The sequence below is a fragment of the Chryseobacterium sp. HNCC26DJ241 genome (genome assembly GCF_057180505.1).
Genome location: NZ_JBXUGL010000015.1, coordinates 1 through 57,671, shown reverse-complemented (window position 1 = coordinate 57,671; position 57,671 = coordinate 1). Strand labels below are relative to the sequence as shown.

Here is a 57,671-nt window from a genome sequence, read left to right as displayed (position 1 = left end):
CAAGAGCAGGAACAGCATTAACAACAGGTGCAAGAAATACCGCAGTAGGATCTCGTGCATTATTTAGTACAACTACAGGAAACGATAACGTTGCTATTGGTACTTTTACTTTATCATCTAATACTATAGGATCAAGAAATATGGCACTTGGTTCTAATGCTTTAGTGAGTAACACAACTGGTAGTGACAATGTAGCTTTTGGAGATACTGCATTAAATACTAACACAACAGGCAGTCTAAATACAGCTATAGGACAAAATGCCTTATCTCAGATGACTTCTGGAACAGGCAATACAGGTCTTGGTGCAGCAACTGTAATATCTGATGGCTTAACAAATGCTACGGCAATAGGTTATCAAGCGTCCGCAACACAAAGCAATACTCTAATTTTAGGAAATGCAGCGAATGTAGGGATAGGAACTTCTTCCCCTTCCAACAAACTTCACGTAGTAGCCACCTCTGATCCCGTAAAATTTGAGGGGTTACAAACAGGTAGCACTACAGATAACATAGTAACTACAGACACCAATGGTGTATTGCGTACATTATCTGCTTCTGCACTTTCTTTGGCTGGAGATGTTACTGGAACTATAGGGAATAATAAGGTGGAAAAAATTCAAAATATCGCCGTAAGTGCTACTGCACCAACATCTGGACAAGTGCTTACCTACAATGGTACAAGTTGGACGCCTACAACGGTTGCATCCGTAGCAACGACTAATTCATTAACCAACAACGGAACCAACACCATCACTAGCAATGTAAACGGTGTAACTTCATCAACACCTGTTGTTAACAATGTAAGCAACACCGTTTCTGGTGGAAATGTATCTACAACCGTAAATGGGGTTGCAGGAACTCCAGTTGCAATTACCAATACTTTATCTTCTAATACAAATACTTTAACTTCCACCGTAGCAGGAGGTACTGCTCAAACGGCAAGTATTATTAATTCGAATTTGTTAACTGCCACCAACGGTAACTTAGTTTCTACTGTAAACGGTGTAGCTACAACTCCTGCGGTTGCGGTTTTAATTGATGCAGATAACGGACTTTCAAAAACCAATGGAAAAGTACAACTAGGTGGCTCTTTAACCCAAGCTACTACTATTACCACAGATGCTACTAATACACTTGCTTTGGCTGGAGTACAAACCACCTCTTCTTCTTCTGGTCAGTCTCTTTTACTTGTAGATAATACGACAGGTGTGGTGCAAAAAGTAAGTATTGGAGCTGGTCTTGGTATCTCCGGTGGGATATTAACAGCCAACCCTAAAGCATCAGCAGTAGCTAAATATAATAGTAATCAAGCAACTGAATTTAGTAATACAAGTAATGCATCAACAAGTGCTTCAAATCCAAGTATTACCTATCATGATTTGAATTTTGAGACAGAACAAACAGATAATCTCAACATCTATACACCAAACGCTACCCTTTCTACTTTTAAACCTAATGTTACATCATATCATAGTATAACTATAGGGTATTTATATGGTACATATGGAGCTACTCAAAGGACTAATGGTAATTCTACAAACATTAGAAGTTTTGAAGTTATAGATGACACCAATACTGTTGTTGCATCGTTTGGAGATTCTAATCTTACAACGAATCCTTATAGTGCTATTGCTGTTACATCGGTATTATTAAATTCTGCTAGAACTTATAGAATAAGACTGAAATTTTCGGTTGTTGAAGCCTCAGTAACCAGATATACTACTATTGGAGCTAATGCTTTCATATCTATTACTCAGCTGTAAATAAAATTCTAAAACCTAAATATAAATTCAATGAACAAAAACCATGTCATGATACTTTTGTTATTTTCTCCCTTGGCTTTTGCACAACAAGAGCTAAGAACAGAGAATTACGAAAAGTATCCTACCACGAAAACCGTGAGTGGCAAAAATACCCAACGTATTAACGAGGGATTGTTTGCAGAAAACCTAATGGCATATTCTGGCTACGGAACTACTACCAAACATTTTGTAGTAGGGCAATTGGGTGTAGCACAAGATGTCTATACTACTATTTCGGAAGAGGAAAACACCTTATTGGTTTCCTTTATCCTAAATTTTTCAAAAGTAGATGCTACCAAAGAACTGAACCTTTTGGATCTAAAAGTGCCTACCTCTGCAGATAAAGCCAACAAATTTGTACAATTAGCTGTAAAAAATATGGGCAGCCAGTTTGCACTAAGTTTGGTGGATAGCAACAATCCGGAAAACAGAGCCAACCCAGTAAATGGTTTCAACTATTATGAAGATCATTTGGTGGTATTACGAGTAAGGAATTTCAATAGTACGAAAGCTACTTGTGAGTTGTTTGTAGATGAAGCTATTTCCGACCTAAATGGAAGTATTGCCAAATTACAAGGGCTACAATTACCAGCGAAAAAACAGCACGAAACAATGGGGAAAATCCTGTTTACTGCCACTTTGCACCAAGACAAAAAAGGAGCTGCTACCGATGGAAAAGTAGGGCTTTTGAAAATAAACAAAGGAGCAGAAAAAGGGATCGAAGATTTGGTAAAAGAAGAGACTGTAAAATTAGTTGCTACCCATGCCAAACAGGGAAGTTTGCAATTGTTTACCCGCAAAGACTTTAAAAATGCAGAAGTAGTTATATACGGAGCTGTAGGAAATATTGTGCAAACCTTATCAAATGTAAATCTTAGTGACAATGTACATGAACTAAGAATCAATCCTTTATCTCAAGGAGTATACATCTTTACAATAAAAGATTCCAAAAACCAATATCAAACAAAATTTATTGCTAAATAAAAATTTCAATTAAACAAATAAAATCAAAATAAAAAATGAAAAAATCATTATTCATTACAGGGGTAGTTTCTCTTTTATCATTAGCAAACGTAAATGCGCAATCTGTTTTTGTCGTTGAAAAAGTTGCTGTAGGTACTGAAGCAATAAACAATGGAGTCTCAGATCCTACCAAAATTGCTACTTTCCAAAATGAACCTTCAACTAGTAACGGTACTTTTATCCAAAACAGTGGTTCAGTTACCATAGGAAATAAAAATACAGAAAACACTAAAGCTCTTTTAGAATTATCAGCAAACAACAAAGGGTTTTTACCAACAAGACTTACTACAGCACAAATTGATGCAATTGGTGCAACTGCAACAGATGCAGGTATGGTAGTGTATGATACTGACAAAAAATGTCTTTCATTTTTCGATGGTACAAAATGGTCTTGTGCAGGAAGTACAGGAGGTGGTGCAGTTGTTGTTCATCATGAAATTGTAGGAACTGGAGGTACTTTCAATGCAAACAATAATCAATGTGGTTCTGCTCCGTATATCGTTCAAGATGATGACTACATAATAGAATGGCAGGCTAAATCTACCAATGCGCTTGCTTATAATCATTCTATTGGTAACCTTACGCCTTATACTTATCCTTTAGGTGTAAATGCAGCTGCCAATTTTATATTACCTGATCCTACTACTTGCAAAGGAAGAGAGTTGAAAATTTATAATGCTTCATATGAGGCAAATTTTCCATCTTTAACATATGCACACATTTTTACCAATTATCCTATTTATAATACGGTAAACAGCGGACAGCTTCCTTATGGAAAACCAGCTCTTGGAAATTACTTTATATCATGGGTTGTTGGGGTAAATAAAGTTACCATCACAAGTAATGGAACGTATTGGATATCAGATAATTATGCTAATTAATAATACTTCTAATTATTGAGTAGAAATACTAAAACATTGAATGGATACTTTTCTATACATATAAATGTAGCCGCATAATATGCATACAGCTACAGTCTTTGTTAAGACATGATTCCAACTTTAATGTTATGAACAACATCATAGTAATAATTTTAGTAAAATAATTTTTCGAAATGATTATGGATTACACCTCAAGCAATTTGGGGTGTTTTCTATTCTTACAAAGCTATTTATTTCTATCTTTTCTTGTTCCGAAATAACTGATATGTAAGACTGAAATATTAATTTTGTGAAACAAAAGCTAAGAAATGATAAACTGCTTTTTCAAAAACAAGCTGTACATATTGTTTTTATTATGTAACCTTTTTTTGAGTGCAAAAGGGGCAAAATATTCTGTAAACAATAATGTAGATTCTTTAAAAAAATATTCTATAGATGCCCTTATACAAAAATGTTATTCTGATATTAACCCAAAAATCTACTGTGATGAGATGTTTAGAAGGAAATTATCAGATACAGAAAAAACCAAGTGCTTTAATATTTTTGCATTAAAATATTGTTTTGAAAAAATTAATGATTACGAAAAGGCAATAGAATATCTCAATCTGTCCAACGTATATGCAAAAAAAACAGGCAATGTTACCTTTGAAAGAGCTAATCTGAATATAATCGCAGTTATATATGCATTACAGAATAAACTTGAATATGCGTTTAAGTTTTTGGAGAAAAGAAACAAACTAAAATCTCTTGAAAAAACAGATGAATTACAGGAACTATTTTCTGGTGGAGATGATGATGCTATTTATGCCTTGTTAGGAAATTTTGGAAAATCTACCAAAGGTTACCTGAATGCTATTAAGAATATAGACGACTATCTATCCACCCATAAGGAAATTTCCGCTGAAAAAAAGTATCAATTAATTTTTTATCAGTGCCTTAAATACAAAAACATTTTCCTGAATTATAATTACGAAAAAAAGCTAGATTCAGCAGGAATTTATTTGAATAAAATAAAAACTTCATCACTTTTACAAAAAGATAAAGCCGATATAATCTCTTGTAATGAAGCTGATTACTTTATTCTGTTAGGCAGATTAGATGAGGCAATACAAAAAGCAACAAAAGACAAAAATGATTATAAAAATGATAAAGCTCGGGTGTTTTATGATCTGTATTATCTTGCGAGAGCTTATCAGTTAAAGGGAAATTATCAAGAATCTTTAAAATATTGTGAACAAGGTCTAAATAATATCGTTGTAAATATTGACTTTGTGAATATTGAGCTAGAACTATATCGAATAGCAATGGAAAATGCTGATAAATTAGGCGATAATAGGAACTACCTAAAATATTCGAAGTTATACCAAGAAAAAAATAAAAAATTTGATTACAATTCAAAGGCAGAGTTTATAACCAAACTCTATAATCTGGATCAGATCAAACCTCTCAAATATGAATTAGACAAATCAAAAAACTCTACGGCCTATCTTTGGATAATACTGCTATCTTTGGTATTGATTACTTCATATTTTGTATATCGCCTTTTAAAATTGAAAAGGCAAAAGAAAAAATTCTTAGAAATCATTGCTCGTTTAGAAAAGAAAGAAGAAGAAGAAGAGCAGGCTATTAAAAAAGAAGAACCAGCTCCCAAAAAAGATGAAGAGAGTAATAAAGAAGAAACAACTAAAACAGATAAAAGTATTTTATCCGAGGAAAAAGAAAAAGAAATACTGGATAAATTAAAAAAGTTTGAAAAAAAGCAACAATTTTTGTCGTCCAGCGTTTCATTAAGTTCACTGGCTTCAAGCATGAATATCAATTATAATTACCTCAGCTATACGATAAAAAAATATAGAGGTAACAATTTTAATGGCTATATCAACCAGCTAAGAATAGATTACATTATTCTAAAATTGAAACAAAATCCGGAATATCTTAATTATAAAATAAGCTACCTCGCTGAAGAGTGTGGATTTTCTTCTCATACTGTGTTTAGCAAAATTTTTATAGAAAAAACAGGTATTTCACCCTCAAAATTTATTGAATATCTTAAAAACGATTTGAAGAATAAAAAAAATACTACAACTTGAACCCGGCTACAAAAGCCACAAAATAATGATTATCAATTCATTTACAAATAATTAATTGCAAAGCTATTTCTCCATCATTTTCTTTAAACGGGCTAAAGCAAGTCCATTAATATTTACAGATAATTTAACAAATGATTCATATTTATAAATTTTTGTAAATATTCCTATATATTTTATCCATCCTTATTTTTAAAATTCAGGCTGCTATCCATAGAAAATCTTCTTTCTATATATGTATTTAATCGGTTAATTCAAACCCCTAAACAAAGGATTACTATATTTTTTGGATTTCTTTTCGTTGTTACACTTTGAATTATTGCGATTTTTCCATTTAAAGGCAAATATATAATTCATAGTTGTTTTTTGTAACATTTATAAAAAATCAATTAAATAAATTCTAAGTACTTGATATTTTAAAAAATTATAATACTGAAAAACAATATATCAATTCGCAATTTATGGAAGTATTGTCTTGCATTCAGATAGCGATTACGTATAGTTTTGCTTTCACAAATGATAAACAGATATAGATTTTATTTTCATAATTGTATATGATTTTATTTAAAATAAAATTCAAAAAAAAGGATTTTAAATAACAAACTTAGAAATTACTTATACACAATTGAAAGAATAGAAATGCACATGATGATAAAAAATTATCACTATATAGCTATTAAGAAATCGAAAAAAACTCCAATTTTTTCGATTTCTTTAGTTGCATTTTTTGTTTTTACTTTTTTTCCGACTTTTTTCTTCTCTCAACAGACTTCCACAAATGATATAAACAATCAATTTTCGACTGAAAATGAAGCAATTCACATTGTAGATGGTGCAACTATTTTCATAGAAAAAGATAAAAAAACTAAACCAAGGAATTTCTCTTCAAGAAAGATTTCCAAAAACATAGTCAAGAAAAAATACAAAAAGAAAATTCTGCAGGAGGATAAGCAAATCACTATCCAGATACCTAAATCTGCAAAGTTTTTTCTTCCAACTCCCGAAACAGAAAAGTTTTACCTGATAGTCAACAATGATCAAACAACGATAATTGTAAACTCTACCCAAGAACTTAAAAATATTTGTACCACTGTAAGAGATCAAAAAATGCAATGCTTTATTGAAGCCTTGTATAAAGATAACTTCTCGCATTATACCAGTGTTACTTTCTGGAAATTTTCCATACAGTACATCTCTAGACCTCCACCTTCCGTATAAAGGTCATTTTACGCATTATTTGTTAGCTTTTTTGAATAAATCACAAAAGCAACCCGAACTAATTATAACCTTCGAAAGAAATGGTTTTCTTCCATGATTTGCAATATTCAATGCCTTTTTGAATATATGCGAATACGTGAAGCTAAGATTATGAATTGACTTGATTAAAAATAAAATTTATTGATTAAAAATGAAAAATAAATACCTCATTGTTTTTTTACTGCTGCTCCAGCAGTTTATGATGGGCCAACAAAAGAAAACGGGGATTTCCAAACAAATTCTATGGCATCAATGGTCTGAAATTGAGACTTTGCAAGCCAAAGATCCCCGCCCAGTAATGGTATGGATTTATGCCGATTGGTGTTCCCACTGCAAAGATTTGCGAGAACAAACTTTAACTGATAAAAGCATTATTGAAGCTCTTTCCAATGACAAAGTGTATGCTGTAAAATTAAATATTGAAGAGAATAAAGACATTACCTATAAAGGAAAAACGTACAAATACATCCCTCCCACAAAAGAAACCAAAGGACATCACGAATTAGCAATGGCCATGATGAACCAACAGTTTGGCTTACCAGCTTTAATATTTTTTGATAAAGAATTGCATCTATTGCAAGATGTAAAAGGTTTCAAAACTCCATCGGATATGAAAATCATCATGGATTATTTCTTTGGAGAATACTATAACAAAACCACTTGGGATCAGTACGCCCAAAGTGTACTAACCGGAAAAACAAAAGATGATGAAAACAAAATTGCATCTACTCCTTCTAATGAAGTATGCAATAACTAATAAAATAAATAACATTTGAAAAAAATATGAATAAACAATCTACAATGACAACTCGTTTTTGGCGGAAATCCCTCTCTGTCATGGCATTGTTGAGCGTTTGGTTTGCTATGGCGCAAACTTCAACGCTTACTAAAGTTGCAGAAAACACTTCGGGAACAGTAATAACCAGTGTAAATTCCGGGCAACAGATAAAATATGTGGTAAGGGTGAAAAATACAACTACCGATGCAAAAGGAAATATCACTGAACCTACTGGCAACGTAACACTAAACGATACTTCTGACGCATTCCAAGCATATGTGGGAAGTTCATTAACAAAAGTTCCTCTTGGATGGACTGCAGGTTCTCCTACAGCAGGTGCACAGCTAAGCAACTCCACTATTGGTACTTATACAGTTCCAATTACCTACCCTTCTGCAGATGGAAGCACAATGTTGCCTACCTACGGAGCAAACAGCTTTGCTGCAGAAGATGATGTATTAAAGAATACCTCAATTAATGTTAAAGGTAGTGGTGATGGATTTGGACCTAAAGTATTCACTTTCCCTAACGGAGACATTGGAGTGCTTGCCGTAAACCACCATACCCAGAATGCTTCTATTATTTGTGGGAATGCTACTTTAGGTGGTACTAATTGTATACAGGGAGGTGGAACCCTTACTGTTGGCTCTACAGTTAGCACGCCAAACGTTTTCAGCTACGCTCAAGTTGGCAATAAAATATTTTATGAATTGTATGATGCAAGTACTAATTTTGGTAAACCAGCAATAGGATGTGTTGATATCTCAAATAATGATGTAAGGCTTTGTAGTACGCCTTCTACTGTTTTTACATCTGCCGCTGCTGGAACTGTAACTAATACTACAGGCGCTTTGGGAGTAGTTGCGATTGCAGGGAAAGTCTGCCAAGTTTGGAAAGGAGCTACAGCTGGTACTTTAGAAATCGGATGTGTAAACCCATCGGACATGAGTGCTTATCCTGTCGAAGTAATTACAACATATCCTACAGGCGCAACTTCACCTTCGGTTACTGTAGCTTCTACTTTTGGAGGCAATAATACATCTATTGTACCCATAGATAACAACAGATGGGCGATTTCTTTCACTAGAGCATACACAATTACTTCTCCATTTTCATCTGTGAATACTGCAAGTACAATCTGTCTTTATGCCAATGCTGGCAGTGCAGCATCTACTAATTGTGATGGAACTGCTACCGCACCAACCATAAACAATGTGAATGGATTAACTGCATCTCTAATTTTACCGCGGCTAAATTCAACAGGTACTGTAATTGGATATTGCCCTCAAAATCCTTCTTCCGGTGCCGCAAGTCCTTGTTATAATACTTCTGGTGTTGCTACTCCATCGATAACCACTCCCACAAATCTTGTTTTTCCTGGCGCATCATCTTATTATAACACTGCTACCGGTATTAGCAAGCCTTATCTTTTTACTTACAATTATAGTGGAGATACTGTTTATTGCTATGATTGGAGTGTATCAGCGCCATGTGCTACACCGTCATCAACTTCTGCAGGCGGTGGTGGTTCATCAGGTTCATTACCATATAACGGAGATGTTTTACAATCTCCTTATGGTGAAAAATGTTTAATTGTATATGGTGATAGCCAGCAATGGAATGTTTTATCTTTAGATAAAGCAGCAGGAGGAGGGACATTAGCTAAAAATTGTGTACTAAATTTTACACCTGCATCTGCTATATATGTAGCACCCGATCCTTTGGCAAATGCTTCAACAAAAAGCAATGTCTGTAACCCGGGTACTACAATAAAATCTTGGAACTCAGTAACTTTATCACACCTTCCAATACAAAACAATTCTACCATAAAGATTTATGATACTTCTAATAATTTGCTAACCACAGCTAATGTAACTGCAACTACCACAGAAGATACACAGCAAACAGTAACTTTTGCAACTCCTATACTGTATAGCAGCTATCCTAGTATAAAAGTACAACTCACTTATGGTTATGTAAGTTCTACCACAGGTACTAATACAGTTATTAGAGCCAACTATGTTAATAGCGAAGCTACCAATAATGATCTGCCACAATTTTGTTATGATACCAAAATAACCGCCTGTACAGCAAGCAATACTAGTACAAACCAAGTAGTTGTATCCGGAGGATCCGCAGGAACTGGAAACCTAAATAACAGTGCATCTGGTATTGCCTGTATAACAGCATCCGATCTGGCTGTAACCAAAACGGTAGATAACGCAACGCCTATTGTAGGAAGCAATGTAATATTTACAATAAAGGTAACCAATAACGGAACTGCAAATAATACAGGAGTACAAGTAACCGATTTGCTACCGAGTGGATATACTTATGTAAGCAGTTCTACTGCAACAGGAACCTACAATTCAGGAACAGGTGTTTGGGCGATAGGAGCTTTAGCAAATACCGCTTCAGCTACACTTACAGTTACTGCAACAGTGAAATCAACAGGCACATATACCAATACTGCTTCTATAACTGCTGCCGGTATTACAGACTCTGATACATCTAACAATACTGCATCTGTAACACCTGTTCCAAAATCATCTGATCTACAAATAACCAAAACCGTAGATAATACAACTCCTAATGTAGGAAACAATGTTGTATTTACGCTTACCGCAAAAAACAATGGTCCTGATGATAATACAAGTGTAGAAATTAATGATCTGCTACCGAGTGGTTACAATTATGCAAGCAGTTCTACAACAACGGGAACTTACACGTCAGGGACTGGAGTTTGGAACATAGGATCTATGATTAATGGAGCAAGTGCCACTTTAACCATTACGGCAACCGTAAAAGATTCTGGAGTTTATACCAATACTGCCACAGTAAATGATGCGGGAACAATAAACAATGATACCGTTTCGAGTAACAATACAAGTTCAGTAACACCTGTTCCGGTAAAAGTTTCGGATTTACAAATCACCAAAACAGTAGATAATTCTACTCCAAATGTTGGTAGCAATGTTGTATTTACATTGACTGCAAAAAATAACGGACCTAGTAACAACACAGGAATTACGGTAACGGATGTACTTCCAAGTGGATATACCTTTGTAAGTAGTTCTACCGTTACAGGAAGCTACAACTCCGGAACCGGAGTATGGACTATAGGTAATATGATTAATGGGGCAACTGCAACTTTAACAATTACTGCGACTGTAAAAGCATCAGGAGTATTTACCAATACAGCTACCATAAATAATGGAGGAGTAAATAATGATCCTAATTCAAGTAACAATACCTCTTCAGTAACTCCGGTACCTAATATTTCCGATTTATCTATTACCAAAACAGCAGATAATATGTCCCCTACCAAAGGAACAAACATCATATTTACAATTACGGCAAAAAATAATGGTATAAATGACAATACCAACATTATTGTAACCGATGTACTTCCGAGTGGTTATACATATATCAGTAATACAGCATCTATAGGAACTTACAATTCCTCTACAGGAAAATGGACTATTCCAGCTTTAACTAATGGTTCATCTGCAATACTAACCATTACTGCTTTAGTAAATTTTTCAGGAACTTATACCAATGCTGCAACCGTAGATCAAGGAAATGTAAACAATGATCCGGATATGAGTAATAATAGCACTTCTGTAACACCTGTACCTATAGATACTCCTTACTGCTATAAGTTACCGGTTATCGTTACTGATGGTTCAGAACTTTCAACTCCGTTTGGAATTACATCCTTAGGAAGAGCAGGAGCAGATAATGGAAACTGGCCAATGGTAAGAAAAGGAGCATGGATGACTTTAGAAGCTAAAACCAAAGGGTTTGTGGTAAACAGAGTCAGCTTTACAGGAGGGAATCCGGATGGTATTCCTACCACAAATTTTGTAAAAGGAATGATGGTGTATGATACGACCAACAACTGTCTGAAAATCTACACCGGTACTGTGTGGAGCTGCTTTACAACACAGGCTTGTCCGGACTAATCTATTAATTAAATACAAGAAACAATGAAAAAATATATTGCATTGGGTATTTTGCTTACAGTTTTCTACAGCAAAGCTCAGATCGTTATTGGAAGTAATCCGACAGCCGTAACCAACTCTTCCGTTTCATTAGAGTTTTCATCAAGTAACAGGGGGGTGATCGTTCCTTGGGTAACCAGCGCAGCATCCGTAACAGGTGCTGTCGTGGGAACCATAATATTCGATACCAATGATAAAATTTTTAAATACAGGAATAACTCCACTTGGGTAGCGTTATCAAAAAATGAAAATACCACCATCGGAACAACCACTGTAGATACTACAGGTGTGGTCGATACCACTCTTCAGGATTCTGCAACCGAGAAAACGTCGGCCAAAACATTAATCGGAGGAACTCCCTCAACCGATACTACTCCCGGTATTTTGGTGTTAGGCGATACCGACAAAGCGATGATATTACCAAAAGTGGCGTCTCCGCACCTTAATATCAAAAATCCGGCAGCCGGAATGATGGTCTATGATACCGTAAAAGATCAACTCTGCATTTTCAATGGAAAAGTATGGGCTTTCTGGAAACCGTAAAAAGGTATTAATTTAAAGCTAAGACAATGTTTGTTTAGCAAATTCAATAAAGTGATATAAACTGCTAAATGAGCATAATTGCAATAAAAAAATTGCAACTTGAAGCAGTTTGATATTGAAAAATATGTGATTAGAAATTGAATATTACTGTTAGATCCCGCAAAATAAATTGCGGGATCTTTTTTTAACAAATTATTTTATTGATTTACAGTGAATTAAAAAAACAGATTATAAAAAATATTATTATGTTAATTACGAGTTGTATCTTAAAGTAATTTGAGTACATTTTTTTTGTAATTTTATCAACTTATTTAGGAATGATGGGCTGCTTTTTCAAAAACAAATTATACACATTGTTTTCACTGTGTTGTCTTTTTTTGTATGCAAAAGGAGCGAAATCTTCTGTAGATAATAATACCGATTCTTTAAGAAAATATCAAGTCCGTGATCTCATCAGAAAATGCTATTCTGAAACAAACCCTAAAATCTATTGTGATGAAATGGCGAGGAGAAATTTGGTGGACAGTGATAAAATGAGATATTATAGAGTTTGTGGAGAGAAATATTATCTGGAAATTCTAAATGATTTTGACAAATCTATACAATTCATAAAAATATCCAATCTATACGCACAAAAACAGAAAGATTACACACTATATGCCAATAATCTCAATATGATAGCACTAATATATGCTATTCAAAATAAAAATGATCTGGCAATATCCTATATAGAAAAAAAATTAAAATATGAACATAGAGATAAATCCAATATTCAGGAACTCCTTTTTGGAGGAGATGAAGGTTTGGTTTATGGTGTAATCGGAGATTTCGATAAAGAAATTAGGGGGTATATAAAAGCCATAAAAAATTTAGATGAATATTTAGCTAAACAAAATAAAATCGACTCTAAAACTTTTTTTGAAATAAATTGTTCCAAACGGGATAAATATAGTAATATCGTTAATGCATATCTACTCCAAAAAAAACTAGATTCGGCGAACTTTTATTTAAAAAAAATTAAAAATCTGCCTCTCTCCCCTAAAGAACTGGATACTGAAAATATACGGGACAACGAAATTAATTATGCTATTTTATCTGGAAATCTTGACGATGCTATTAAGCGGGCAAATAGGGATTTGGATGAATTTAAAAATGATAAAGCTGCCATATTTTATGACTCATATCACTTAGCAAATATATACTTTCTAAAAAAGGAATATAAAAAGTCATTGGCATATTGCGAACAGGCTCTGAAATCAAAAATGATAAGTTTTGGATTTATCAATCATGAGCTAGAGCTTTATAAAATCGCTATGGAAGCAGCCGATAAATTGGGAAATGAAAAATCTTATCTGAAATATTCCAAACTTTACCAAGAGTTAAATCAAAAATTTGATTATAGCACAAAGGCAGGATTCATAACAAAACTCTATAATCTGGATCAAATAAAACCCCTTGAATATGAATTGAATAATTCAAAAAATTTCATGACGTATCTTTGGGTGGCTATATCATCTTTATTATTGCTCATAGCATATTTGGTAAAACGTTTCTTCACCTTGAGGATGTACAAAAAAAGGTTTATGGAAATCAATGCCCGCTTAGAAAGGAAAGAAGAAGAATGTGTTCCTAAAAAAGAGGAAGAAAACATTAAAGAAGAAGTCGTTAAAACTGATAAAAGTATTTTGTCGGATGAAAAAGAAAAAGAAATATTAGAGAAATTAAAAAGGTTTGAAAAAAGGCAACAATTTTTGTCTCCCAACGTTTCTTTAAGCTCATTGGCTACAAGCATGAATGTCAATTATAATTACCTGACTTTTACTATAAAAAAACATAGAGGCAGCAATTTTAATGGCTATATCAATCAGCTAAGAATAGATTATATTATTCTAAAATTGAAACAAAATCCGGAGTATCTCAATTACAAGATAAGTTATCTTGCCGAAGAATGTGGTTTTTCTTCTCACACTGTTTTTAGTCGAATTTTTATTGAAAAAACGGGCATCCCTCCTTCAAAATTCATTGAATTTTTAAAAAAGAAAAAACTCGAAATGGCCAGTTAGAATAATTAGTTTTCTTATAATATATTTTGAAAAAAATAGTATTAGTTTTTATGGTAGATAATGTGAACATTTATAAATCTTTAATGCAAAAACTCTTTGTATTGGTTTTCTGTGTCTTCTTTACTTTAAAAAAGGCAAACCATACTAATTGGGTTACAAATCCTGCTGTAGAAAAAGATTCTTTAGCCAAATATCCTGTAGAAGATCTCCTTCATAAATCGTGGTATCTGAAAAGCGATGTAAGGAAAATTTATTTGGATGAACTCGCAAAACGAAAACTCACAAACATACAAAAAGCAAGGTATTATAAAATATATGGAGAAAGCTATAGTCTATCTGTTTTGGGGGATTTAACGGGAGCTATAGATAACTTAAAAAAATCAAACCAGTATGCAGAAATAAGCAAAGACATACCATTACAAATAAGCAATCTTAACGTAATAGCAATTTTTTACGCCTTACTTAATAAAAATGATGATGCTTTGCATTTTTTAAAACTAAAAAATGCCTTAGAATCAACTCAAAAAATAGACAATTATCAAAAGATCCTATTAGGCGGAGACAATGGAGTAATTTATTTTTTAACAGGTGATTTCGTTAAATGTATTAAAGGCTACAAAAAAGCGTGTGAAGATATGGATAATTACTTGTTATCCGAAAAAACAAAACTTCCTTCCAAAAAAGTATATGAGCTTAATTATAATAAAGCCGTTAATTATAACAACATTATTATATGCTACAGTTTCCAAAAAAAATTAGATTCTGCCGCATACTACTTATCTGCTGTAAGAAAAATACCAATTCCTAAAAATGAAGTAGAAGAAATTGTTGCCAATAGCGAAATTAGTTATCATATATTATCCGGCAAACTCGATTTAGCGATAGCGAAAGTTTTAAAAAACATGGTTAATCATAAAAATGATCAAATGGCATTATATTATGATTACTATTTTTTAGCAAGAGCCTATCAGCTAAAAAAAGACTATAGAAAATCTCAAGAGTATTGTGAGAAAGCTCTAAAAATAAAGATGCTTACCATTAGTTTCATTAATGTAGAGATAGAATTATATAAGATTGCTACTATCAACGCAGAAAATTTAAAAGATGAGCAGAGCTATATAAAATACTCTAAACTTTACCAAAAAATTAATCAGAAATACGATTATACATCCAGAGCGGATCTTACAGCCAAACTTTATAATCTGGATCAAATTACCCCTCTAAAGTATGAGTTAAATAATTCGAAAAATTTTATGAATTATCTTTGGGTGGCCATAGTATTTTTATTATTACTAACAGCATATTTAGTAAATCGCTTTATCACCTTGAGGAGGTACAAAAAAAGGTTTATGGAAATTAATGCCCGCTTAGAAAGGAAAGAAGAAGAATCTGTTCCTAAAAAAGAGGAAGAAAACATTAAAGAAGAAGTCGCGAAAACAGATAAAAATATTTTATCTGATGAAAAAGAAAAAGAAATACTGGATAAGCTGGAAAAATTTGAAAAAAAGCAGCAATTTTTGTCTCCCAACGTTTCCTTAAGCTCATTGGCTTCAAGCATGAATATCAATTATAATTACCTTTCTTTTGCAATTAAAAAGTATAAAGGAAATAATTTTAATGGCTATATCAATCAGCTCAGGATAGATTATATTATTCTGAAACTAAAACATAATCCGGAGTATTTGAATTATAAAATAAGTTACCTTGCTGAAGAATGTGGATTTTCTTCTCATACTGTCTTTGGTAGAATTTTTATTGAAAAAACAGGTATTCCTCCTTCAAAATTCATTGAATATCTAAAAGAAGAAAAATACAATAAAGTATATTAAATTGATTCTAATAAAATTTCAGAATTTAATTTCTAGTTCATACCATTTCATTTGAAACGCAATCTTCCTGCCTAATCTCATTGGATAAGTAATTTTTGCGAGTATGTTTCAGGGTATTTTTACCATAAAACAATCTTAGAATTTTGAATAAAAAACTAACCTTTCCGCGAATTTCAATTTCCGGAAGATAAGTTTTACTTCAACATATCTTTGTATCAATTGTTCTCAAAATTTCTATTCAACAATATCACAAAATATTGATTACAAATACTTTAACAATTTAAAAATCGTGAACTAATTCATAATTAGTCGAGGTATTATCTTGTATTAAAGTGGCTATTCCATATAGTTTTGCACCACAAAAAATAAAAATCTAGAGATAGGTTTTTCTTTTCATAATTGCATTTGTTCAATCATAGAAAAATTCAAAAAGTATTTTAAAGTGATAAACACATAAAGCATTAAATGAACTATTTATGTAATAATTGATGGGAAAAAATTGTCACAATAAAGATATGAAGAAATTGAAAAAATTGAAAAAAACTCCAATTTTTTTAGCATTTTTTGTTTTTGCCTTTTTCCCCACTTTTTTCTTCTCTCAACAATCTTACGCACACGAAACAAATGCTTCTGCCGAAGCACCCCTTGAAAAAAGTTACATTTCCTCAAGAAATCAAGTCATATATGTTTCAGAAGATGCAACAATTTATTCAGAAGATACAACTATTCATACAGAGATAAATAAGAAAAAAAAATCTATAGATCTTTCTTCAAAAAAAATTGCTAATAAAACCCTAAAAAGCCAAAAAAGGAAAAAACTTATATGCAATACTAAAAAGATTGTTTATTATCCTCCGGTTAAGACAACCAAAACATATCTTCCACATGTACCTTCCAAAGATTTTTGGTTTGCATATACAGGTAACTGTTCTGTCGGATTAGGGAGTTCTACTTTCCAATACTATGCAATTGCACTAAAATTGCAAATTTTTTTTTCTTTAACACCTCTCCGTAAAGACAACTTCTCACTTTATACCCATACCCCTTTCTGGAAATTTTCTTCGGAATATATTTCCCGACCTCCACCAATGGGATAAAACGATATTTTTTATTCAAAAAAATGTAAATTTTAAAACATCATTACGTTTGATAAACTTTTTTTGATAGTAATATCTTCATCCAACAAACAACAGATCCATTTTGTAACAATATAAAATGGTTTACAAAATCACAAGAATACAAAATTTCAGGTTTTCGGAATCTTTAATACTCGATAATGGTTTTTCACTTTGCTGTTGTTCAAAAAAAATAATTTTAAAAATATAAAATGGAATCAATATTTATTAACTATAAAAAACTAAAAGCAACTTTATTGCTTTTGCTAACAGCATCAATTAAAAATACAGTGAGACCACTCCTACCCCTAATGATTTTGCTTGTAAATAGTTTTGCTTTTGCGGCAAACTATTACGTAAAACAAAATGCCACAGGTAGCGGAAACGGATCCAGTTGGGATAATGCGGCTGGAGGTTCTGCTGCCATTATAACTGCCTTTAATAACGGGGACAATGTATATGTAGCAGCGGGTACTTACAATTCTTGGGGAACTGCTGCGGGAACTCCTATGAATCTTACCTTAGCTTCGCATTTTATACAAGGAGGGTTTCCTGCAAATGCTACTGGAACGGATCTTTCCGGTTATAATCCTACTGCTAATGTTACTATTTTTTCGGAATCTAGCCGAGGCTTTTTTAATAAGACAACCGCTCCTAATACCTCGTTTACTTTAAAAGGAATTTATTTTTCCAATAATAGTAAAACAGGAAATGGTACCATTGTTTATATTGATGGTACTTCTACCGCAACTTATACCTTGAATATCGAAGATTGTACATTTTTCAGAAATTCTTCAACAGCAAACGGGATGATCTATCTTACTACGTTTGATAACGATGCAAATGATACTTTTAACTTTAAAAATTGTACCTTCAAAGACAATACCGTAGCTACTTCAGGAGGAGGAATTTATATAACTTCTGTAGGAGGAAACGTAACCAACAACGGAAAAAGACTAATACAAAGCTGTTCTTTCTCCCGTTCTTCCCCTACTATTACAGCCGCTGCAACTAACGGAGGAGCGGTGTATATTACTTCATCGGATGCATGGACACTTGATGGGGTAACAATGTGTAATTTCGGAACAACTGCAGAAGGAGGAGCAGCTTATATTACCTCTTCTGATAATAATATTGTGAAGAACTCTACCTTCAACCAAAATTTTGCATACACCAATGGAGGTGCATTATATTTTTCTACTTCACAAAATAATCTCGTAGATAATTGTACCTTCTATGAAAATCTTACTAATAGAGCATCTTCTTATGGTTCTGCTTTATACCTTACCTCGGTTACTAATTTTACAATAACCAACTGTATATTTAAAGCCAATACTAACATCCCCCCTGCATTAACGGGTCAATCTGCAGGAGGCGGAGCTATTTTTGTATCAACAGGTAACAATGTAAGCATTAGCGGAAGTAAATTTCACGATAATCAAACCGGAGGTCTAGATGGTGGTGGCGCTATTTACACCGCAAGCACTTCTTTAAGCATTTCTAATTGTGAATTTTATAAAAACTCAAATATTTGTACATCTACAAGTAGCCATGGTGGTGCTATTAGACAAGTAGCCGCAGCCGGATCTCTTAGTATTTCCAATTCTACTTTCTATGAAAATTCTGTTACCGGAGGTGACGGTAGTGCATTATATTTAGAAGCAACTACTAATAGTATTTCCAACACTGCTTTTGCTAAAAATACTTGCGCTTCTACAAGAAATGGAGGGGCAATATTTGGTACAGCAGGTACTGTAAATATGACGGGAGGTGTTCGTTTTTGTGATAATACCAAAGGGACAAGCAACAATGTATTGGGAAGTGATTTTGTTAGGTCTGGTGGCACTTTTGCATTCTCCGGAACCGGTAATTCCGTACAACTTCCACAAGCAAGTTATATTCCTGCTGTGAATTATACTTTTGGTGCGGGTTCAACCACTTTTAATGTTCCGGCGTGTGCGTCGTATACTGCCCCAACTGCAATTACAGCTCTACCTTCGTCTTGTCGAGAAACATCGCAACCATTCACTTGTCAATCCGGTATTGCATATCAGTCTGCGGGAGATTCTAGTTCTCCTTCAAGTCTTTATTCTTACAATATTAATACTGGTATTAGAACCATTTTATTTACATTGACTCAACAAATTAACAGTTTAGTTTATAATGATGTTGATAATTATCTTTGGGGAACGGTTAACAATACTAATAAATTGATTAAAATAGGCTCTAATGGACTTGCCGAAGAATATACCATTACAAACTTACCTAATGGCGTTAATTATACTTGGGGAGGTTTAATACCAGGAGGATATATGGTTTTTGGAACTATAAGTGGTAGTAGTTATTACGTTGTGGACATCAATCCGAGTAGAAGTACTTATCTACAACTGGTTGATCCAACCAATGGTTTCGTTCTGGATAGTACTGCTCCTTATGGCACTACTATTTTGATAGGAGGAAGTGGAGGTCTTTTTTCGAATGACCTTGTATACGTACCAAGTGCAGGAAGATTTTACGGAATAGGAAATCCATCGAACGCAGCTAATAATAGAAGATTGATAACTTTAAATCCGCTTACTGGTGCTGCATCTGCAAGTGGTTCTCAAATTACTGGTTTTTCAGCATCAGAAGCAAGTTCTTTTGGTTCTGCATTTGCAGACTCCAATTCAAATTTATATGTCTTTGGAAACGATACTGGTAATTTTTATAAGGTAAATATTTCAACTTTAAGTGCTACCACTATCTCTACTTCTACACCTGCTTCTAATAACGATGGAGCTAGCTGTCCTAACGCAGTATTAAGCATTGATATAAGTGGAAATGTGTACAATGATACGAATGGGTTGTCTGACTCTACGGTAAATGGTACAGGAACCAATGCTGGTACTACACTTTATGCTATATTGTATGATAATACTAACGGACAAGTTGCCAAAACTATTACAGTCCCATCATCTGGTCAATTTACATTTTCTGCCACTCCGGGAAATTCCTATACCGCATATGTAACTACCGTAGCAGCAACCATAGGACAAACCTCTGTTCCTGCCGTAACTTTACCAACGAGCTGGATGAGTACTGGCGAGTATTTTGGTTCGGGAGCGGGGAATGATGGTACTGCAAATAGCATTCTACCTTTGGGTACTATTAATACTAGTGTAACCAATGCAAATTTTGGTATTTCTCTTGCTGGGTATATTTATGTACACAAAAAAACATTAGATGAGTCTTCCAGTATAAATTTCACTTTTAACGTAACAGGTGGCAGTACATCTGTACCTAGTTTTATACTGAATGATAACCCTACTCAATTATCTATGAGAGACATTGGATCATCTGCCAATGGAAGACTTTATGCAGTAGGTGGTACAGGTGCTACTAACACTATTTATTACAGAGATCTTGGCTCAAACGCTTGGACTGCTGTACCTGTTACAAATGCCTCCAGAATAGATGGAGGTGCTGGAAATACAGCTTATATTGTCACTTCAACAGGTAATGTATTGTATTACGATGGTTCCACTATTACTACCATCGCTACCAGTGCAAACCTTGGAGGTTCTTCAGCCACAGACATAGGGAGTACTTGGGGTAACCAGCCTTATTGTATCGCCGGTGGAAGAATCTATCGTTATAGCGGATCTGGTACGACTTGGTCTCAGATTGGCACTTCAACTACCAATGTATATATTGATGGAAATCCATCTACAGGAAATATTCTGGTTTCCAGAAGTGATAATTTAGTTTATAATGTAACAAGCGCTGGAGTATCAACTTCATTGGGCAGCCCAGCTAGTACTTCAGGTTCTGCTTTAGATATTGCAGTGGATAATTTAGGTAATATTTATTCGTCTTATTCTACACCGTCAGCTGCTGTCTTTGTATACAAATGGACAAGTGGCACCACTTGGGGTTCTGCAGAAGTTACCGGAAGAGGAGGTCTTAACATTACTGGAGGTATCGGTGGACAAATGTGGATGATTGCCTCTGGAAACCTTTCTATTGCCCCTCCTTATGGTAATATTTTCTCTCGTTCATTGGACGGAAGTACCGTTTGGTGGATAGATGACGAAAGAGTACGTACCAGCCCTACTAATGGTAATTCTATAATGCTTGCTGTTACACCAGGAACCTACACAATAAGTGAAGCAGTTCCTTCTGGATGGAGTCTTCAAGATATTTTACTTTATGATCCTACTAGTAATTCTACGTCTAATTTAATTAGTCAATCTGCTTCTATTGTAGTGACTGCCAGTGAGACTGTGCATGCTATTTTTTCTAATGGCAATATCGCCAATCCTTTTGCAATGACAACCAATTGTTCAGTATCCTATACCGAAAATTTTGGAACAGGCTCTACGGGAGCCTATGGTGCTGCTCTTACAGGGCAAACCAGCTACCATTATATTGGAAATTCTACACCGGCAGCAGACGGATATTATAAGGTAATTACCCGAACTAACCCTGAATTTGCTTCTTGGGCTACCACAATGTTCGATCATACATCTAACAATGGTACGGGTCAGATGATGGTAGTTAATGCCTCTTATGACCAAAACGAATTTTTCCGTCGTCGCTTTACCGGCTTAATTGTTGGGGCTACTTATAGCTTCTCTGTGTGGGTAGCAAGTATAAGCTCCTCTACTGTAAGTCCTAATGTAAATTTTAAAGTTGTAAACCCTTCTACATTTGCGAATATAGCTACTTCTGCTACAGGAAATATTACCTCAGTCGGAGTATGGAATCAATACACACTTTCATTTGTAGCAATTACTACAGATATTGATCTCGTTATTCAAAACAATGCTATTGGTGGAAATGGTAACGATTTAGCATTGGATGATATTAGTTTTCAACTATCTCCACCAAACGCACCAACTACAACGGTTACTAATGTAAATGGCTCAACTTTAGGTACTATTACGGTTAATTCTCCAGTAGGCAGTGTTTACGAGTATAGTATAAATGGAACCAGTTGGCAATCTTCCACAAATTTTACCAATCTTGCTGCTGGAACTTATACTGTTTATGTACGCTACACAGGAACTACAAATTGTATCGCTTCTAAATTAGATGTAGTGAGCGTTACTACGCCTACCTATTGCTACAAAAACCCAATAATAGTTACCGATGGTTCAGAACTTTCAACTCCGTTTGGAATTACATCCTTAGGAAGAGCAGGAGCAGATAATGGAAACTGGCCAATGGTAAGAAAAGGAGCATGGATGACTTTAGAAGCTAAAACCAAAGGGTTTGTGGTAAACAGAGTCAGCTTTACAGGAGGGAATCCGGATGGTATTCCTACCACAAATTTTGTAAAAGGAATGATGGTGTATGATACGACCAACAACTGTCTGAAAATCTACACCGGTACTGTGTGGAGCTGCTTTACAACACAGGCTTGTCCGGACTAATCTATTAATTAATACAAGAAACAATGAAAAAATATATTGCATTGGGTATTTTGCTTACAGTTTTCTACAGCAAAGCTCAGATCGTTATTGGAAGTAATCCGACAGCCGTAACCAACTCTTCGGTTTCATTAGAGTTTTCATCAAGTAACAGGGGGGTGATCGTTCCTTGGGTAACCAGCGCAGCATCCGTAACAGATGTTGTTGCAGGAACCATAATATTCGATACCAATGATAAAATCTTTAAATACAGGAATAACTCCACTTGGGTAGCGTTATCAAAAAATGAAAATACCACCATCGGAACAACCTCTGTAGATACTACAGGTGTGGTCGATACCACTCTTCAGGATTCTGCAACCGAGAAAACGTCGGCCAAAACGTTAATCGGAGGAAATCCCTCAACCGATACTACTCCCGGTATTTTGGTGTTAGGTGATACCGACAAAGCGATGATATTACCAAAAGTGGCGTCTCCGCACCTTAATATCAAAAATCCGGCAGCCGGAATGATGGTCTATGATACCGTAAAAGACCAACTCTGCATTTTCAATGGAAAAGTATGGGCTTTCTGGAAACCGTAAAAAGTATTGATAGAACTATTTGATAAAATCCTGCATTTTTTGCAGGATTTTTCTTTGTAAGAAAAAATGATTTTCAACAAACATCATTATTATCACTTATGACATATATCACCGATCAAAATCACCTAAACTCATTATCTTTGTTGTGTAAAGTAGATATTTGAAATTTATTTTTTCCATATTCATTATTCTTACCATTGCATTGCGTCCGGTTTTGCCTTTGATAGATTATGCTTCAAATTATAACTTTATTGTAAAAAATCTTTGCGAAAACAGAAAAAAGCCGCAACTGATGTGCAACGGAAAATGCTATCTCGCCAAAGAAATGGCAAAAACTTCCGAAAATTTTCCAAAACAAGAAAACCAAAAAATGAACAAATCCGGATTTTCCGATTCTTTTATCATAAAAGATATTTTTATTTTTTCTGATTTTTCTTGTGATGCAGTCAATAATTCAAAGCTAAATTCCTACTTAGCATTATTCTATAACTTCTCTTTAGATTTATCTGTTTTTCATCCACCTCTGATTTAATTTTTTGACTCCGTATTTATAGCTTTCTTTCTACAGAAGACATCATTTATTATTTAATTAAATCAAATTTTTGAAATGAAAACCTATCTTTTAATGATACTTTTATCAGTATCCACATTATCTTGTAAACAAGAAACACCAAAAGTAAAGCAGATAAAAAAAATGAAACCTGAAACCAATTTAAAAAATATAAAAGTAGTAAATACGGAAGATCCTATCTGCCAAATGAAAACTGCCGAATTTCTAGAAGATACCGTACTATACAAAAATAAAACATACGGATTTTGCAGTGATCATTGCAAAACAGAATTCCAGAAAAATCCAGAAAAATATGCTCAAAAATAAGAAGAAACAAAGCTCTTCTAAAAATAAAATCATTATACCTTTAGTTATTTTTAGCATCCTTTTTTTAGGGATAGGATTAGGAATGTCCTATTTCCAAAAAAATCTTTATACAGTGATGAAGATTCCGGATTTTGAATTAATAGACCAAAACGGGGAAAAAATCACCGATAAAGATATGCTGGGAAAAGTCTATCTGGTGGAGTTTTTTTACAGCCGTTGTCCTACGATTTGTCCGGTGATGAATAAAAATATGAAATACATTCAGGATGAAATCAAAAGTCCCGATTTTGGAATCATTTCCATTTCCATCGATCCTTCACACGATACTTCCGAAATTTTGAAAACCCATGCAAAAAAGGTAGGAGCTACTTCTCCTAACTGGCATTTTCTTACCGGAAATAGAGATTATATTGGTAAATTAGCCAATGAATTTAATATCTATGTAGGCGATAAAGAAGACGATGCAGAAAGTCTCAATCATAGTGGGATGATTGCTTTGGTGGATAAAGAAGGTAATTTGCGGTCAAGATTTGATGATAACAATATGCCTATTCTTTATTATTCAGGACTGAATTATGAAGATGCGGAAGGCAAAACTCCAAATCTACATGGAAAATATCATCCCGACAGAGAAAAATTAATAGAAGACATTCAAAAACTTTTAAAATAATAATCAACATAAAAAACATGAAAATATTCACATTAGCCGCAGCAAGTGTACTGATGACTGCACAGTTTGTATCGGCACAGTTTACGCAAACACCACTACCCTATGCTTACAATGCACTAGAAGGCTCTATTGATGCTCAAACTATGGAAATCCATTACTCCAAACATGCAGCAGGATATGTCAATAACCTGAATAAAGCCATTGCTGGAACACCAATGGAAAAAGAAAGTATAGAAAAAATTCTTTCACATATTTCCAAAGAAACGTCTGTAATAAGAAATAATGCAGGTGGACATTACAACCACGAGTTGTTTTGGACGATGCTTACACCCGAAAAAAACACGCAACCTTCCGAAAAACTAGCAAAAGCCATCAACGAAAGTTTTGGAAATTTGGAAACCTTTAAAGAAAAAGTGAGCAAAGCAGGTGCAGATCGGTTCGGTTCAGGTTGGGCTTGGTTGGTAGTAACGCCGGAAAAAAAATTAGCCATTACTTCCACTGCCAATCAGGATAATCCGTTGATGGATGTTGCAGAAGTAAAAGGAACACCTATTTTAGGAATTGATGTTTGGGAACACGCGTATTATCTTAAATACCAAAACAAAAGAGCAGATTATCTCACCGCGATCTGGAATGTCCTCAATTGGAAAGAAGTAAGCCGAAGATATGAAGCCGCAACTAAAGGACGTTTTGACGATTGGCAAGCTCTGAAAGATTTTCACGGCGTAATGTCACAAACGTTTCATCCAAGTGAAGAAGGAAATCTACAACCCATCAAAACAAGAATTGGAGAAATGGTTACCAAAGCCAAAACCCTTCAATCTTCTTCCATTCCGGCAGAATTTAACAAATCTGGCGTTAAAGAATCTCTTGACAATCTGGTAAAAGGAAGTCAAAATTTGGAGAAAAAAATCAAGAAAAAAGCCTCTGACAAAGACATTACCCAATCTTTAAGTGAAATCCACGATACTTTCCACACCATTATAGGATTGTGTACTGCGGAAGACAAGCACGATCATTAATTTTAAATTCAAACCTCATAGACTTTAAAAAATCTATGAGGTTTTTTTTGAAATCTCTTTTCAAACCTTCCAATTTTTTAATTTTTTTGGCAATCCCCTTTACCCGGCTTATCCCGTCGCTCGGGTCGGGCTGTCCGTTCATATCTTTTGCTTTGCCATCCCATTTCCCTTAGCAAAAGCAAAAGGATAACCGCTTCCATCCCTATTGCGGAAATAAGCACCCAAAATAATTTTAACAGCTCATATTATACAATCCTTGTATTTTGCCTTAAAAACAGATCATACATAAAATAGTATATGTCAAATTTTATTTTAAAATGATGGATATATAATGGAAATTGAACTCCAATTCATAAATAAAAAGCATCTAAAAATAACAGTTTTTCTGATGCAAAATTACCCTTTACAATATCGACATTTACTTTTGATAATATATGTTATGCTTTACTCAAGAAATTTTATGTAATTCATAAATTTTACTCAATTCGTCTAAATTTTTGGTATTTCCTATTGGCATCTAAATTCAAAAATCCTTTAAAATTTATTACCATTTATTTTTATTTTCAAAAAACCATTTTTTATAAATAATTAATAATCAATTATTTAATTCCTAAAAAATATGTATATCAAATGTATATACACAATAATTGTGTATTATCTCATAATGATATTATCTTTAGCAACAGCACATATGTACCTACCTAATAAAACTAAAATAAAAACAACATAATACTATATGAAAAGATTATACATCCTTTCTGTTTTTGTACTTAGCCAACTAATTTTTGCCCAAACACAAACTGTGAAAGTGGTAAATAATAATGACGGACAAAAGCTACTGATAGATGAAAAGCCATTTATGGTTAATGGAATGAACTGGGATTATTTCCCTGTAGGTACCAATTACAATTATTCACTTTGGAATCAGCCCGATGATTTTATCCAAAAAGCATTGGATGATGAAATGGGGTTGTTGAAAAATATGGGAGTGAATACCATAAGAGTATATTCAGGTATTCCTAAAAAATGGATTACCTATATCTACGAAAATTATGGAATCTATACCATGCTCAATCACTCTTTCGGCAGATATGGACTTACCATTGACGGAGTTTGGACACCAATTACACATTATGACGACAAAAAAACTCAAGAGCTTTTAATGTCTGAAGCAAAACAATTGGCTACCCAATATAAAAACACACCCGGCTTACTTTTGTATCTACTTGGAAATGAAAATAATTACGGTCTTTTCTGGCAAGGTGCGGAAACCGAAGATTTTCCAGATGATGAAGAGCAAAAAAAATTCATCGGTGAGAAACGTGGAAGACCAATGTATCAGTTGATGAATGAAGCAGCAAAAACCATGAAATCTTTAGACGGTTCGGTTCCTGTTGCAATATGTAATGGAGATTTGCTTTTTCTCAACATTATTAATGAAGAATGTAAAGATGTAGATATTCTTGGTATCAATTCTTATCGTGGTGTTTCTTTCACCGACTTGTTCGACAGGGTAAAAAAAGAATGCGGAAAACCGGTTCTTTTTACAGAATTTGGAGCTGATGCATTCAACGAATTATCCCAACAGGAAGATCAAGATGCACAATCGTACTATTTGAAAGGAAATTGGCAAGAAATCTATGAAAATGCTGCCGGAATGGGTAAAGCCGGAAATTCTATCGGTGGTTTTACCTTCCAGTTTAGTGATGGTTGGTGGAAGTACAAGCAAACCGAAGATTTGGACGTACACAACTCCAATGCTTCATGGGGTAATGGTGGTTATATCAAAGACTTTAAGAAGGGACAAAACAATATGAATGAAGAATGGTTCGGAATTTGTGCCAAAGGAAAAACCGATGCTTCAGGTCATTATCAACTCTATCCGAGAAGCGCATACTATACTTTAAAAGAAATTCATCAATTTAATCCTTACAATAATAGCGCTGCTAAATCCGGAAATGCGGTTCAGTCTTACTTCGGAAATGTTAATCTTGCCGATGCACAACTCAGAGCAAGAGGAGACAAAGCAGCTTTGAAAGGTGAAAGCAGTGATTTAATAAAAATCAGCCAACTGAGAGCAGATTTTACCACCTTCAATACAGGAGGAAGCCTTACAGAAACTCCAAAAGATAAATCAGACGCTTATACCAAATATCCTAACAAACAAGGTTTTGATCACATGCAATCATATTATATTGGAGTTGAGGGAAATCCGACTGCCAATATGAGAGCCAATGTGAATTTTAATATTTTGGGTAATGTAGCAGAAAATCCTATCGACCAGATTTTCTATGAAAACAGAGGAAGACCTATTAAAGTGATGAATGCAGACGGAACAATTACTGAAATGAGAGATCTTAACAGGGTACAAGTATACAGCGCAAGTTATAATTGGAATCACAAAAATTTTGATCTTCATGGGTTCTACAGAACAGGACATTATCATTGGGGTTATGAAGGCGATATTTTTGGATTATATCCGGAAGCCAATTATGGTCCTAACATGGATATCTACAACGGAGAAGCTCCTTTCGGATTTGAATTCACAGGAAAAAAAGAGATCAATGGACTGAAAGTAGCCTTTGGACCAGAACTTTGGTGGGGAGCAAACCCTGCGTTTTTAGTAAAATATTCTAAAAACTTAGGAAAATTTAATGTTACCGGAATTTTCCACGAAGATTTAGATCAAAGAGGAGATTCGCAAAGTTCATTTGCCGTTCCACAACCTAAAACCAGAAGAGCAACTTTAGCCATTCAAAGAAAATTAGGCAAATTTGCTATTGATTTAGGAGGGATTTGGGCAGGTCAGCCTCTTAACGGAAGAGATTTCCAACTCTACAGAGACGGAAATATTTACCAAGATCAAGTCAACAATAAAGATAACTGGGGAGGAAAAGCCAAATTCACATACAACGGAGGAAAATTCAATTGGTATGCACAAGGAGCAGTAATGGGATTGGTAGCCAATGGAGGAGCAGATTATACTCAAACATTTACAGGTTGGAGACTGAAAGACAGTGGAAGTGGAAACCAATATAATTTTCTTACTGGTTTTACCTATAAAATCGGAAATTTAGAAATTGCCCCTAATTTCCTTTGGCAAAAACCTATTGAAGGGCCAGTTCCTACCACTGCACCAGCACCGGGAAGACCAAGAAATATTCTGGAAGATCCTTTTGTAGTAAGAGCAAACAGAGAACAGACTGCCGGAGAAATTCTATTTACCTACGACCCAACTCCTGCAACGTGGATGTACGCTTGGGATAGTGATAGAACAGAAGATGCTCCATTTGCATTCAGTACAGGTTTTGTTTACAGACATTTGCCAACTACGCAAGATGCTGCCATTGGTATTTTGGGAGACGGAAGATCATTATTTGCATTCCCGGGAGCAGCGCCAGCTACGGATCTTTGGGAAGCCAATGCCAGAATTGTTTCTAAAATTTCACACGATTTCGGTGTTATAGCTAATATTTACGGAGGAACAGGACAAGCCAACGGAAGCGACTCCCGTAAAATAGAAAGATTCGGGTTAGATGTAAGAACCATTTACAAAAAAATGAAACTAATCACCGGATTCAAATTAAACGATTGGGGACCTTATGATTATCACCGAGATTTTAACCAAACCTACCCGATGCAATTGATGGGAGACCTTTCTCTCGAAATAGGAAAACCGGATTGGTGGATTCTTCCGGGAACAAGAATAGGTGTTAGAGGAACGTATAGAACTCTTAACAAATACTCTCCACGTTATGCCCCTACTTATTCTGTAGATGCAGCCGGAGATTGGGTTCCAGATCCTTTAGCAATCGGATTCCCGGATGGAAACGAATGGGAAATAAGAACATACATTCAAATCAATATTGGTAAATAATTTTTATACGAAATGAAAAATATATTCAAACATAAATTCGCCAAGACATTATTAGGTTTTTCACTTTTAATGACAATAGGCTGCCAAAGAGACATCAGTGAACTTGAATCTGCAGAATATTCCAAAAATCCGGAAGTTTTTATTGATGCATTCAGTTCCGGGCTTAATTATTCTGCATTTGGAGGAGCAGATCCAAAAGCCTTTGATGTAGATGCAGAAGTAAAATATGCAGGAACAAAATCTATGAAATTTGCTGTTCCGGACTACGGAAGCCCAAATGGAGCTTATGCTGGAGGAAGTTTTTATACGTCTGTAGGCAGAGACTTATCCGATTATAATGCATTAACTTTTTGGATCAAGGCTACACAGTCTGCTAATATAGATGTGATAGGCTTTGGAAACGATTTTGGAGAAAACAAATATCAGGTTTCCATTTCTGCACTTCCTGTAAATACCAATTGGAAAAAAGTAATCATCCCAATTCCCGATCCTTCAAAATTAAAAATGGAAAAAGGAATGCTTTTCTATTCCGAAGGTCCTGAAAACAACAAAGGCTACACGTTTTGGATAGATGAAGTGAAATTTGAAAAACTAGGAACTATTTCTTACCAATCTGCTTCTATTCTTAATGGAAATGACAAGACCATCACTTCTTTTGTAGGAGTTAATAATAAAATTGACAGTCTTACGGCAAATTATAGTATGCCAAACGGAGCGACACAAGCTATTAACCTTACACCGTATTATTTTAATTTTAAATCTTCTAATGCCACCGTTGCCACAGTTGATACAGTTGGAAATGTAGCTACTGTTGGTGCAGGTTCATCTGTAATCACCGCAACTTTAGGAAACAATACCGCAACAGGAAGCCTTACTATTAATTCTTCCGGTAACTTTGTACACGCTCCTACACCTACACAACCTTCGGATAAAGTAATTTCACTTTTTAGCGATGCTTATACCAATGTTCCGGTAGATTATTACAATGGATATTGGCAACCTTATCAAACCACACAATCTGCAGATTTTACGGTAGGCAGCGATCATGTTCTTAACTATACCAATTTCAATTTTGTGGGTATTCAGACCAGTAATCCTACTATAAATGCGAGTTTGATGTCTAATTTACATTTTGATTTTTATTTTCCTAATGCTATTGCAGCAGGATCTAATCTAAAAATTCAGGTGGTAGATTTTGGCGCAGATGGTGCTTATGGAGGAGGTGATGACAAAACAGGAGAATATACCATTGCTGGAACATCATTAGCTTCCCAAACCTGGAAAAGTTTTGACATAAAACTTTCGCAGTTTGCAGGACTTAGTACAAAAGCTCACATCGGACAAATTGTTTTCGTAGGAACTAACATCTCTAACTTCTATGCAGACAATATCTATTATTATAATGATGGAAGTATAATTCCTGCAACACCAACAGCAGCTGCACCTACACCAACTCATACTGCGGCAAGCGTTCTTTCAATTTTTAGCGATGCATATACTAATGTTTTGGGAACAGATTTTAATCCGTATTGGCAACAATCAACTGTAGTATCTCAGCTTCCAATTGCAGGAAACAATACACTAAAATATGCAGGACTTAATTATCAGGGAACTCAGTTTGCAAGCCCTCTGAATGTATCTTCTTATGGGTTTATTCATATAGATTATTATACAGCTAATTCTACGAGTTTGAAATTCTATCTAATTAGTCCTGGTCCGGTGGAAACTCCATACTCTTTATCCGTACCTTCCGGAATAGGAACGAATACCAATGGCTGGAAAAGTGTAGACATTCCTTTATCTGCTTTTTCACCGGTTGTACTTAGCAATATTATTCAATTCAAAGTAGATGGAAACGGAGATATTTTCTTTGATAATATTTATTTCCACAACTAAAATTTTAAAAGAACAATTATGAAATATTTATATAAAAATAAAATTTTAAAGCTTCTTGCAGTTTCTGCGTTTTTATTTTCGATGAGTTCCTGTGACGAAGAATCCGTACAAACCTTGCCCGAAAGAAATTTTGAAATGGTTTGGAGTGATGAGTTCAATGGTACAGCAGGAAGTTTGCCCGATGCTACAAAATGGGCGTTTGATTTGGGGAACGGAAATAACGGTTGGGGAAATCAGGAGTTGCAGTCTTATACCAATTCTACCAATAATATTTCTTTAGACGGAAACGGAAACCTTGTTATTACCGCAAGAAAAAACGGAAATGCCTTCACTTCGGCAAGAATAAATACCAAAACTCTTTTTTCTCATGCCTATGGAAAAGTAGAAGCAAGAATAAAAACACCTTATGGACCCGGAATTTGGCCTGCTTTCTGGATGTTGGGAGACAATATTGATTCTGTGTCATGGCCTAATTGTGGAGAAATTGACATCATGGAATTAAAAGGAAATGCCCCAAATGTAATCTACGGATCTTTACACGGACCGGGATATTCCGGAGGAAGTGCTAAAACCAAACCTTATGGTTTACAAAACGCTCGTTTCGATCAGGATTTCCATGTTTTTGGAGTAGAATGGAAGGAAAATCAAATTGATTTTTTTGTAGACGGATATCTTTATCAAAGAGTAACCTCTAATGATGTTTCCGGAGAATGGGTTTACAATCATCCTTTCTTCCTGATTCTAAACCTTGCCGTTGGTGGAAATTTTGTCGGCTTTCCTACCGATGGAACTTCTTTTCCACAAAATATGTACATCGATTATGTAAGGGTTTACAAAGCAAAATAATTAAAAAAAAAATACTAAAAACCTCATAGATTTTGAAAAACTATGAGGGGTGTAAAGTGGACATTTTATGCTTCCACAGGGATTCTCTACAACTTTTTTTACAAGAAAATGCAAATTATTAATTCATATCAACGCGAGACAAATTTGGACACAGAAACGATAAATGGAGAAGTTTTTTTCAAAATTTCCAATGCAGAAGATTTACGTCCGTTTTTCATGACCATTGTAAGTGACTCCAATCATTGGATGTTCGCTTCCAGTAATGGCGGAATTACGGCAGGAAGAAAAAATTCGGAATTTGCCCTTTTCCCGTATTACACCGATGATAAGGTCACAGAATCTGCGGAAATTACAGGCAGCAAAACCATCATTCGAATTGAAAAAAATGATAGAATTTTAATCTGGGAACCTTTTTCTGTAAGAAACGAAGGAGTATTTCAGATTACCAGAAATGTGTATAAGAATGAATTTGGGAACAAGCTGATTTTTGAAGAAATTAATGAAGATTTACAACTCTCTTTTTCGTATGAATGGAATAACAGCAACGAGTTTGGGTTCATCAAAAAATCAAAACTGAAAAATCATTCCGAACAAAAACAAAAAATCGCCATTTTAGACGGATTGCAAAATATTTTACCTTATGGAATCGGCAGCGATTTGCAAACACGTGTCAGCAATTTGGGAGATGCCTACAAACGTACCGAATTAGAAGAAAAATCTGGACTCGGAATTTTCGCACTCAGTGCCATTATTGTAGATAAAGCCGAACCAAGCGAAGCCTTGAAAGCAAACACTGTTTTCTCCATCGGAACTGAAAATCCAACGTATTTGTTGTCTTCGCTTCAATTGAAAAATTTCAGACAAGGCGAAAAAGTTGTTCAAGAAACGGATATTAAAGGCGAAAAAGGAGCGTATTTTATTGTAGAAGAAGCAGAAATTTCTCAAAATTCTGAAAAAGAATGGCTTTTTGTAGCGAATGTTAATCAATCTCAATCAGCAATTATTGAATTGGTTGAATGCATTAAAAACGATAATAACCTGTTTCAAAAAATTCAAAGCGATATTGATTTAGGTACCGAAAATCTCAAAAAATTAGTAGCTTCTGCCGACGGTTTGCAATTTACCAACGACGATTTGCGAGACAGCCGACATTTTTCCAACACCTTGTTCAACATTATGCGTGGTGGAATTTTCGATGATAATTACCAAATCGAAAAGTGGGATTTCTCAAAATACATTGAAAAAGCCAATTACGAAGTTTTCAGAAATTCAAAAGAAATCATCAATCAACTTCCTGAGAGATTTTCTTTGTTTGAATTGAATGATGCTTTGAAAAATGCTGAAAACGCTCATTTTATAAGACTTTCTAAAGAATATTTACCACTCAAATTTTCCCGTCGTCACGGCGATCCTTCCCGTCCTTGGAACAAATTTTCCATCAATACCAGAAGTGAAATTGATGGTTCTAAAATCTTGGATTTCGAAGGAAACTGGCGTGATATTTTCCAAAATTGGGAGGCTTTGGCGCATTCGTATCCGTATTTTATTGAAGGAATGATTTTTAAATTTCTGAATGCAACGACTTTTGACGGTTACAATCCATACCGAGTAACCAAAGACGGTTTCGACTGGGAAACGATAGAAGCAGACGATCCGTGGAGTTACATCGGTTATTGGGGCGATCACCAAATTATTTATTTGCTGAAATTTTTAGAATTTGCCGAAAACTACTTTCCAAATTCTTTAGAAACGCTTTTAGATCAAGAAATTTTTGTTTATGCGAATGTTCCGTACAAAATAAAATCTTACACCAAAATTCTGAAAAATCCGAAAGATACTATTGATTTTGATTTCGATTTGGATGAAAAAATCCACGAAAGAAGAAAAAAAATAGGTGGAGATGGAGCATTGCTTTGCGGCGAAAACGGAGAAGTTTTGAAGGTGAATTTCACAGAAAAAATATTGGCAACGGTTCTCGCTAAATTATCCAATTTCATTTTGGAAGGCGGAATCTGGATGAATACACAACGTCCGGAATGGAACGACGCCAACAATGCTTTGGTTGGAAATGGCGTTTCGATGGTTACGCTCTATTATCTAAGAAGAATGATGAAGTTTTTCCAATCTATTTTTGAAAATTCGACTTTGGAAAACGTGCAAATCTCCAGCGAACTGGTTGATTTTTACAAAAAAATACGAGAAGGTTTCCAAGAAAATCTTCATTTACTAGAAAGAAATATCAGTAACGAAGACCGCAAAAAAATCTTGGATTTATTCGGCGAAGCCGCTTCGGAGTATCGAAATCACGTTTATCAAAAAGGATTTTGGGGTAAAAAAAGAACCGTTTCTTTGGAAGGTTTAAGAAGATTTACCAATCTTTCTCTTCAGTTTTTGGAACATTCCATCAAAGCCAACGAAAGAAAAGACGGTTTATATCACGCTTATAATTTGATGACTTCCAACGAAAAATCCGTTGCAGTTTCCTATCTCAGCGAAATGTTGGAAGGACAAGTTGCCGTATTAAGTTCCCAATTTCTGACTTCCGAAGAAGCCTTAAAAGTTTTGGATGCGCTGAAAAATTCGGCTTTATTCCGCCCAGATCAGTACAGTTATTTGCTCTACCCTAACAAAAATTTAAAAGGATTTTTAGAAAGAAATGTTATACCGAAAGATTTAGTTCAGAAATCAACCTTGCTTCAACAATGGATTTCTGAAAAAAATACGCAAATCATCGAAAAAGATGTGCTAGGAAATTATCACTTCAACGGAAATTTCAAAAATGCAGGTGATTTAGAAGCAGGATTAAATTTATTAAATGTAGAAAACGAAGAAAAATCTTTGATTTTAGAAATTTTTGAAGAAGTTTTTAACCATAAAGAATTTACAGGAAGGAGCGGTACATTCTACGGTTATGAAGGTTTAGGCTCTATTTATTGGCACATGGTTTCCAAATTATTGTTGGCAGTAATGGAAGTTTGCCAAAAAGCCCTCAACGAAAATGCTTCGCCCGAAACGGTGGGAAGATTATTGGAACATTTCTACGAAATCAATGCAGGAATCGGCGTTCACAAATCTCCCGAATTGTACGGTGCATTTCCAACGGATGCGTATTCGCACACTCCTCTTACCAAAGGAGTCCAACAACCAGGAATGACGGGACAGGTAAAAGAAGATATTTTGAGCCGCTTTGGAGAATTAGGAATTGTGGTAAAAGACGGACAATTGCAGTTTAAGCCCGATTTATTAAGAAAAGAAGAATTCTTAACCGAAGAAAAAGCCATTGAATATTTTGATGTACAATCCAATGCTTCGTCGCTGAAATTACCCGAAAATTCTTTGTTTTTCACGAAATGCGAAGTTCCTGTTATCTATGAAATTTCGGAAAACGAAGGTTTGGAGATTTTTAATGAAAACGATGAGGTAAAAACAGTGAACGAACTCATCATCAACAAAGAAGACTCCGAAAATATCTTTAAAAGAAACGGGAAAATCTCTTTGATTAAGGTAAAAATTAGAAAAGAACAATTGAAATAAAAATTCAAATCAAGCCACGAAGTGGCGAAATAAAATAGCATTGGGTGAAGCCCAATGAAAATTAGAAAAAACAATTGAAATAATTAGTAACAGCCAGCCACGAAGTGGTGATATAAAACAGCATCGGGTAAAGCCCGATGAAAAGAATTTCAATGATTAATGAAATTGTTAAAATTAATACCAATCCTTTTTTTGACATTCATAATGTCGTGTAACAGTATGCAAAACACAATCAAATATAAAAATGCAGCCGAAATTTTAGGAAATCCTAACTATTTAGCGATGTCTTATGGCGGTTACCGAACCAATTCCAGAAGAGTACAACCTACCGTTTCGCAGTTGAAGGAAGACATGAAAATTCTTTCGGCGATGGGTGTCAAAATCATCAGAACGTACAATGTTCATCTTCCTGAAGCCGTAAATGTGCTGAAAGCGATTAAAGAATTGCGTCAAGAAAATCCAAATTTTGAAATGTACGTAATGTTGGGAGCATGGATCGATTGCAAAAATGCGTGGACAGGTTTTGAACCTAACCACAACGAAGAAAGCGAAAGAAATGCTGCTGAAATTGCACATGCTGTAGAATTGGCGAACGAATATCCGGAAATCATTAAAGTAATTGCGGTAGGAAACGAAGCGATGGTAAAATGGGCAACTGCATATTACGTGCAACCTTCTGTGATTTTGAAATGGGTGAATCATCTTCAGGATTTGAAGAAAAAAGGAGAATTGCCAAAAGATTTGTGGATCACAAGTTCCGACAATTTTGCAAGTTGGGGAGGCGGTGACAAAGAATATCACACGAAAGAGCTTAATGAACTGATAAAAGCGGTTGATTATATTTCGATGCACACCTATCCGATGCACGACACGCATTACAATCCTGTTTTTTGGGGAATTTCGGAAAGCGAATTTAAATTTTCCAAAGAAAAACAATTGGATTTGGCGATGAATCGTTCCGTGAATTACGCAAAATCGCAATACAATTCGGTAAAAAAGTATATGCAAAGTTTAGGAGTCGAAAAACCGATTCACATTGGCGAAACTGGTTGGGCAACTTTCTCGAATGAATTGTACGGAAGCAACGATTCTAAAGCAGTGGATGAATATAAAGCCGGAATTTTTTACCATAAAATGCGCGATTGGACAAACGAAGCGGGAATTTCCTGTTTCTATTTCGAAGCTTTTGATGAGCCATGGAAAGATGCAGGAAATGCAGGTGGTTCCGAAAATCATTTTGGACTATTTACTGTAGATGGAAATGCAAAATATGCCATTTGGAATTTTGTAGATGAAGGCACTTTCAAAAAATTAAAACGAGACGGAAACACCATTCAGAAAACCTTCAACGGAAACCTGAAAAGATTGTTGGACAGTGTAGAAATGCCACCATATCGGGAGTTTGATAAAGAATTGATAGAAGTAAAACAATAATAATGATATGAATAATGACCTAGGAAACGGAGGCGTTAAGAAATTTTAAAATAATTCCGTTAAGAAATTTCCACTGTTTGAGCGCGCCAAAATCGTGTTTTAAAAAACAAAATTTTCTATCGCGCGAGTTTTGGAAATTTTAGGAAGTATTTTAAAATTTTAGCCGAGTTTCCAGTCTTGAATTTTTGGTTCTTTTGTTTCAAGACAAAAGAATATTAAGAATAAAATATGAAAACAAAAATTGTACATATCGCCTTAATAACCAGTTTGATGATGAGTGGTCAAGCAAAAAAATCGTGGAAAATAGAAATCTATGAAACCTCTGCAAGCGGAAATCAATTAACCAAAATTGAACAAGTTTCTGCTATAGAAAATCCAATAAAGATTAAAATTAATCCTGAACAAAAATTCCAAAAAATAACAGGATTTGGAGGTGCTTTTACTGAAAGTTCTGCTTATTTACTCAATAAATTAAGCAAAGAAAACAGGGAGAAAATCCTAAAAGCCTACTTCAGCGAAGAGGGAGCCAATTATTCTCTAACTCGAACCCACATTGCTTCTTGCGATTTTTCTTTAAAAAATTATACCTATGCTCCGATTCCTGATGATAAAGAACTGAAACATTTTTCGGTAAAAGAAGATTTGGACGATTTGGTTCCTATGATTAAAGAAGCGCAGAAAATTTCAAAAGATGGTTTCAAAATTATCGCTTCTCCTTGGACATCACCACCTTGGATGAAGGATAATAATTCCTGGATCAATGGAAAATTGCTTCCACAATATCACGAAACGTTTGCATTGTATTTTTCCAAATATTTAACAGAATATAAAAAATTGGGCATTCCGATTTGGGGAATTACGGTTACCAATGAGCCTAACGGAAATGGCGGAAACTGGGAAAGTCTGCTTTTCACACCAAAAGAAATGACGGATTTTGTAGAAAATTTCCTCGGTCCGAAATTAGAAAAAGACGGTTATGGAAATGTGAAAATTTTAGGGTACGACCAAAACCGCTCCGAACTGAAAAGTTGGGTGGACGAAATGTACCGCTCTGAAAAGTCATCTAAATATTATGCAGGAACAGCCATTCATTGGTATGATAGTACATTCAAAATTTATGAAGCCGATCTTCAGCACGCTCACAAAAAAAATCCTGAAAAACACCTCATCCAAACCGAAGCCTGCATAGATGCAGATGTTCCGAAATGGAAAGATGATGCTTGGTATTGGAGCAAGGAGGCCACCGATTGGGGATTCGACTGGGCAAAAGAAGAAGAAAAATATTTGCACCCAAAATACGTTCCGGTTTTCCGTTATGCCGGTGATATTATTGGCTGTCTCAATAATTATGTAGACGGTTGGGTAGATTGGAATATGGTTCTGAACAAACAAGGCGGTCCTAATTGGTTCAAAAACTGGTGTGTTGCACCGGTAATTGTAGATGAAGAAAAGGATGAAGTCTATTTCACACCGTTATATTTTACGATGGCGCATTTCAGCAAATTTATTCGTCCGGAAGCAGTAAGAATAGGTTTTGAAAATCCTGAAAAAGATGATGAACTGATTGTAACTGCCGCAGAAAATAAAGATGGTTCTATTGCAGTGGTGGTTTTCAATCCTTCGGAAAGCAAGAAAAATCTTGAAATTTCTCTAAAAAATCAAAAAATAAATGTGGCAATCAGCGCGAAAGCCATTCAGACAATTCAATTAACTAAAAACTAGAAAACAATATGTCACATCAACAGATTTCATCTTCCAAAAAAGTTCCGATGATCCAAAAAATAGCCTTTGGAATCGGAATGCTTGCCAACCAAATGTTTCCTGCCGCTCTCGGAGTTTTTATGGTGGTTTTGTTAGCCGGTTTTGGTTTTAAACCTTGGATGGTAGGTCTTTTAACATTTGCCCCTCGATTGTTCGATTTTATTATTGATCCTATTATGGGATTTGTAACGGATAATACCCGTTCAAAATGGGGCAGAAGAAGGCATTATGTATTTATTGGTGCGGTTATTCTGGGAGTTGCTTTTCTTGCTATGTGGCAAATTTTTAAAGAAAATGGAGTTAATTTTAATTTTTTCTATTTTTTAGCCTTCAATCTTTGCTTGTATTTAGGATTAACTATTTTTTCAGTGCCTTTTGTGGCAATGGGTTATGAAATGAGCGATGATTTCCATGAGAGAACCCAAATTATGGCAATTTCCCAATGGATTGGACAATGGGCTTGGGTAATAGTTCCTTGGTTTTGGATCATTATGTATGACCAGGATTGGTTTCCAAATCCCGAAGTAGCAGTGCGGCAATTGTCTTTTTGGGTAGGAATTCCGTGTATGATTTTTGCAATGATTCCGGCTTTTTTCATCAAATCAAAATCTACATTGAATGAGACTTCTTATAAGGATATTAGCATTAGAAATATCGGAGGAATTTTCAAAGGATTAATTCATGAGTTTTCGGAAGCTTTTAAAATTAAAGATTTCAGAAGACTATGTTTTTCTACATTTTTCACTTTTAATGCTTTCAATACCGTTGCACAGTTTACATTTTTCATCATTGTATATTATTTATTCAATGGAGATAAAGGACAGGGAGGAATTTGGGCGGCAGTTTTCGGAAGTGGTGGTGCTTTGGTAACAACATTTATGGTTATTCCTATCGTAACGCAAATGTCTAAAAAAATTGGCAAGAAAAAAGCCTTTTTGCTATCCCAATCCATTTCTATTTTTGGATATTTAATTTTATATTTTCTTTTTGTACCCGGAAAACCCTATTTGTTTTTAATCGCTTTACCATTTTTTTCCTTCGGAATCGGAGGTTTGTTTACCACTATGATGTCTATGACAGCCGATGTTTGTGATGTGGATGAGCTGAATTACGGACAAAGACGTGAAGGTATTTTCGGAGCCATCTATTGGTGGGTGGTGAAATTAGGCTTTGCATTTGCAGGTTTACTGAGCTATCTGATCCTTGATGCAATAAATTTTGATGGAAACCTGACTATCCAAACACCGGAAACTATCTTTTGGCTGAGGTTCTTCTTTTCAGCAATTCCTATTGCCGGAACTCTTATCGCCATTTTATATATGTGGAATTATGGTATTTCTGAAGAAAAAATACATTCTATCCAAGCAGAATTGGCCAAGAGAAAAACACCAAAACCATCAGGATACGGAGCAAACAATGTTTTAGCTGGAATGAATATCAATGGGCTTTCCAAAACTGAACTCCAAGAAAGGTTTCCTCAATATTATTTCCCAACTACAGACTTTGCAAGTCTTAACAATGAAGAATTAAGAACAGATTTTATGGCGGTCTTCGATAAAGGAATACACGGAATCTGTTTTAGTGTATTTACTAAAGAGCAATTTCCGGGAGACATTATTAGTGAAGAACAAATCAGAAAAAGACTGCAAACATTACAATCACATACACAGTGGATCAGAGTATTTTCTTCTACACATGGGCATGAAAAAATCCCTAAAATAGCCAAAGAAATGGGCTTCAATGTATTGATGGGAGCTTGGATTGGCAAAGACGAATCTGAAAATCAAAAAGAAATACAGTCATTGATCCAACTGATGAACGAAGGAAATGTTGATTTGGCGGCTGTAGGAAACGAAGTACTTTTCCGTGGAGATCAAAATGAAGATGCATTGCTCCGATACATTCAACAAGTTAAAGAAAGTACTCTTAATGTGCCTGTTTCTTACATTGATGTCTACTATCAAATTATGAATCATCCTAAACTTGCAGAAGTAAGCGATAAAATTTTAATTAATTGTTATCCTTTTTGGGAAGGTGCTTCTATAGAACACGCAGGAATTTATCTTCAGGAAATGTACTATCAGACGAAAAAAATTGCCAATGGCAAAGAAATTATGATTGCAGAAACAGGATGGCCAAGTAAAGGCGAAATGGTACAAAATGCAAAACCATCTTCAGAAAACCTGATGAAATATTTTATTGAAACTCAAAAATGGGTAGCGAAAGAACAGGTGAAATTATTCTATTTTTCTTCTTTTGATGAGTCTTGGAAAATACACGAAGAAGGTTGGGCTGGAACTTCTTGGGGACTTTGGGATGCCAATGAAAACTTTAAATTTTAATTATACTAAACTGAATAAAAATGTCTTACAGAGCAGAACAATATTTATCCTTACCAAAACAAAATCAGGATAATTATATCAAAGAAAAAACCGAATCTGAAAAAAAAGATCTTTTTAGAGAAATTTTATATAACGGAGTTCATGGCTTTTGTTTCAGTTTGTATGAAGACGGACAGAAACCGGGAGACATCATCTCCGAAAAACAAGTTCGCCGAAGAATGGAAATTTTAAAACCCCATACTTCTTGGGTACGTTCTTTTTCTTGTACCGAAGGTAACGAGCACATCCCAAAAATTGCTAAAGAATTTGGCATCAAAACATTAGTGGGAGCTTGGCTGGGAAATGATCCGGAAATCAACGAAAGAGAAATAGAAGGTTTAATAAAACTCGCCAAAGAAGGTTTTGTAGATATTGCTGCTGTAGGAAACGAAGTGATGTATCGAAAAGATTTAACAGAAGAAGAACTTTTGGAATTTATCTATAAAGTGAAAAAGGAAATCCCCGAAATTCCGGTAGGTTATGTAGATGCGTATTATGAATTTACCATCAAACCAAAAATTACAGAAGCCTGCGATGTGGTTTTGGCAAATTGTTATCCGTTTTGGGAGAGTTGTCCCGCAGAACATTCTCTTAATTATGTGAAGCAGATGTATTACCAAGCCAAACAAGCAGCCAACGGAAAACCCGTAATTATTTCAGAAACAGGTTGGCCAAGTAAAGGTGAAGATTTGAAAGGTGCCATTCCTTCGGAAAAAAATGCCTTAGAATATTTCCTGAACACACAGCTTTGGTGCATGGACGAAAATATAGAATGTTTCTATTTTTCTTCTTTCGACGAATCTTGGAAGGTAGGTCCGGAAGGCGAAGTTGGCGCACATTGGGGAATCTGGGACAAACATGAAAAATTGAAATTTTAAAAGTTAAATAAAAGACTTGAGATTGGAGATGTGAGATTTTTTTAGGGTAGTTATTTCCGCCGGAATTTATACTGAGCTTGACGAAGTACCCTGCTTTTTTTGTTTTTTGTCGTCCTGAGCATAAACTGGAGGTTTACGAACGTAGTTCACGAAGGGACAAAAAACAAAAAAGAGTTCCGATCAAACCTAACGAAGTGGTTCATAGATTCAAATGAAAAATAAGAGATAAGTCGGGTTGCGACAAAGCAACGTAAAAAAGCCACGAAGTGGCGGCATAAAACAACATAGGGCAAGCCCTATGAAAAATGGGAAAAAATCCCAACAAGCCCTGAAAGGGCGATATAATTTAGCATAGACTGAAACCCTAAGAAAAGAGATAAATTTTAAAATTAATCAATTATGTTAAAAAAACTACATCAAATCGTTTTATTCCTTTTCAGCACACTTTGTTTTGCACAGGTTGATGTGGTGTATAATGATCTAGTTTGGTCTGATGAATTTTCAACCAATGGAGCAGTTGATGGCAGCAAATGGTTCCATCAAACCCAATTACCAGCAGGAGGAAGTTGGTTTAATAATGAAGTTCAACATTACACAAATCGAACCATTAATTCTTTCGTAGATGGAGGAAATTTGAATATCGTTGCCAGAAAAGAAACTTTTACCGATCAAGGTGTTACAAAAAATTACACCTCGGCAAGATTAAATTCAAAATTTGCCTTTAAATATGGTAGAATGGATGTTCGTGCAAAAGTTCCAGTTGATGCGGGAACTTGGCCAGCAATTTGGATGTTGGGTAAAAATGTGAATGAACCAGGAGGTTACTTTGCTTCAACTTACGGAACTGTCAATTGGCCAGCTTGTGGCGAAACCGACATTATGGAACACGGAATTTTCCCTTCGCAACCTACCAATTACGTTCAGAGTACAATGCATACACCTTCTTCTTATGGTAATTCTATAAATCACGGAGGTGTTGTTGCCTCCTCAAATATTGATAGCAATTATCACATCTATTCTATGAATTGGTCGCCTTATCAGATCACATTTTTGTTAGACGGAGTTGCTTATTACACCTACAATCCATCGGTAAAAAATGCTGATACTTGGCCGTTTGACAAAGAACAATATATTTTGCTGAATATTGCATTGGGAGGAACGGCAGGAAATTTAGCTTCAAATTTTACCCAAACTTCTATGATTGTAGATTATGTGAGAGTGTATCAAAATACAACCATTGATACGCAAGCTCCTACTAATTTTACGGCAACAGTTGGAGCGGTTACAAATTCTTCCATTGAATTATTATTGAATGGAATAGATAATTCCGGAACTGTTGCATATAATATTACTGGAGCAGCAACACAATCGTTTGCCAATCCTTCAGGAACGCAAAAATCAGTTATTATTTCGGGATTGAATCCTGATACAACTTATACATTTAATGTTTCTGCAAGTGATTTAGCAGGAAACAATGCAGCCAACAATCCTATTGTGTTGAATGCCAAAACTGCCGCAAATGTTAATACCGAATGTTACGGAACTTCTACCCTTGCTCAACAAGGTGCTTTTTCCACAGGTTACCGATATAATTTCCAAACTATAGGAACCGATGTTAAAATCACTTTTGAATTATTAGATACCGACAAAGTAGGTGTCGTTGCCTATTTATGGAAACAAAGTCCTTTCACAGAAACACCAATGACGAATACTTCGGGTAAAATTTTTACTCATACTATTTCGGGACAAACGCTTGGCTCAACCATTAATTATGCCGTGAAGTTTGCGTATGCAGGGGGATTATCCGTGACCAAATATTTCTCTTATGTGGTTGGAAATACCTGTAATTTAGGAGTCGAAGATTTCTCCAAAGTAGAACAATCTTTCTATCCCAATCCTGTAGAAAACATTTTGAATTTAAAATTAGCAGATCATCAAAACCAAATCACATTAACCGACGCAACAGGAAGAAAACTATCGGATGATGCTGTACGTGCTTCACACAGTATAGATATGAGTCATTACAAATCGGGAATCTATTTCCTAAATGTAAAAAACTCAAAAGGAACTCAAAATTTTAAGATCATCAAAAAATAAAAACCATTCATAACTATAAATATTAACCAAAAATCCTAAATTATTATGAAAAAAATTACATTGATGATTGGACTGTTGAGTATCACCTCATTATTCGGTCAAAATTTATCACGAGGTGTTGTAGTAGATAATGCTTTACCTTCTACAGATTCTAGAACATTTCAATTTGGAACGGGATTAATTTCCCAATTGCAATCTGGTACTTTTGGAGATTTTGCTAATAGTACTTGGCTGTCATTAGGTAGCCTTTTTACAGGCTCTCAAACTGTATATGGTTTACGATTTCAATTACCAAATAAGGCTCTTACATTTGGATATAAAAATGTAACTGATACGAACCCAAGAATAGAATGGATAGGTACTGGAACTAATTTGGGTAACTTAGAGTTTCGCTCAGCAAGTAGTTTTACCTCTACAACATCTAATCTAATTGCAACAATGAACAATAATGGAACTACCGTATTTGGTAACAACAGACCCGAAATAAATAATGGTTTTCAAAGAGTGGGTATTGATTACACTTATGGATACGCAATACAAGCAATTAATGATGATGTTAACAGTTCATTAAAATTAGGTTATTATGTGCAAAATAAAAATGGCGGTAGTACTACATCTGTTGGTTTATTAGCAAATGTGACCAGAGATTTAACTGCGAGTAGCGGAGGTATTTATCAAGCAATTAAAGGAACCGCCACTAACGGAAACACCAATTATGGAGTTCAAGGTATTGCAGATGGAGGAACTTCATCATATGGTGTTTACGGACAAGCATCTACTACTAATCCTAATTATTATGCAGGTTATTTTGATGGTAGAACGTATGTAGGTTCACTTTTTATTGGTTCGGATGCTAAGCTGAAAAATGATGTAAAAAAAGACGATGGAATGCTGGACAAGATAAAAAAACTACGAGCCATCAACTACAAATATAATTCGTTAGATGAGCTTAGTTTGCCTCAAGAACTTCAACACGGCTTCATTGCACAAGAATTGGAAAAAGTATTTCCGGAATTTGTAACAACAATAAAAAAGCCGGTTCTAGATAAAAATGCTACTAAGGATAATGAATTCAAAGAACCCAAAATGTATGAGTTCAAAGCGGTCAATTATATCGGTTTGATCTCTGTTTTAACGAGTTCTATCCAAGAATTGGATCAGAAATATCAAGCCGATATTGAAAGCCTGCGCCAGGAAATTGAAGATTTAAAATCTCAACAAAAATCTTTGAAAAACTCAAATACCGATAATTCTGAAGCATTCGAAATGTTACAAAACGTTCCTAATCCATTTGATAACGAAACTAAAATTTCATACAAAATACCAAATGGTCAAAAGTCTGCAAGCATTGGAATTTTTGATTTGACAGGGAAACTGATCAAAGAATACAAACTAAATAACCAGCGCGGTGAGGTGGTTATCAGATCATCGGAAATTGGAGCAGGGATGTTTCTGTATGTTTTGATGAACAATAACATACCTGTAATTTCTAAAAAAATGATTGTTAAATAAGCATAGTCATAACTAAAAACTTATTTACAACTTATAAATATCAATATTAACCCTTAATTTTAATTATTATGAAAAAAATTATTTTTTTGGTGGCATCTGTGATAGCAAATTTAGTGATGGCACAACAAGTCTTAATTGAAGACTTTTCCACCCCCTCTAGTTATACCATTGCTGGTTTTGAGGGCTTAGCAAGTGCAACGATAGCTACAGATCCGGTAGCAGGAGGAACAAGGGGCAATGGTTTTCAGCTAGTAAATTCAGCATCAGGTAATCCTTGGCAAGGAGGTGAAGTATTGTTTTCTACAAAAAAAATGAAATTAACTACTGATAAAACAGTAAAAGTAGATGTATATTCTACCCAGGCATTTACGATGCTTGCAAAAGTAGAAAATGGAGCACCAGCGTCTGCAACATCTGCTAATTATACAACGCCTGGAGCTTGGCAAACTTTGACATTTACTTTTACCAATGGTTTAGACGGAACGGTTGCAGCTAATGGTGAATATCAAAAAATAGTATTTTTTGGAAATTGGAAATCGGATAACTCTGGATGGAATTCACCAGGGAGTTTTGCTTATTATGTAGACAATATTACCGCGGAACAAGTAGCAGCAGCACCTGATCCGATGCCTTCTACGTCTGCTCCTAACCCAAGTCAAGCTGCTTCTGATGTAGTTCTAAGTTTGTTTAATGATAAACCAGGATATACTCCAGCTTATGTACAAGAAGGAGAGTTTGGTAGTAGAACGCTTATTAATTTAGATGCTGAAAATGACCAAACAATGAAATTTAGTTTTTCATCTGGAGGTTGGGGACAGTACAACAACACTACTGTCAATATTTCTGCTGCAAACTATTTGCATTTTAGCTATTATGTACCAAGTGCAACTCCTGCAGGTGCAAACGGGCATGGTTTCTATATTATGATTAATAGTGGTTCTGGAGAAAAGAAATTTTATGTTAAGCCTACTGGAGGAGATGCTACTATGGTTTTTGATTCTTGGCAAACGGTTTCAATTCCTATGACATTTTTTACATCTCAAGGATTTAATCCTGCTACTTTTTTAGTTTGGAAAATAGATGCGGATTCTGATATAAATACTAAACTTCTTTATATAGATAATATATTCTTTACAAAAAGTGTTTTAGGTACAAGCGATGTAAAAGGTAAAACAAAAATCAACGCCTATCCAAACCCTGTTACAGCCGGACAAAATGTTACGGTTTCTTCTAAAGTGAAAACTGGGGAAATCTATACCATGAATGGTCAAAAAGTGAGATCGTTCAACACACAAAGTGTTAGCTCTCAAGGTTTAGAAAAAGGAACTTATATCATTAAAGTAACTACAGAATCTGGAGAAACACAATCTTCAAAATTGATCGTTAAGTAATTATAGTAAAAAATAATTTTGCGTCCGTTAGCAATAACGGACGTTTTTTTCTTAAAATTTGTATATTTGAAACAATGCTGAAACGTTTTTTTGCCTATTTTTTAGTATTTCTGAGTCTTTCTCTTAATGCCCAAAACATTATAGAAAAAGGTATGCCTTTTATACAGAACTACCTTCCGGAAAACTATGGAAATCATGGCAAAATTTGGAATATTAAATCGGCGGAAAACGGCATGGTTTATATGGCTTCAGAAGACGGATTGCTGGAATTTGATGGAAAAACGTGGAGCCATTTTCAGGATTATCGTGGCTATACAAGATCATTATACATTGCAAATGATTCTACAATATATGCAGGTGCAGACATGGATTTTGGAGTTTGGAAGAAAAATAAAACCCGAAAATTCAGTTTCACTTCTCTTTACCCTTTCAGAAAAAGAATTGGTGGGGTAAATGAAGAATTCTGGGGAACGTATCAGCTTAAAAATCAGATTGTTTTTGTATCGCATCAAAATATCTACGCTTTTTTTAATAAAAAAATCACCAAATTTTCTGCACAGTCCAGATTTTCCAATAGTTTTTTTGTGAATGGCAGATTGTTTTTAGCAGATGAAAAAAAAGGATTATTTGAATATGATGGTTCTCAGTTAAAATTACTCTTTGCTTATCCGGATCAAAATCCGTTGGAAGTTAGTGGTATTTTCATCAACGGAAATTCCATAAGATTGGTTACCAAAAGTAGTGGTATTTTTGAGTGGAACGGAAGCAAGCTGTCCATACTTCAAACCGAAGTTTCTTCAGAACTTATTAAAAATAAAGTTTTCAGTTTTATTACTATTGATAATCAGTATTTTGCATTTGGAACAATACTGAATGGACTTTACATTACGGATGTAAACGGAAAAATTATTCAGCATATCAACAAAAGTAAAGGTTTACCCAATAACACGATTTTGTGTATGTACTATCAAAAAAATGGTAAACTTTGGCTTGGTCTGGATTACGGAATTGCATCGGTAGGAATCAAAAATGATATTACTTATTTCTATAACCTCAATGATAATTTCGGAACGGGTTATACTGCTGCTCTCAAAGACAATTTTTTCTTTTTAGGATCAAATCAGGGTTTATATTTTGCAAGTTGGAATGAACTGGGAAATGTTCACAATACTAATTTTCTCCACATGATTGACGGATCCGAAGGACAAGTATGGACTCTTCGGAACATTGACGGAACCATGTATTGCGGACACGATAAAGGACTTTTTGTATTAGAAAATAACACATTAAAAAAAGTAAACAACGAATATGGTGTTTCTGCTATTACGCCTTTTCGGGAAGATTATGTATTGACGGGGAATTACACCGGAATTTTTGTTTACAAAAAAGAAAACAATACTCTCAGATTCATAAAAAAGATGAAGCTAATTGTAGGAGCTGTTAATCAAATTGAGGTGGAAAACGACCAGACAATTTGGGTAAACATTCCTAATTATGGTATTTTGCGGGTAACCTTAGATGAAAATTTCCATCCTGTGAATCGCCAAATTTATCAGGATAAAACCTTTAAAGGGAGCTTGCCTTATATCTACAAAAAAAATAAAAGAGTATTTGTATTTACTTCTTCAGAGCAGTATGAATTTAATTTTAATGAAAAGAAATTTTTTCCTACGAATGAAAAAATGGAGCTTCCTATAATTAATGGTAAACTTCCAGGTTTTTATGTTCCACAGACACTTTCAGCGGAGTATAATTTCTTTCCGGTATATAATGGTTTTGTATTGGAGAAGAAAAATTTTCAGGATAAAACCCATTTCAATTCTCAATTGATTTTCAGGGAAGTACAAGCATTCAACAATATCGGAACTTTAGACTTGTCAGAAAATCAAAAACTTCCATATCGGTTTAATAATCTTCGTTTTATATTTTCACTTCCTAATGAAAACGGTGTTGAATATCAATATTTTTTAGAAAATTTTTCCAAAGAATGGACGGCTTGGAATCCCGAAAACAAAATAGAATTTTTAGGTCTGAAAGAAGGGAGCTATAAACTTCTTGTAAAAGCGAAAAAAGGAAGGCAAATATCAGATGTTAAAGTTTTTAAATTTAGAATTAATGCTCCTTGGTACAGAAGTATATTTAGTTATATTGCTTATGTACTTATAATTGTCGGTTTCTTTTATTTCCTTAAAAAATACCAGGAAAATAAACTGAGAAAGCAAAAGCTGGAACTTCTGAAGAAAGAACAAAACGCTCTGCGTGAACAAGCTGAAAAGCATAAACAGGAAATGCTGCTGGAAAAACAAAAACAACTGGAGAACGAAAAAAATAATCTGAAAGAAGAAATAAAAAACAAAACCATAGAACTTGCCACCAAAGCGAAAGAGGACGAAGATAAAAACCGCCTTCTCAGCACTATTAACGAAAAAATACAAGAGGTAGAAAATAATCCTAATATTTCTAAAATAAGGCTTGGTGAAATTCGCAGAACGTTGAAAAACTATCTGGAAACCGAAGATCATACTTTTGAAATCCAAATGGATGAACTGCATCAGGAATTTTTCAAAACTATGAAGAAAAAATTTCCTAATCTTTCGATATACGATTTGCGTTTGTGTGCCTATCTTAAAATTGGATTGAACTCAAAAGAAATGGCAGATATTTTTCAGGTATTGCCTTCAAGCATTAATGTGAGCCGCTCCAGATTACGAAAAAAACTGGGATTGCAACCGGAAGATGATCTGTTTGATTTTTTGAATGGTTTAGAGTAATATATATATCCAAAGATAAATTAACTTTTACTTTATTTACCTGAAAATAAATTAAGACACTGAATCATTGTAAAAAAAGTAAATGGATAACTTCTCATACAGAAAAAAATGAATGTCTTAAAAAATTAATTTTTAACTGATTGTTCAAAATAATTTCTGAAATCTTATTTTTGAAGAATGAAAAAAATTATACTACTCACGTGTTCAATGTTGGGGATATCAGCATCACTTTCTGCTCAGGAAGAAAATAAAAATCCTTTAAAAATAAGTGGTTATGCAGAAGTTTACTATCAATATGATTTTAACAATCCTGAAAATAACACACGTCCCGGATTCATATACAGCCATAATAGAAACAATGAGGTGAATCTTAATCTCGGATTTGTAAAAGCCAATTATGAAACCGAAAAATTAAGAGCCAACCTTGCTTTAGGTGTAGGAACTTATATGAATGCCAATTATTCGGCGGAATCAGGAGTTTTAAAAAATGTATATGAAGCAAATGTCGGTTTCAAAATTTCCAAAAGCAAAAATTTATGGATTGATGCCGGAATAATGCCTTCTCATATTGGTTTTGAAAGTGCCATTAGTAAAGATTGTCAGACTCTAACCAGAAGTCTTATGGCTGAAAATTCGCCGTATTTTGAAAGTGGGGCAAAAATTTCTTACACCAGCGAAAGTGGAAAATGGTTTATCAGTGGTTTGGTTTTAAACGGATGGCAAAGAATCCAGCGTGTTGATGGAAATTCAACGATTGCTTTTGGGCATCAATTAACGTACAAACCTACGGAGAAAATCACACTGAACAGCAGTTCTTTTATTGGAAACGATAAACCTGACAGTTCAAAGCAAATGCGATATTTTCATAACTTATATGGAATTTTTCAATTATCCAATAAATTTACCTTGACCACAGGATTTGATATCGGAGCAGAACAGAAAGTAAAAGGTAGCGACCAATATAATGCTTGGTATAGCCCAGTAATTATTGCAAAGTACTCTCCTACCGAAAAATTCAGTATTGCTGCAAGAGGAGAATATTATAATGATAAAAACGGAGTTATTATTGCTACAGGAACTGCAAATGGTTTTAAAACCTTTGGATATTCTTTGAATACAGATTATTGGATTCTCCCGAATCTTGTTTGGAGAACAGAAATCAAAAACCTGAGTAGCAAAGATCCTATTTTTATCAATAGAGACAACGCTTTGAAAAACGATAATTTTTCTGCGGCTACCTCACTTGCTGTAAGTTTTTAAAACATTTTGTTTAGCAAAAAACCTTTAAAGAACATAATCAAATATCATGGTTGTAAAAACTACGACCATGATATTTTGAAAAAAATTTTTAGTTATTGAGAAATTTCACGAGCTTTTTCAAATCAGCTTCTTGATTCATTTTTATTTTATTTTCTTTCATAAAATCATCAATTGCATCCTTTTTATCCGGAAATAATTTTAAAATATCTTTTGCATTTTTCGGAACTTTAATCAATTGATTTTCTATCTTGATATAATAAACCGGCTTTAACGTTTCAAACTTTGGAGGTACTGAAGATGTATATGTTGTAGTAGCTTCAGAACCGGGATTAAACTTAGTCTCTATTTTGGCTAATAGAGTGTTCTTACCTTTAACCAACTCAAAGAAATAGCTAAGACTTTCGTTAAAACTTTCCAATACAAGAATTTCCCCGGAATTTTTAAAGCATAAGTTATTCTTAATAAAGAACTCTTTACATTAATAAATTTCATCTAAAAAACACTCATTAATACTACATTCATATATATAAAATACTATTAATGTGATATTTAATAAAAAAAAACGTTATTTATATAAATAATTTATTTAAATTTGTTTTGATAGTTGGTGGGAAAATAATTACTCTTCATTAAAAAACGAGTGTTATGAAAAAAAACTACATTATTTTACACACTGCATTATATAGAATTTGGAAACTTTTTGTTTTTCTCATTTTTATATTATTTCCAAAATTGGCAATTTCACAGGCTTCACTTGCGTTATATGCTACTGATTATGCCTTAACTTATCCTGGCGAAACTAAAGGAAGTGGTCTTTCTGGTTCAGCAGGATCATTGGATTGTTCAGGTTCACAGAATTATCTCTTTAATAGCACCACTAATGAAACTCTGACCTATAATTATAACTCTGCTGCAACAAATATTTCTTTTTCTATGCAGAGATCTAATAATAATAACAAAACATTACTGGTTGAAGAGTCTGTAAATGGTTCCACTTATACAACTATTGCCACCATTACACAGGCCAGTTTTTCTGCTAATAATACAACCACCGCTTTCTCTTATACTGTTAATTCTGCTTCACGATATATAAGATTCAGAATGACAGCAGTTTCAGGAGGAAATTTTTTGCTGGACGCAATAAAAGTATATAATTCTTCTTCACCTTGGGGAATACCTACTGGTGGTACAACAAGTACTTTGTATTATCTTAATTCAATATCAACTACCAGTGGAGTTTCAAATCTTTCATATACTAAAAGCTCTTATATTTCTTATGATAATCAAAATGCTACAACTTTTTCCCAATACACAGGTAGCAGCTTAAATGTATCCATGACTTCTGCCGGAAGTAGTACCTACTATTACTACTGTTGGATAGACTGGAATAATGATGGAGATTTCAATGACAGTGGAGAAACAATATTTTCAACAACTACATTAGCTTCAACTTATTCTGGTACTATTGCGATTCCGTCTGGTCAAGCCGTTGGTAATTATAGAGTACGATTTGCAAATAGTCGTTCTGGAGCTATCTGCGCAGAAGGTAATTCTCCTTCAGGTAATTATGTAGATTTTACCTTAAGCGTTTTAGCTCTTCCTCCATGTACTACACCAAATGCTCCTTCTAATCTTAATTTATCAGCAAGTGGTACTGCACTTACAGGAAGTTTTACAGCTGCTTCACCTACTCCATCAGGATATGTAATTGTGAGAAGTACAAGTTCAACCGCACCTACTCTGGTAAACGGAACTTCATACACAACAGGAACAACCGTGGGAAGTTATTATTTTGTAAGAGGTACCAATGCTCTTTCTACGGCAGTTACTTTCACAGATACGATTCCTACAACTACCGGAACATACTATTATTATGTTTTCTCTTTTAACTCAGGATGCACTGGAGCGCCGTATTTCAGTTCCGGAATTGCTTCGGATATTTCTTTGTATTGTACTCCATCGACTTCAACATCAGCTTCTAATACATATATTTCCCAAATTAAATTTCTGGGCACGTTAAATGATGTAGACAATACGAGCACATATTCTTCTACAACACTGGGATATCAAGATTTTACAAGTTTATCTAAATCAATACAAGCACAAGGAGAAGGAATTAATGTATATGTCGGCGCAAATGTTTCAGCAAGGATAAAAGCATGGGTAGATTGGGACAAAGATGGCACATTTAGTACAACTGAAGAAGTTTTTGACAGTGATGCTGTTGCTACACCTTCCACAACTTTTGGGTTTATAATTCCTTCTTCTACAGCAGCAGGGAATTATACCATTCGTATAAGGAATTACAGGTACAGAAATTTGTTTAATCAGTATGCATGGAATTATGATTACAATTCTTGCGAGGCTTTTGTGAATTGGATTTTAGGCATTGATTATGGAGAAGCAGAAGATTATAAATTCACCGTTGTTCAAACCTGTGCAGCCAAGATATCTTCAGTAAATGATGGTAAAGTTTGTACAAGCGGACCGGTAACACTGGGTGCAACCGGAACTTCCGGAACTACAAAATTAAGATGGTATACAAGTGAAACAGGAGGAACTATGCTGGCAGAAACCAATGTAAATGCGTCTTTATATGGAACGTATACTACCGGAAGCCTAACAAGCACCACTACTTATTGGGTTACAGCATATAATGGCAGCTGCGAATCACTGTATCGTACCAAAGTAATTGCAAATGTAAATTCTGCACCTTCTATCAATTTTAATATTACAGTGCCGGAAGTTTGTGGAAACAGTGTACCATCAGTTGTTCTTACTGCTTCTGGAGATAAAGAAACAGCATATCTAATAAATGAAAAATTTTCATCAGGACTGGGAACTTTTACGTCGAATGGCTCAGGTAATGGTTATTGGGAATATCAGAACAGTGTATATATTCCTACTAATACTTCTGTATGGCATCCTGCAATAGGTTCATCTCTATCAAATGCTGGTTTTGCTTATGCAAGTTCAGATTTTGGAAATAACACTTACAATACTACATTAACCTCAGCTGTTTTGGACGCTTCAAGTTTCTCAAATTTGAAACTTGAATTCGATGCCTATTTTTCATTTTTTGGAAGTACAAATGAAGCCTTTATCGTTCAAGCCTATAATGGAAGCAGCTGGATAGATGTTCAAACATATACCAGTTCATTGGGAATAGGTACTAAATTTGAGCATATAACTCTAAACTTAGCGACTCAATTTCAGGTTTCAAATCTTCAGATTCGGTTTTTATATAGATCAGGATGGGCAGATGGTATTGCAATTGACAATGTAGATGTATATGGTGATAAACCTATAAATACCAACTTTTCATGGTCAGGTTCAGGTGTCAATATTTTTGCTTCCGATTGTTCTTCCACTTATGCTAATGCACCATCCGCATGTTTTATTCCATCAGCTTCGCAACTTGAAAATTATACATCATGGACTATCAATGCAAATGCCACACTTAGTAATGGCTGCAATGCTACAGGAACTATTACTATCCAAAACAATTCTAAAGTGTGGAATACAAGTTCTACAAGTTGGGGTTCTGCAAACTGGAAACCGGATTCGGCAATTCCTACTTCAGATAAATGTGTTATTATTAAATCGCCTGTCAATATTCTATCTTCTACAAATGCAGTTGCAAAATCAGTTAAAATAGAATCTACAGGTAAACTAAATATAAATTCAAATGCTTCTTTAACTGTAACCGATGCTATTGTAAACAATGCAACAGGAGATGATTTTGTGATTAATAGTGATGGAAATCTTATTCAAAAAAATAATGTAGCAAATACAGGCTCTGTAAAAGCGGAAAGATTTGTTTCGGATATGGATAATAATCTGGCAACTCAAATGGATTATGTATACTGGAGTTCGCCGGTGCAATCACAATCGTTATCCGGTTTTTCTCCGGGAACACCCGTTAATAGAATATTTAGATATAATGAAGCCAATGATTATTTTTATGCCGTGAATCTTACAGTTGAACCAAATTTTGTTGCGGCTAAAGGATATGCAATTCGGGCAGAAACGAAAGGTACGGTTTCGGGGTATGAAACATTGGATTATTATGATAAAACATATTCGTTCAAAGGAGTTCCGCACAATGGAGATTATTCTATTAATATTACCAGATCAGCAAATACAGGAACTGGAGGAACTGTGATTCACGGATTCAACCTTGTGGGAAATCCTTATCCATCTAATATTGATTTTAATGAACTCTATCTCGGCAATTCTACAAAAATCTGGAATACCGCATATTTTTGGACAAATAATACTTATGAACAATACCAACAAGGTACCGGATATTCTTCTAACAATTATGCCGTATATAATGGAACCGGAGGAAACAGTGCAACTTCAGCCGCAGGTGGAACTGGCGTAACAGCAATTCCGAATGGTATCGTAAAAGTAGGTCAGGGATTTATTATTCAGAAAAAAGATTTTGGAACATCAACTTTAGATTTCAAAAATAGTTACGGAACAGGGCACGATCTGAGAGTAATCTCTACAGGAACTTTCTTCCAAAAAAATGGAAATGAAAAAAATCGGTACTGGCTACAACTAATATCACCTAATAATCTTGTAAATACACAATTGATTGGTTATATAGACGGAGCTACCAATTCTTATGATCAGGATTTTGATGCTGAAACTTTTTCTGTAAGTTCCGATGTATTCTATTCAATATTGGGCAATAAACGTTTGCTGATTCAAGGAAAAGCCAATACTTTCACCAATGAAGACAAAATCAATCTTGGAGCAAATTTTTATAAAAATGGTACATACATCATTAAACTTGATAAATCTGAAGGTATTTTTGCCAATGGACAAGACATTTATCTGAAAGATAATCAGCTTAATATTTATACAAATTTGAAACAAGGAAGCTACACTTTTACTGCAAATTCCGGAATCAATGAAGGGCGTTTTGAAATCGTTTACAAACCACTTGCTACTTTAGCTATTGACGATATTACAAAAGAAAATTTGACCATAGCAAGAGACCATGAAAATTTTATTGTAAAATCCATTGCAAAAAAAATAGATAAAGTGGAAATCTATGATGCATCCGGAAGATTATATCAAGACTTGAAAGTAAATAATACGGAAGCCATCATAGACGGATCCAAACTTTCTTCAGGAATGTATATTCTAAAAATTATACGAAACGGAAACGTTACTTCTAAGAAGATTATCAAATAAAAATTTCTTCATAAATCAATTCAGAATAATGCAGACAACTTGATATTGTCTGCATTGTTTTTTCAGAAATGAGAATATTTTGCACTTTATATTACTGAAAAACTACCCTATCTTTATCAAAAATTTTCTTCAATTATAATTTGGGCAATCCTGAACTTTTATGTTTAAAATTTTTACTTTTTGATTATTAAATGTAATTTCTATATCTGGAAAACTCCCGTAATTGCAATCCGAGACCGCTTCCTGAAAACTTCCATTATCAGCATTTATCGTAATACCACTTCCGGAAATCTGATAATTGTTTTCAGAAAAAACAAGATGATCCAAATCGTATTCCTTCCCATTTAGTTTGATCTTTCCGGAATTATTTTGTGTATCAAAACTGATAATGGTATTTCCATTTTCTGTAAAAATTACTTTCCCGATTTCTGCTTTATCAGAAATTGGCTGTACTTTGAATGTATTCGAATCATTATTCGCCTTTATTATCAGAGAATCGGAGCTATTTTTATGAACCGTATCTTTTTCACTTACTTTTGCCTCTTTTTTGCAAGAATACAAACTCAAACCTAAAACTAGTGCAACGGAAATTTTTTTCATAATCATTCAATTTTATTTTACCAAAATACGATATTCAAATGGTTTTAAATATATTCTTTGGGTAAAAAAAATATAGACCTCCCTATTCACCAGACAATTTTAACCACTTAGCGACAGTATTTCTACTAAGCTTAAAATGCCTTGCTAATTCGCTATTGTTTAGGTTATTTTTTCTTTTGTATTGAAGGATTTTTTCTATGGTTTCCATGTTATATGCTTTATGTTTTTGATTAACTAAAGCATCTACTTTGTCTTTATCGCCAAAAATAATCCTATTAA

Annotated in this window: 32 protein-coding genes and 2 pseudogenes (1 of these 34 running past the window's edge); 31 read left to right on the top strand and 3 right to left on the bottom strand. The window is 34.5% G+C overall.

The genetic code is table 11. The features are described from left to right. From AC2A1C_RS08840 to AC2A1C_RS08695, 30 genes and pseudogenes are all read left to right on the top strand, one after another. Positions 1-1,763, top strand: the 3' portion of a protein-coding gene (locus AC2A1C_RS08840; protein WP_484025344.1) for a beta strand repeat-containing protein. The gene continues 571 nt to the left of window position 1, outside the view; the window shows 1,763 of its 2,334 coding nt (coding positions 572-2,334); the start codon falls outside the window, past its left edge; the stop codon is at positions 1,761-1,763. Positions 1,764-1,793: 30 nt separating this feature from the next. Next, entirely contained in the window at positions 1,794-2,786 is a 993-nt protein-coding gene (locus AC2A1C_RS08835; RefSeq protein ID WP_484025343.1) for a T9SS type A sorting domain-containing protein, read from the top strand. Between the two features lie 35 nt (positions 2,787-2,821). Then, positions 2,822-3,706 (top strand): hypothetical protein, encoded by an 885-nt coding sequence (locus tag AC2A1C_RS08830; RefSeq protein ID WP_484025342.1) that lies wholly within the window; start codon positions 2,822-2,824, stop codon positions 3,704-3,706. A gap of 308 nt (positions 3,707-4,014) precedes the next feature. After that, a complete protein-coding gene (locus AC2A1C_RS08825) occupies positions 4,015-5,796 on the top strand; it encodes a helix-turn-helix domain-containing protein (RefSeq protein WP_484025341.1) in 1,782 nt (593 codons plus the stop codon). A 645-nt stretch (positions 5,797-6,441) separates the two neighbouring features. Next, positions 6,442-7,011, top strand: coding sequence for a hypothetical protein (locus tag AC2A1C_RS08820; protein ID WP_484025340.1), 570 nt, complete (start codon positions 6,442-6,444; stop codon positions 7,009-7,011). 190 nt (positions 7,012-7,201) lie between these two features. Then, on the top strand, positions 7,202-7,807 hold the full coding sequence (locus AC2A1C_RS08815) for a thioredoxin family protein (RefSeq protein WP_484025339.1): 606 nt from the start codon (positions 7,202-7,204) through the stop codon (positions 7,805-7,807). A gap of 26 nt (positions 7,808-7,833) precedes the next feature. Continuing rightward, entirely contained in the window at positions 7,834-11,793 is a 3,960-nt protein-coding gene (locus tag AC2A1C_RS08810) for a hypothetical protein (RefSeq protein ID WP_484025338.1), read from the top strand. Between the two features lie 24 nt (positions 11,794-11,817). Next, on the top strand, positions 11,818-12,375 hold the full coding sequence (locus tag AC2A1C_RS08805) for a hypothetical protein (protein ID WP_484025337.1): 558 nt from the start codon (positions 11,818-11,820) through the stop codon (positions 12,373-12,375). A gap of 353 nt (positions 12,376-12,728) precedes the next feature. Beyond that, positions 12,729-14,438, top strand: coding sequence for a helix-turn-helix domain-containing protein (locus tag AC2A1C_RS08800; RefSeq protein ID WP_484025336.1), 1,710 nt, complete (start codon positions 12,729-12,731; stop codon positions 14,436-14,438). Between the two features lie 254 nt (positions 14,439-14,692). Next, positions 14,693-16,267, top strand: coding sequence for a helix-turn-helix domain-containing protein (locus tag AC2A1C_RS08795; protein ID WP_484025335.1), 1,575 nt, complete (start codon positions 14,693-14,695; stop codon positions 16,265-16,267). A gap of 515 nt (positions 16,268-16,782) precedes the next feature. Continuing rightward, a complete protein-coding gene (locus AC2A1C_RS08790) occupies positions 16,783-17,364 on the top strand; it encodes a hypothetical protein (protein ID WP_484025334.1) in 582 nt (193 codons plus the stop codon). A gap of 230 nt (positions 17,365-17,594) precedes the next feature. Further along, positions 17,595-22,796 (top strand): beta strand repeat-containing protein, encoded by a 5,202-nt coding sequence (locus tag AC2A1C_RS08785; RefSeq protein ID WP_484025333.1) that lies wholly within the window; start codon positions 17,595-17,597, stop codon positions 22,794-22,796. A 23-nt stretch (positions 22,797-22,819) separates the two neighbouring features. Then, complete coding sequence (locus AC2A1C_RS08780) at positions 22,820-23,377, top strand: hypothetical protein (RefSeq protein ID WP_484025332.1); 558 nt, start codon at positions 22,820-22,822, stop codon at positions 23,375-23,377. Positions 23,378-23,537: 160 nt separating this feature from the next. Beyond that, positions 23,538-23,909: a hypothetical protein gene (locus tag AC2A1C_RS08775; protein WP_484025331.1), complete on the top strand. Its 372-nt coding sequence runs from the start codon at positions 23,538-23,540 to the stop codon at positions 23,907-23,909. 75 nt (positions 23,910-23,984) lie between these two features. Beyond that, positions 23,985-24,254 (top strand): YHS domain-containing protein, encoded by a 270-nt coding sequence (locus tag AC2A1C_RS08770; RefSeq protein WP_484025330.1) that lies wholly within the window; start codon positions 23,985-23,987, stop codon positions 24,252-24,254. Next, the gene (locus tag AC2A1C_RS08765; protein ID WP_484025329.1) at positions 24,241-24,924 is read left to right on the top strand and encodes an SCO family protein; all 684 of its coding nucleotides are present in this window, start codon (positions 24,241-24,243) and stop codon (positions 24,922-24,924) included. Before AC2A1C_RS08770 ends, AC2A1C_RS08765 begins: the two co-directional genes overlap by 14 nt. Before the next feature lie 17 nt (positions 24,925-24,941). Continuing rightward, positions 24,942-25,601: pseudogene (locus tag AC2A1C_RS08760) on the top strand (superoxide dismutase); the annotation flags it as partial. Between the two features lie 1,081 nt (positions 25,602-26,682). Beyond that, a complete protein-coding gene (locus AC2A1C_RS08755; RefSeq protein ID WP_484025328.1) occupies positions 26,683-29,823 on the top strand; it encodes a glycoside hydrolase family 2 TIM barrel-domain containing protein in 3,141 nt (1,046 codons plus the stop codon). Positions 29,824-29,835: 12 nt separating this feature from the next. After that, positions 29,836-31,719 (top strand): Ig-like domain-containing protein, encoded by a 1,884-nt coding sequence (locus tag AC2A1C_RS08750; protein WP_484025327.1) that lies wholly within the window; start codon positions 29,836-29,838, stop codon positions 31,717-31,719. A gap of 18 nt (positions 31,720-31,737) precedes the next feature. Continuing rightward, complete coding sequence (locus tag AC2A1C_RS08745; RefSeq protein ID WP_484025326.1) at positions 31,738-32,565, top strand: glycoside hydrolase family 16 protein; 828 nt, start codon at positions 31,738-31,740, stop codon at positions 32,563-32,565. Between the two features lie 108 nt (positions 32,566-32,673). Then, positions 32,674-36,099 (top strand): hypothetical protein, encoded by a 3,426-nt coding sequence (locus AC2A1C_RS08740; protein WP_484025361.1) that lies wholly within the window; start codon positions 32,674-32,676, stop codon positions 36,097-36,099. A 219-nt stretch (positions 36,100-36,318) separates the two neighbouring features. Further along, positions 36,319-37,533 carry a glycosyl hydrolase family 17 protein gene (locus AC2A1C_RS08735; RefSeq protein ID WP_484025325.1) on the top strand — a complete coding sequence of 405 codons (1,215 nt, stop codon included), beginning with the start codon at positions 36,319-36,321 and terminating at the stop codon, positions 37,531-37,533. A 228-nt stretch (positions 37,534-37,761) separates the two neighbouring features. Next, positions 37,762-39,255 (top strand): glycoside hydrolase family 30 protein, encoded by a 1,494-nt coding sequence (locus AC2A1C_RS08730; protein WP_484025324.1) that lies wholly within the window; start codon positions 37,762-37,764, stop codon positions 39,253-39,255. A gap of 8 nt (positions 39,256-39,263) precedes the next feature. Beyond that, positions 39,264-41,636, top strand: coding sequence for an MFS transporter (locus AC2A1C_RS08725; protein ID WP_484025323.1), 2,373 nt, complete (start codon positions 39,264-39,266; stop codon positions 41,634-41,636). 20 nt (positions 41,637-41,656) lie between these two features. Then, entirely contained in the window at positions 41,657-42,553 is an 897-nt protein-coding gene (locus AC2A1C_RS08720) for a glycoside hydrolase family 17 protein (RefSeq protein WP_484025322.1), read from the top strand. A 399-nt stretch (positions 42,554-42,952) separates the two neighbouring features. Continuing rightward, positions 42,953-44,650 (top strand): family 16 glycosylhydrolase, encoded by a 1,698-nt coding sequence (locus AC2A1C_RS08715; protein ID WP_484025321.1) that lies wholly within the window; start codon positions 42,953-42,955, stop codon positions 44,648-44,650. Between the two features lie 45 nt (positions 44,651-44,695). After that, on the top strand, positions 44,696-46,162 hold the full coding sequence (locus AC2A1C_RS08710) for a tail fiber domain-containing protein (RefSeq protein ID WP_484025320.1): 1,467 nt from the start codon (positions 44,696-44,698) through the stop codon (positions 46,160-46,162). Positions 46,163-46,230: 68 nt separating this feature from the next. Then, complete coding sequence (locus tag AC2A1C_RS08705) at positions 46,231-47,553, top strand: T9SS type A sorting domain-containing protein (RefSeq protein WP_484025319.1); 1,323 nt, start codon at positions 46,231-46,233, stop codon at positions 47,551-47,553. A 74-nt stretch (positions 47,554-47,627) separates the two neighbouring features. Then, positions 47,628-50,324 (top strand): helix-turn-helix and ligand-binding sensor domain-containing protein, encoded by a 2,697-nt coding sequence (locus tag AC2A1C_RS08700; RefSeq protein ID WP_484025318.1) that lies wholly within the window; start codon positions 47,628-47,630, stop codon positions 50,322-50,324. Positions 50,325-50,501: 177 nt separating this feature from the next. After that, positions 50,502-51,584 (top strand): porin, encoded by a 1,083-nt coding sequence (locus AC2A1C_RS08695; protein ID WP_484025317.1) that lies wholly within the window; start codon positions 50,502-50,504, stop codon positions 51,582-51,584. Between the two features lie 88 nt (positions 51,585-51,672). Here AC2A1C_RS08695 and AC2A1C_RS08690 read toward each other — a convergent pair whose 3' ends face one another. Beyond that, a complete protein-coding gene (locus AC2A1C_RS08690; RefSeq protein WP_484025316.1) occupies positions 51,673-52,002 on the bottom strand; it encodes a hypothetical protein in 330 nt (109 codons plus the stop codon). Positions 52,003-52,229: 227 nt separating this feature from the next. Here AC2A1C_RS08690 and AC2A1C_RS08685 point away from each other — a divergent pair, with 227 nt between their 5' ends. After that, a complete protein-coding gene (locus AC2A1C_RS08685) occupies positions 52,230-56,792 on the top strand; it encodes a GEVED domain-containing protein (RefSeq protein WP_484025315.1) in 4,563 nt (1,520 codons plus the stop codon). Between the two features lie 129 nt (positions 56,793-56,921). Here AC2A1C_RS08685 and AC2A1C_RS08680 read toward each other — a convergent pair whose 3' ends face one another. Together AC2A1C_RS08680 and AC2A1C_RS08675 are read right to left on the bottom strand one after the other, a co-directional pair. Then, entirely contained in the window at positions 56,922-57,392 is a 471-nt protein-coding gene (locus AC2A1C_RS08680; RefSeq protein ID WP_484025314.1) for a hypothetical protein, read from the bottom strand. A gap of 82 nt (positions 57,393-57,474) precedes the next feature. Then, positions 57,475-57,671, bottom strand: a pseudogene (locus AC2A1C_RS08675) (helix-turn-helix domain-containing protein); the annotation flags it as partial.

What these genes read in the sequence shown, in the direction of transcription:
- AC2A1C_RS08835 (WP_484025343.1), top strand. Translation starts at nt 1,794, where the DNA reads ATGAACAAAAACCATGTCATGATACTTTTGTTATTTTCTCCCTTGGCT.
- AC2A1C_RS08830 (WP_484025342.1), top strand. Translation starts at nt 2,822, where the DNA reads ATGAAAAAATCATTATTCATTACAGGGGTAGTTTCTCTTTTATCATTA.
- AC2A1C_RS08825 (WP_484025341.1), top strand. Translation starts at nt 4,015, where the DNA reads ATGATAAACTGCTTTTTCAAAAACAAGCTGTACATATTGTTTTTATTA.
- AC2A1C_RS08820 (WP_484025340.1), top strand. Translation starts at nt 6,442, where the DNA reads ATGATAAAAAATTATCACTATATAGCTATTAAGAAATCGAAAAAAACT.
- AC2A1C_RS08815 (WP_484025339.1), top strand. Translation starts at nt 7,202, where the DNA reads ATGAAAAATAAATACCTCATTGTTTTTTTACTGCTGCTCCAGCAGTTT.
- AC2A1C_RS08810 (WP_484025338.1), top strand. Translation starts at nt 7,834, where the DNA reads ATGAATAAACAATCTACAATGACAACTCGTTTTTGGCGGAAATCCCTC.
- AC2A1C_RS08805 (WP_484025337.1), top strand. Translation starts at nt 11,818, where the DNA reads ATGAAAAAATATATTGCATTGGGTATTTTGCTTACAGTTTTCTACAGC.
- AC2A1C_RS08790 (WP_484025334.1), top strand. Translation starts at nt 16,783, where the DNA reads ATGAAGAAATTGAAAAAATTGAAAAAAACTCCAATTTTTTTAGCATTT.
- AC2A1C_RS08785 (WP_484025333.1), top strand. Translation starts at nt 17,595, where the DNA reads ATGGAATCAATATTTATTAACTATAAAAAACTAAAAGCAACTTTATTG.
- AC2A1C_RS08780 (WP_484025332.1), top strand. Translation starts at nt 22,820, where the DNA reads ATGAAAAAATATATTGCATTGGGTATTTTGCTTACAGTTTTCTACAGC.
- AC2A1C_RS08770 (WP_484025330.1), top strand. Translation starts at nt 23,985, where the DNA reads ATGAAAACCTATCTTTTAATGATACTTTTATCAGTATCCACATTATCT.
- AC2A1C_RS08765 (WP_484025329.1), top strand. Translation starts at nt 24,241, where the DNA reads ATGCTCAAAAATAAGAAGAAACAAAGCTCTTCTAAAAATAAAATCATT.
- AC2A1C_RS08755 (WP_484025328.1), top strand. Translation starts at nt 26,683, where the DNA reads ATGAAAAGATTATACATCCTTTCTGTTTTTGTACTTAGCCAACTAATT.
- AC2A1C_RS08750 (WP_484025327.1), top strand. Translation starts at nt 29,836, where the DNA reads ATGAAAAATATATTCAAACATAAATTCGCCAAGACATTATTAGGTTTT.
- AC2A1C_RS08745 (WP_484025326.1), top strand. Translation starts at nt 31,738, where the DNA reads ATGAAATATTTATATAAAAATAAAATTTTAAAGCTTCTTGCAGTTTCT.
- AC2A1C_RS08740 (WP_484025361.1), top strand. Translation starts at nt 32,674, where the DNA reads ATGCAAATTATTAATTCATATCAACGCGAGACAAATTTGGACACAGAA.
- AC2A1C_RS08735 (WP_484025325.1), top strand. Translation starts at nt 36,319, where the DNA reads ATGCAAAACACAATCAAATATAAAAATGCAGCCGAAATTTTAGGAAAT.
- AC2A1C_RS08730 (WP_484025324.1), top strand. Translation starts at nt 37,762, where the DNA reads ATGAAAACAAAAATTGTACATATCGCCTTAATAACCAGTTTGATGATG.
- AC2A1C_RS08725 (WP_484025323.1), top strand. Translation starts at nt 39,264, where the DNA reads ATGTCACATCAACAGATTTCATCTTCCAAAAAAGTTCCGATGATCCAA.
- AC2A1C_RS08720 (WP_484025322.1), top strand. Translation starts at nt 41,657, where the DNA reads ATGTCTTACAGAGCAGAACAATATTTATCCTTACCAAAACAAAATCAG.
- AC2A1C_RS08715 (WP_484025321.1), top strand. Translation starts at nt 42,953, where the DNA reads ATGTTAAAAAAACTACATCAAATCGTTTTATTCCTTTTCAGCACACTT.
- AC2A1C_RS08710 (WP_484025320.1), top strand. Translation starts at nt 44,696, where the DNA reads ATGAAAAAAATTACATTGATGATTGGACTGTTGAGTATCACCTCATTA.
- AC2A1C_RS08705 (WP_484025319.1), top strand. Translation starts at nt 46,231, where the DNA reads ATGAAAAAAATTATTTTTTTGGTGGCATCTGTGATAGCAAATTTAGTG.
- AC2A1C_RS08700 (WP_484025318.1), top strand. Translation starts at nt 47,628, where the DNA reads ATGCTGAAACGTTTTTTTGCCTATTTTTTAGTATTTCTGAGTCTTTCT.
- AC2A1C_RS08695 (WP_484025317.1), top strand. Translation starts at nt 50,502, where the DNA reads ATGAAAAAAATTATACTACTCACGTGTTCAATGTTGGGGATATCAGCA.
- AC2A1C_RS08685 (WP_484025315.1), top strand. Translation starts at nt 52,230, where the DNA reads ATGAAAAAAAACTACATTATTTTACACACTGCATTATATAGAATTTGG.
- AC2A1C_RS08680 (WP_484025314.1), bottom strand. Translation starts at nt 57,392, where the DNA reads ATGAAAAAAATTTCCGTTGCACTAGTTTTAGGTTTGAGTTTGTATTCT.